The organism is Neorhizobium alkalisoli (assembly GCF_002968635.1).
In the GTDB taxonomy this organism is placed as follows: Bacteria; Pseudomonadota; Alphaproteobacteria; order Rhizobiales; family Rhizobiaceae; genus Neorhizobium; species Neorhizobium alkalisoli.
In genome coordinates this window covers 110,564-168,234 of the sequence record NZ_PVBN01000013.1, presented here as the reverse complement: position 1 = coordinate 168,234, position 57,671 = coordinate 110,564, and the positions used below count along the sequence as shown (strand labels likewise).

General features: G+C 59.5%; 54 protein-coding genes (2 of these 54 running past the window's edge). 29 read left to right on the top strand and 25 right to left on the bottom strand.

The window, feature by feature from the left end; translation table 11 throughout:
- The 9 genes from C5L13_RS24245 to C5L13_RS24215 all read left to right on the top strand — a co-directional run.
- Positions 1–492: the 3' portion of a hypothetical protein gene (locus C5L13_RS24245; protein ID WP_158693519.1), read on the top strand. The gene continues 405 nt to the left of window position 1, outside the view; 492 of the gene's 897 nt are visible here — the last part of the coding sequence; the start codon falls outside the window, past its left edge; the stop codon is at positions 490–492.
- Between the two features lie 6 nt (positions 493–498).
- Positions 499–2,175, top strand: coding sequence for an alpha-2,3-sialyltransferase (locus tag C5L13_RS24240; protein ID WP_105385826.1), 1,677 nt, complete (start codon positions 499–501; stop codon positions 2,173–2,175).
- 351 nt (positions 2,176–2,526) lie between these two features.
- Positions 2,527–3,699 (top strand): AGE family epimerase/isomerase, encoded by a 1,173-nt coding sequence (locus tag C5L13_RS24235; protein ID WP_280952653.1) that lies wholly within the window; start codon positions 2,527–2,529, stop codon positions 3,697–3,699.
- 104 nt (positions 3,700–3,803) lie between these two features.
- Entirely contained in the window at positions 3,804–4,742 is a 939-nt protein-coding gene (locus C5L13_RS24230) for an N-acetylneuraminate synthase family protein (protein WP_105385825.1), read from the top strand.
- Positions 4,714–5,922, top strand: coding sequence for an acylneuraminate cytidylyltransferase (locus tag C5L13_RS24225; RefSeq protein WP_105385824.1), 1,209 nt, complete (start codon positions 4,714–4,716; stop codon positions 5,920–5,922). Before C5L13_RS24230 ends, C5L13_RS24225 begins: the two co-directional genes overlap by 29 nt.
- A gap of 2 nt (positions 5,923–5,924) precedes the next feature.
- Entirely contained in the window at positions 5,925–7,154 is a 1,230-nt protein-coding gene (locus C5L13_RS24220) for a DUF6716 putative glycosyltransferase (protein ID WP_105385823.1), read from the top strand.
- A gap of 406 nt (positions 7,155–7,560) precedes the next feature.
- Positions 7,561–7,686, top strand: a complete 126-nt coding sequence (locus C5L13_RS29500) for a hypothetical protein (protein WP_280952652.1) — start codon at positions 7,561–7,563, stop codon at positions 7,684–7,686.
- Between the two features lie 553 nt (positions 7,687–8,239).
- Complete coding sequence (locus tag C5L13_RS28845; RefSeq protein WP_158693518.1) at positions 8,240–8,404, top strand: hypothetical protein; 165 nt, start codon at positions 8,240–8,242, stop codon at positions 8,402–8,404.
- A gap of 225 nt (positions 8,405–8,629) precedes the next feature.
- Complete coding sequence (locus C5L13_RS24215; protein ID WP_158693517.1) at positions 8,630–11,656, top strand: calcium-binding protein; 3,027 nt, start codon at positions 8,630–8,632, stop codon at positions 11,654–11,656.
- A 123-nt stretch (positions 11,657–11,779) separates the two neighbouring features.
- On the opposite strand, the gene C5L13_RS24210 is transcribed toward C5L13_RS24215, so the two are convergent.
- From C5L13_RS24210 to C5L13_RS24180, 7 genes are all read right to left on the bottom strand, one after another.
- A complete protein-coding gene (locus tag C5L13_RS24210) occupies positions 11,780–12,271 on the bottom strand; it encodes a BA14K family protein (RefSeq protein WP_105385821.1) in 492 nt (163 codons plus the stop codon).
- A gap of 113 nt (positions 12,272–12,384) precedes the next feature.
- Positions 12,385–12,921, bottom strand: coding sequence for a MerR family transcriptional regulator (locus C5L13_RS24205; RefSeq protein WP_105385820.1), 537 nt, complete (start codon positions 12,919–12,921; stop codon positions 12,385–12,387).
- A 163-nt stretch (positions 12,922–13,084) separates the two neighbouring features.
- On the bottom strand, positions 13,085–13,423 hold the full coding sequence (locus C5L13_RS24200) for an integration host factor subunit alpha (RefSeq protein ID WP_105385819.1): 339 nt from the start codon (positions 13,421–13,423) through the stop codon (positions 13,085–13,087).
- 118 nt (positions 13,424–13,541) lie between these two features.
- On the bottom strand, positions 13,542–14,513 hold the full coding sequence (locus tag C5L13_RS24195) for a beta-ketoacyl-ACP synthase III (protein ID WP_105385818.1): 972 nt from the start codon (positions 14,511–14,513) through the stop codon (positions 13,542–13,544).
- Positions 14,514–14,532: 19 nt separating this feature from the next.
- A complete protein-coding gene (gene plsX, locus C5L13_RS24190; protein WP_105385854.1) occupies positions 14,533–15,579 on the bottom strand; it encodes a phosphate acyltransferase PlsX in 1,047 nt (348 codons plus the stop codon).
- 147 nt (positions 15,580–15,726) lie between these two features.
- Positions 15,727–16,293, bottom strand: a complete 567-nt coding sequence (locus C5L13_RS24185) for a YceD family protein (protein ID WP_105385817.1) — start codon at positions 16,291–16,293, stop codon at positions 15,727–15,729.
- A 6-nt stretch (positions 16,294–16,299) separates the two neighbouring features.
- Positions 16,300–16,836, bottom strand: coding sequence for a ubiquinol-cytochrome C chaperone family protein (locus C5L13_RS24180; protein WP_105385816.1), 537 nt, complete (start codon positions 16,834–16,836; stop codon positions 16,300–16,302).
- 222 nt (positions 16,837–17,058) lie between these two features.
- Here C5L13_RS24180 and C5L13_RS24175 point away from each other — a divergent pair, with 222 nt between their 5' ends.
- On the top strand, positions 17,059–17,592 hold the full coding sequence (locus C5L13_RS24175) for an outer membrane protein assembly factor BamE (protein ID WP_105385815.1): 534 nt from the start codon (positions 17,059–17,061) through the stop codon (positions 17,590–17,592).
- An 87-nt stretch (positions 17,593–17,679) separates the two neighbouring features.
- Here the strand turns inward: C5L13_RS24175 and C5L13_RS24170 are convergent, their stop codons facing one another.
- From C5L13_RS24170 to ribH, 4 genes are all read right to left on the bottom strand, one after another.
- Positions 17,680–19,821: a sodium-translocating pyrophosphatase gene (locus C5L13_RS24170; protein ID WP_105385814.1), complete on the bottom strand. Its 2,142-nt coding sequence runs from the start codon at positions 19,819–19,821 to the stop codon at positions 17,680–17,682.
- Positions 19,822–20,040: 219 nt separating this feature from the next.
- Positions 20,041–21,264 (bottom strand): MFS transporter, encoded by a 1,224-nt coding sequence (locus C5L13_RS24165; protein WP_105385813.1) that lies wholly within the window; start codon positions 21,262–21,264, stop codon positions 20,041–20,043.
- Between the two features lie 15 nt (positions 21,265–21,279).
- On the bottom strand, positions 21,280–21,759 hold the full coding sequence (gene nusB, locus C5L13_RS24160; RefSeq protein WP_105385853.1) for a transcription antitermination factor NusB: 480 nt from the start codon (positions 21,757–21,759) through the stop codon (positions 21,280–21,282).
- Positions 21,760–21,763: 4 nt separating this feature from the next.
- Complete coding sequence (ribH, locus tag C5L13_RS24155) at positions 21,764–22,222, bottom strand: 6,7-dimethyl-8-ribityllumazine synthase (protein WP_105385812.1); 459 nt, start codon at positions 22,220–22,222, stop codon at positions 21,764–21,766.
- Between the two features lie 176 nt (positions 22,223–22,398).
- On the opposite strand from ribH, the gene C5L13_RS24150 reads away from it, so the two are divergent.
- Positions 22,399–22,911 carry a GNAT family N-acetyltransferase gene (locus C5L13_RS24150; RefSeq protein ID WP_105385852.1) on the top strand — a complete coding sequence of 171 codons (513 nt, stop codon included), beginning with the start codon at positions 22,399–22,401 and terminating at the stop codon, positions 22,909–22,911.
- Positions 22,912–23,005: 94 nt separating this feature from the next.
- Positions 23,006–24,160 (top strand): HD-GYP domain-containing protein, encoded by a 1,155-nt coding sequence (locus C5L13_RS28840; protein WP_158693516.1) that lies wholly within the window; start codon positions 23,006–23,008, stop codon positions 24,158–24,160.
- Position 24,161: 1 nt separating this feature from the next.
- On the opposite strand, the gene C5L13_RS24140 is transcribed toward C5L13_RS28840, so the two are convergent.
- The 7 genes from C5L13_RS24140 to C5L13_RS24110 form a co-directional block, all read right to left on the bottom strand.
- Positions 24,162–24,776: a riboflavin synthase gene (locus C5L13_RS24140; RefSeq protein ID WP_105385811.1), complete on the bottom strand. Its 615-nt coding sequence runs from the start codon at positions 24,774–24,776 to the stop codon at positions 24,162–24,164.
- Positions 24,776–25,870, bottom strand: a complete 1,095-nt coding sequence (ribD, locus tag C5L13_RS24135; protein WP_105385810.1) for a bifunctional diaminohydroxyphosphoribosylaminopyrimidine deaminase/5-amino-6-(5-phosphoribosylamino)uracil reductase RibD — start codon at positions 25,868–25,870, stop codon at positions 24,776–24,778. Before ribD ends, C5L13_RS24140 begins: the two co-directional genes overlap by 1 nt.
- Before the next feature lie 3 nt (positions 25,871–25,873).
- Positions 25,874–26,353 (bottom strand): transcriptional regulator NrdR, encoded by a 480-nt coding sequence (gene nrdR / locus C5L13_RS24130; RefSeq protein WP_105372023.1) that lies wholly within the window; start codon positions 26,351–26,353, stop codon positions 25,874–25,876.
- A gap of 17 nt (positions 26,354–26,370) precedes the next feature.
- A complete protein-coding gene (glyA, locus tag C5L13_RS24125; protein ID WP_105385809.1) occupies positions 26,371–27,660 on the bottom strand; it encodes a serine hydroxymethyltransferase in 1,290 nt (429 codons plus the stop codon).
- Between the two features lie 174 nt (positions 27,661–27,834).
- On the bottom strand, positions 27,835–29,166 hold the full coding sequence (locus C5L13_RS24120) for a L,D-transpeptidase family protein (protein WP_105385850.1): 1,332 nt from the start codon (positions 29,164–29,166) through the stop codon (positions 27,835–27,837).
- A gap of 341 nt (positions 29,167–29,507) precedes the next feature.
- Positions 29,508–30,023 carry a transcriptional regulator LdtR gene (gene ldtR / locus C5L13_RS24115; protein ID WP_105372074.1) on the bottom strand — a complete coding sequence of 172 codons (516 nt, stop codon included), beginning with the start codon at positions 30,021–30,023 and terminating at the stop codon, positions 29,508–29,510.
- A gap of 240 nt (positions 30,024–30,263) precedes the next feature.
- Positions 30,264–30,695 carry a DUF6163 family protein gene (locus C5L13_RS24110; RefSeq protein ID WP_105385808.1) on the bottom strand — a complete coding sequence of 144 codons (432 nt, stop codon included), beginning with the start codon at positions 30,693–30,695 and terminating at the stop codon, positions 30,264–30,266.
- 120 nt (positions 30,696–30,815) lie between these two features.
- Between C5L13_RS24110 and C5L13_RS24105 the strand changes: the two genes are divergently transcribed.
- From C5L13_RS24105 to C5L13_RS24080, 6 genes are all read left to right on the top strand, one after another.
- Positions 30,816–31,196 carry a cupin domain-containing protein gene (locus C5L13_RS24105; protein ID WP_205836881.1) on the top strand — a complete coding sequence of 127 codons (381 nt, stop codon included), beginning with the start codon at positions 30,816–30,818 and terminating at the stop codon, positions 31,194–31,196.
- Positions 31,197–31,282: 86 nt separating this feature from the next.
- Entirely contained in the window at positions 31,283–32,293 is a 1,011-nt protein-coding gene (hemB, locus tag C5L13_RS24100) for a porphobilinogen synthase (protein WP_105385807.1), read from the top strand.
- Between the two features lie 61 nt (positions 32,294–32,354).
- A complete protein-coding gene (locus C5L13_RS24095) occupies positions 32,355–32,813 on the top strand; it encodes an RDD family protein (protein ID WP_105385806.1) in 459 nt (152 codons plus the stop codon).
- Positions 32,814–32,940: 127 nt separating this feature from the next.
- Entirely contained in the window at positions 32,941–33,702 is a 762-nt protein-coding gene (locus C5L13_RS24090; protein WP_105385805.1) for an arginyltransferase, read from the top strand.
- Positions 33,703–33,831: 129 nt separating this feature from the next.
- Positions 33,832–34,053 (top strand): AbrB/MazE/SpoVT family DNA-binding domain-containing protein, encoded by a 222-nt coding sequence (locus tag C5L13_RS24085; RefSeq protein WP_105385804.1) that lies wholly within the window; start codon positions 33,832–33,834, stop codon positions 34,051–34,053.
- Positions 34,050–34,439 carry a type II toxin-antitoxin system death-on-curing family toxin gene (locus C5L13_RS24080; RefSeq protein ID WP_105385803.1) on the top strand — a complete coding sequence of 130 codons (390 nt, stop codon included), beginning with the start codon at positions 34,050–34,052 and terminating at the stop codon, positions 34,437–34,439. Before C5L13_RS24085 ends, C5L13_RS24080 begins: the two co-directional genes overlap by 4 nt.
- Here the strand turns inward: C5L13_RS24080 and parC are convergent, their stop codons facing one another.
- On the bottom strand, positions 34,440–36,692 hold the full coding sequence (gene parC / locus C5L13_RS24075; RefSeq protein ID WP_105385802.1) for a DNA topoisomerase IV subunit A: 2,253 nt from the start codon (positions 36,690–36,692) through the stop codon (positions 34,440–34,442). It abuts the gene before it with no gap.
- A gap of 231 nt (positions 36,693–36,923) precedes the next feature.
- Here parC and C5L13_RS24070 point away from each other — a divergent pair, with 231 nt between their 5' ends.
- Entirely contained in the window at positions 36,924–38,114 is a 1,191-nt protein-coding gene (locus C5L13_RS24070; protein ID WP_105385801.1) for a hypothetical protein, read from the top strand.
- Positions 38,115–38,183: 69 nt separating this feature from the next.
- On the opposite strand, the gene C5L13_RS24065 is transcribed toward C5L13_RS24070, so the two are convergent.
- Complete coding sequence (locus C5L13_RS24065) at positions 38,184–38,504, bottom strand: DUF1236 domain-containing protein (RefSeq protein WP_105385800.1); 321 nt, start codon at positions 38,502–38,504, stop codon at positions 38,184–38,186.
- 152 nt (positions 38,505–38,656) lie between these two features.
- Here C5L13_RS24065 and C5L13_RS24060 point away from each other — a divergent pair, with 152 nt between their 5' ends.
- Genes C5L13_RS24060 through C5L13_RS24050 form a run of 3 tightly spaced genes read left to right on the top strand, consistent with a single transcriptional unit; the run spans position 38,657 to position 42,302 of the window.
- A complete protein-coding gene (locus C5L13_RS24060) occupies positions 38,657–40,102 on the top strand; it encodes a cytochrome P450 (RefSeq protein ID WP_245571446.1) in 1,446 nt (481 codons plus the stop codon).
- Between the two features lie 13 nt (positions 40,103–40,115).
- The gene (locus tag C5L13_RS24055) at positions 40,116–41,120 is read left to right on the top strand and encodes a lysophospholipid acyltransferase family protein (protein WP_105385799.1); all 1,005 of its coding nucleotides are present in this window, start codon (positions 40,116–40,118) and stop codon (positions 41,118–41,120) included.
- A 36-nt stretch (positions 41,121–41,156) separates the two neighbouring features.
- Positions 41,157–42,302, top strand: coding sequence for a serine hydrolase domain-containing protein (locus C5L13_RS24050; RefSeq protein ID WP_105385798.1), 1,146 nt, complete (start codon positions 41,157–41,159; stop codon positions 42,300–42,302).
- A 74-nt stretch (positions 42,303–42,376) separates the two neighbouring features.
- Here the strand turns inward: C5L13_RS24050 and aspS are convergent, their stop codons facing one another.
- Positions 42,377–44,167 (bottom strand): aspartate--tRNA ligase, encoded by a 1,791-nt coding sequence (gene aspS / locus C5L13_RS24045; RefSeq protein WP_105385797.1) that lies wholly within the window; start codon positions 44,165–44,167, stop codon positions 42,377–42,379.
- 160 nt (positions 44,168–44,327) lie between these two features.
- Positions 44,328–44,858: an isoprenylcysteine carboxyl methyltransferase family protein gene (locus C5L13_RS24040; RefSeq protein WP_105385796.1), complete on the bottom strand. Its 531-nt coding sequence runs from the start codon at positions 44,856–44,858 to the stop codon at positions 44,328–44,330.
- 168 nt (positions 44,859–45,026) lie between these two features.
- Between C5L13_RS24040 and C5L13_RS24035 the strand changes: the two genes are divergently transcribed.
- From C5L13_RS24035 to C5L13_RS24025, 3 genes are all read left to right on the top strand, one after another.
- On the top strand, positions 45,027–46,265 hold the full coding sequence (locus C5L13_RS24035; RefSeq protein ID WP_105385795.1) for an MFS transporter: 1,239 nt from the start codon (positions 45,027–45,029) through the stop codon (positions 46,263–46,265).
- Positions 46,266–46,342: 77 nt separating this feature from the next.
- A complete protein-coding gene (gene rnd / locus C5L13_RS24030) occupies positions 46,343–47,488 on the top strand; it encodes a ribonuclease D (RefSeq protein WP_105385847.1) in 1,146 nt (381 codons plus the stop codon).
- 4 nt (positions 47,489–47,492) lie between these two features.
- A complete protein-coding gene (locus tag C5L13_RS24025) occupies positions 47,493–48,497 on the top strand; it encodes a DUF2891 domain-containing protein (protein ID WP_105385794.1) in 1,005 nt (334 codons plus the stop codon).
- An 8-nt stretch (positions 48,498–48,505) separates the two neighbouring features.
- Here the strand turns inward: C5L13_RS24025 and C5L13_RS24020 are convergent, their stop codons facing one another.
- Positions 48,506–48,913, bottom strand: a complete 408-nt coding sequence (locus tag C5L13_RS24020) for a DUF2000 family protein (protein WP_105385793.1) — start codon at positions 48,911–48,913, stop codon at positions 48,506–48,508.
- A 106-nt stretch (positions 48,914–49,019) separates the two neighbouring features.
- Between C5L13_RS24020 and C5L13_RS24015 the strand changes: the two genes are divergently transcribed.
- The 4 genes from C5L13_RS24015 (at position 49,020) to C5L13_RS24000 (ending at position 54,645) form a co-directional block, all read left to right on the top strand.
- Positions 49,020–49,808, top strand: a complete 789-nt coding sequence (locus C5L13_RS24015) for an AraC family transcriptional regulator (RefSeq protein ID WP_170117317.1) — start codon at positions 49,020–49,022, stop codon at positions 49,806–49,808.
- Between the two features lie 122 nt (positions 49,809–49,930).
- Positions 49,931–51,289, top strand: a complete 1,359-nt coding sequence (locus C5L13_RS24010; RefSeq protein WP_105385791.1) for an esterase-like activity of phytase family protein — start codon at positions 49,931–49,933, stop codon at positions 51,287–51,289.
- Positions 51,290–51,504: 215 nt separating this feature from the next.
- Positions 51,505–52,575 carry an NAD(P)/FAD-dependent oxidoreductase gene (locus C5L13_RS24005; RefSeq protein ID WP_158693515.1) on the top strand — a complete coding sequence of 357 codons (1,071 nt, stop codon included), beginning with the start codon at positions 51,505–51,507 and terminating at the stop codon, positions 52,573–52,575.
- 315 nt (positions 52,576–52,890) lie between these two features.
- Positions 52,891–54,645 carry a peptidoglycan D,D-transpeptidase FtsI family protein gene (locus C5L13_RS24000; protein ID WP_105385789.1) on the top strand — a complete coding sequence of 585 codons (1,755 nt, stop codon included), beginning with the start codon at positions 52,891–52,893 and terminating at the stop codon, positions 54,643–54,645.
- A gap of 75 nt (positions 54,646–54,720) precedes the next feature.
- Here C5L13_RS24000 and ppx read toward each other — a convergent pair whose 3' ends face one another.
- Positions 54,721–56,241 carry an exopolyphosphatase gene (gene ppx / locus C5L13_RS23995; RefSeq protein ID WP_105385788.1) on the bottom strand — a complete coding sequence of 507 codons (1,521 nt, stop codon included), beginning with the start codon at positions 56,239–56,241 and terminating at the stop codon, positions 54,721–54,723.
- A gap of 5 nt (positions 56,242–56,246) precedes the next feature.
- Positions 56,247–57,671 carry the 3' portion of an RNA degradosome polyphosphate kinase gene (locus C5L13_RS23990; RefSeq protein WP_245571455.1) on the bottom strand. The gene runs 759 nt beyond the window's last position, so the window shows 1,425 of its 2,184 coding nt (coding positions 760–2,184); its start codon lies beyond the right edge, outside the window; the stop codon is at positions 56,247–56,249.

Here is a 57,671-nt window from a genome sequence, read left to right as displayed (position 1 = left end):
ATCGAGCCGCTTGACATCGCCTACGTCGACATTGTTAAGCATCCTTCTCTTATAAACGCCATGATGCATTTCTACAGCCGGGTAAAACTAGGCGGTCTGGTGTTGCACCAGGACTACTTCCACTGGCAGAGTCCGTGGTTGGTGTACCAAATGGAGTATTTGCGAGACTACTTCGATCTGATCGGCGACGTCGGCCATAACATGGCGGTGTATCGAAAATCACGGTCACTCGATGCTGTTAAATCGGTGGACTTCCTCACGCTTCCTGTGGACGAGATATTTGAACTCTTCGACAGGGCCATTGATCGCTACAAGGCTTCCAAAGCGGGAATGCTAAAAGTCTCGAAGCTGCGGTTGGCTTTGGAGATCGCCCCCGAGCGTCAACAACAGATTACGTCTGACATCGAAACAAATCACTCGGATAGTCCTAGGGTTGTTCGCTATCTGCGAGCACTCCAGGCATCTCAGAAAGACCTCAAAGTGATGTGGTAACCGATAATGGCTTCCTTTCCCAAGAACTACACTTCTCTTCCTTCGCAAATCGAGACGGTATTTGAGCTGTTCAAGGACCGATTAGACAAACCCTGTTATATCGCAGGAAACGGTCCCTCGGTGAATGAAGTGTCGCTGAGCGATGATGAGATTGCTGACGGTACTGTTTTCCGCGCGAACTGGTTTTTCCTGGAGGAGGAGAAACGCTTCGGAGATCGCGTCGACGGGTTCTTCTGGTCAGTCGAGAACAAGGGCCTCCGCAACGCAATTCAAGAAATCCAAGCTCGGGATCAATATACCATCAAAGCCTTCTTTCAGCCGTTTTTGCCATCCGACGCCAAAGATCGGGTCGTTAATGGGACAGCTGCTGCGATGTTGCCGAACTATGACCATTGGGCAGTCATCGCCACCAATCCCACGCTGGCTCGGTTCTTGATGGGGCGCCCCCTGCCAACCCAAGGCATGCAGATGATTGCTTTCGCGGCAATCCTGGGCTTCAACAAAATTTATTTGGCTGGCATCGATCTGTACGAGCAAGCAGCTTCACGTTACGCTTGGAACGTCCCGGAAGATTCCCGGAAACATCTGCAAGAGAAAGACTACAAAGGCGGCTACGAAAGCAACCACGATCTCGAAGTCGATCTGATGTTCCTTCGGGCCGTCCGCGAGCAATACAAATTCGAACTGATCGGGCTTTCGCAGATGAATGTTATGGCTCCGTACCTTGATGGATCGGAGCGTCGGTTTACTACTAGACAGACACCTGCGACTAAGGGCGGCAACATCTACGTTACGCTTGCTGACGGTCGATACTCCATTGGAGCGATGGCTTTGGCTCGCTCTTTGGCCAAAGTCTCTGATGTCCCTCTCCTCGTCCTGCATTCTGATCCCTACACCCCTCGTGCGCTTGCTCACTTGCCAAATGTCCAGACGCGATATGTAGAGAAGCTAGCCAATCCTCATAACCCCTCACAGACCCGCTTTCTCGACACGTTCACAAAGCTGCGCGTCTTTGATCTGCTCGAATACGATCGAATCACCTTTATTGATGCCGACTGCATCATTTTGAAGAATATCGACGATCTGTTCCAATATGAAGAAATGTTGGCAGCACCGGATTGGGGTATCGAGATTACCTCAGATTTCAACTCCGGCCTATTCTCCTTTACCCCATCCGCCGACCTGCAGAACCGCGTCTTCCGCTCTCTCCTATCGCATGAGAGCTCCGATGGCGGTGACCAAGGTTTTCTGAACTCCGTCTTTGGTCAAGAGATGAAGCGCCTTCCTCCTGAGTACAACATGCTCAAGCGGCTTGTCGTCCACCATCCAAATCTGGTGAACATGGCGGATGTTAAGGTGATCCATTTTGTCGGCGACAAACCTTGGGATGTCCACGTGAAGAAAGCAGAGTTCACACAGCTCGAAAGCCTCTGGTCTACTTTCCTTGAGGTAAAAGACTGGCAGCACGAATTCTGGATGAATAAGACTTTTGTCTCTCGCCGATGGCAGAAGCAGGGAACAAGGTTGGAAAAGCCGCAGCCTACCCCCGCTGACGGTTTCCAAAAGAGGCTAAACTCCTATGGGTCGGTGAAACGGCATGTTGTGAGGCTCGGTGACAGGATGCTACCTCCATCAATCGCAAAGCCGATTGATAGATTTCTCAAGAAGGCAGGCATCCTCTGAAAATCAAATCGCGCGTCTTGCTCGTTCCCGAGATCCTACCCCACTTCCAATGGGGCTGGCGATCACAGCGTATTGAAATGCCTGGAGGTAGCCGACACTTCAGCGTCTTAAAGTGGCCGGACGTGACGTTGTCAACGATTCGCTTTCTCAGTTGCTAGTTATACTGAAATGGCAGAGCGCTAGCTAACGGGGGCAATGAGTGGCGGTGGGGGCGATGCACTCCTAGGGAGGGGGAATCTCTTTCGTGCAAGAGCCACGCGACGCTAATAGATCAACCTACCTAAGTAATCTTAATGTAGAACCCGGCTGAATATTGTTAATGTTGAGTAAATTACAACTGCGGATCCTGACATGAATCCTATGGTCAATTTAGCAGAACAGGAAACCTATTTTACGGACTGGCTACACAACTCTGCGCTCCCGCTTTGGTGGGAAAGCGGAGCAGATGGTCTGACCGGGGGGTTCGAAGAGCTTCTCGACCTCGACGGAAAGCCGTATCCAGCAAATCGGCGTTTCCGAGTGCAACCGCGGCAGGTTTACAGCTTTGTTGCCGCCGGAAACTCGGGTTGGCCTGGGAACTGGCGGGCAGCTGCGGCTCATGGGCTCCAGTATTTTGAAAGTTGCTTTCGTACCTCTGAGGGTTACTTTGCCTCGTTGATGTCCGCGAGTGGGGAAATTTTGGACCCAGCATTCGATCCTTACAATCAGGCATTTGCGCTGCTGGCTTATGCTATCATGGCATCAGCACAGCCTGAAACGGCAAACAATTTTGAGGCGAAGGCGCTCGATCTGCTGGTGGCTATGAGCCCTTATCGCCATCCTCTCGGCGGGTATGAGGAAGGGTACCCGCGGAAGCTACCTCTCTGCTCAAATCCTCATATGCATCTACTGGAGGCAGCTCTAGAATGGGAACTCGCGACGACATCGAAGAACCCCGTTTGGACGGCCATGGCGGACGAGTTGATTCAGATTGCCACCACCCGGTTCCTGGATCCAAGGACAGGCGCTATACGGGAATTTTTCGATGGTCAGTGGGATCCATTCCCCGGCCTCCGTGGTAGAATTATCGAGCCAGGGCATCAGTTCGAGTGGGCCTGGCTTATGACACGATGGGGGCAGTCGAGGCGGAACACCGAAGCGCTGGCGATCGCTCGGCGGCTGTTCGAGCTAGGCGTAACTCACGGAATCTGCCCACACCGAAATGCTGCGGTAATGCAATTAACGGACGATTTTGCGGTGCTCGACGATACCTGCAGGCTCTGGGCACAAACCGAATGGCTTAAAGCAGCACTAGCACTTGCTTCTACATGCTCGGGTTCAGAAAGGACGCGCTTTCTTGAGGAAGCCGTTCGCGCCGCAAACGCATTAAGAAGATTTATAGACGAGGTACCTCGAAAAGGGCTGTGGCGCGATAGACTCATGTCCGACGGGGCGTGGCAAAAAGAACCCGCTCCCGCCAGCACGCTTTATCATCTCGTGTCAGGGATACTCGAACTGAAAAAGGCCTTAAGGGGCTTGCATTAGCCACAAACTGCCGGCATTTGAAGTGCTGGATGGGCAGCGGTGATAGCCTGACTAGAAACAGTGATGGCGCGCGCTGCCATATTAAAAATTAGAGGAACTGCGGAATGACCGTTTCTAACGAGATTAAGGTAATAGCAGAGATCGGCTGCAACCACATGGGCGACATGGATATCGCCAAAGAGTTAATCCGAGTAGCGTCCAAAGTCTGTGGGGCACATGTTGCTAAGTTCCAGAAGCGAAATAACAAGGAACTTCTTACGCCAGAGGAATACGAAAAACCTCATCCTGTTCCCGCAAATTCTTACGGCTCCACTTATGGTGAACATCGTGAATTCTTAGAGTTTTCGGTCGGCCAGCATAAAGAGTTACAACAAGAATGCCGGATGATGGAAATCGACTATTCCACTTCTGTCTGGGATCTCACTTCGGCACAGGAAATCACCACTCTTAAGCCGAACCTTATCAAGTTGCCATCGGCGACAAACCAGCACTACGTATTGCAGGAATTCCTTTGCAAGAACTTTGACGGAGAGATCCACGTCTCCACAGGCATGACGACGCACGAGGAGACTGACCGCCTTGTGGGTTTCTATGAAAAACACGGTCGTGCAAAGGACGTAGTTCTGTACGCCTGCACCTCCGGTTATCCCGTTGCGTTCAAGGACATCTGCATTCTCGAAATCAATCGCCTTCAGGAGCGTTATGGAGACCGAGTGAAATCTATCGGCTTCTCTGGCCACCACTTGGGCATCGCAGCCGATGTCGCGGCGATGACGGCAGGCATTATTGGCCGCAATATTTTCGGTAAGGGCGACTTCGAGTACGTCGAGCGCCATTTCACTCTTGATCGCACCTGGAAGGGAACCGATCACGCAGCCAGCCTTGAGCCCGATGGGATGCGACGCCTCTGCCGTGACCTGAAAAACGTTCGGCATGCTGTTGCGTACAAAGAAAAAGAAATGCTGGATGTCGAGCTTGTTCAGCGGGACAAGCTGAAATGGCGCGAAGACAAGCATGGCGGCCAGATTCGCCAAGCATCTTGACATGAGAGTCGTAGCTATCATTCCAGCGCGGGGAGGCTCTATCGGCCTCCCCGGTAAGAACATAAAGCCTCTGAATGGAGTTCCCCTGCTTGGCAGAACGGTGTTGGCCGCAAAAAATGCGAAAAGCGTCTCAGAGGTCTACGTTTCCTCCGATTCGCTTGAGATATTGGCCGTAGGCAAAAATTATGGTGCCATTCCCATCTTGAGGCCTGAGGAACTGTCCGGGTCGACCGCGAGCTCGGAGTCCGCCCTGCTACACGCGCTGGATTTTGCCGGAGGGAAAAATATTGAACCGCCGGAAATAGTTGTATTTCTTCAGTGCACCTCTCCCTTCGTGTCAAGCGGTCAAATTGACAAAGTAGTTTCACAGCTCCTAGATGAAGATGCGTCAAGCGCTTTCGCTGCGGTAGAAGATCACGGCTTCATCTGGTCGATTGGCGACGACGGCCTTGCCGAAGGTGTAACGCACGATCACACGAAACCTCGGCAGCGCCGCCAGGACATGAAGCCACGGTACCGCGAAACCGGCGCCATATACGCTATGAAAGTGCTCAACTTTCTTGAGGATAAAAACCGGTTCTGTGGGAAGACAATTCTGGTACCCTGCGAGATGCATCCTTTAGAAATCGACTCTCCGCAAGATTGGGCAGTCGCCGAAGCTCTTGTCTCAATCTTCGATCCGATCAAGATCGCCCAGAAAAAACCAGCGAAGAAGCTTAAGGCTCTCGTGACAGATTTCGACGGCGTGCACACTGATGATCTGGTTATCGTAAACCAGGATGGTTCCGAATCTGTCAGATGCAGCCGGAGCGACGGCATGGGGCTGGAAATCCTTCGCAAGGCAGGGTTGAAACTGTTGATCCTGTCTAGAGAAGAAAATCCGGTGGTTCGAACTAGGGCGAACAAATTGCGTATGGACGTGCAGCACCACGTTTTGGACAAAATGAGCGGGATGACAACGTGGCGTCTTGAAAATAATCTGGAGTGGGATGAGATCGCCTATATAGGCAACGACATCAACGATTTGGAATGTATGGAAAAGTGCGGGCTCAGCTTTGCCCCGTCTGATGCGCATCACGATATATGCAAGATCGCCGATATCGTCCTGACTAGGCCAGGCGGGAAAGGTGCTCTTAGAGAATTGAGTGAATATCTCATCTCGAACAAGCTGCTTGGCTAACCATGCGTTGCCTTGCTTTAGCGTCGTATGATTCCTTTCTCAACGTTGCCAGGCTTATAGCACAGCATTTCCAAGAAGCGGGATGCTCGGTTGATTACGCGCTAGTTAGGGCGCGCAAAAGCGCGCAGATCACCGATCAACAAGTTCAAGCGTTGGCATACAGTGAGGAAGTGAAATGGATCTCACTTGACGCTCCCGATGATCGAGAGTTGCTTGCCGGCTATGATATCATCCTTTCCTGCTTGGAAGGTCTATCTACCCGCCGACTGATGCATTACGCTCAGTTGTTCAACCGACGCCCATTGATCATATCTGCTTATCCGGGGTTAGTTCTCAGATATGCAAATGACGGCTTCTCGATGCGAACTGGGTGCGACCTTCTCTGGTTGAATTCGAAGGTCGACCTCGAAGCGTACACGGAAATGTGCGCAGCCTTCGCACTACCCTTCGATAACGCTCGTGTTTTCGGAATTGCGTCGCTCCTAAAGAAGCCCAAGCGCAGTCTTTCAGCCGATTCCGGTCCAATAGTTTTTTTTGAGCAGGCAGTTATTCCTAGGTATAAGGAGGAGAGGGTATTTTTATGTGAGCAACTTATCGGTCTTGCGCAAAGATTTCCGCAATACCAATTTCTCTTGAAACCTCGCACAATGGGCCGTGAAGCGACACTCCACAAATCTTGGAGCCCAATAGTCCCGCTGCTGAATGAGGCAACTCGTCATCTAGGCAAGCTCCCCGCAAATTTGGAGATTTCGGCGAGGAGCGCGTCGGACCTGCTGGAGGTGGCATCCCATTGCCTAACTGTAAGCTCGACCGTAGCGGCGGAAGCCGTCAACGCCGGAGTTCCTACCGCCATTGTCGCTGATTTTGGCGCTCATGAAGACTACGGTCTACATTACTTTTTCAAGTCCGGTCTGATCACATCATTCCGCGACTTGGCCTTTCCTTTCCAAAAACAACCTGATCCGGACTGGGTTCAGGACTATCTTACAGATCCCATCAATACGGTGCACGATCTCGTTTTGGAGGCGGTCGAGATGGTGAGCGGTCGAAGGCGGACACTTACTTCCCAGCTCCTGAAGGCTGAGATGTCGCCGAGCCTCCGTGACCATCTTTATGCGTCCAACGGCGTGGAAAGTACACTTTCGCGGCAGCATCAATCCCGGCCTTCAAATGCTACGCAATTGTGGCGCAAGCTGCTTCGTGGGTATAGGGCCCGCCGAACGCGGAACTAAGAATCGGACAAGTCGAGGACTCTTGACTGTTAACTGGGGTTGAAGGCCAGAGTATCATAGCCTCGAACCTACGCGCCTTCAGCTGACACCTAGGGAATATACGTGCCAGCTACTGCGAGATTGATGATAAGCCAGACTTATTCATCGACCCAAGATGCCTAATACGCCTTCTCCACTGTGACGGTCACTAAACCCGTATCGGCGTCTTTCGGGAATGGCTTTTTTGTCAGTTCTCATGGGCCCTACTTCCATCCGTTGCACGGATTGGTGCGAACTATAAGTGAAGTAGGAGTGTTGTCGATCCGTAGAGGCCCCCTCTAACGCTCGCTTTGTTTCACTCGAATCGGGCGAGTTGGATCCACATTGTTCCGCTCCAGATATCGAACTGCTCGGGCCTTGGAACTTCATGCCTGATGTTATCGGTTATCGCGCGCGCATTATCGGCACAGCCGAAGCGATTGCCTATGATCCCGGCGATGGCATTAGCGAGTGCGAGCAAATGCTTGGCCCACGCCCGCCGTTCAACAAATGAAACCACTTCGTCTCGGCGCCATCCGTCATCGCGCCAGGGCGAAATTTGCTCGGTCTGGAGTTCACTTCACATTCGATTCATCGACCACAGGACCCGCCCCAAAACGGCAAACCACAAGTCAAGAATTTTTATACATATTTTTATACAAATCGCGCTCATTCGCGTATTTTTAGAATAAAAGAAGATAAATTAAGGTAATTCTAAATAAACTATCTACCTGAATTACATTGAGTATTCGGATTTTTCTGAATTTTACTTTGAAAGTAATGATATCTTTTCCAATTTTTACATAAAAAATCTTCATGAAATTTTTTGATGTTTGCTTGATCCCCTTTTTTCCTATCATTACATTCTCGTATTGAAGCGACAATCACTCGCGTTTCGCTTCCGGGATCAGAATTGGAATTCTGACTCTGGGGCAAACGAGATGGTTGGGGTAGCGCGCAGCACTGCGAAGTGATTGCGGGTATTGCCCGGCTCGACCTGGGGCCAGACGGATGAGCCGTTCGGAACCAGAGACGACAGCAATGGCGGGAAAAGGAGCCCGTTTCAGATGAAGCCCGATCTTTTGATGCAGGAACAGGTGGATGTGTCGCGTCAAGCGTCGCGCCGCCGCGTATCCGTCGGCTTCACCTCTGACAGCCGAGGGATATCCAGCCCGCTGGTTTATGCCTGGCTTGGCTGGCAGCTATGGCAGCGGCGTCAGCGGCCGCAGTAGCGTCGACTTTCGTCAGCACGGCGTTCGATCGGCATCGCCTTCCACATCAGCAATTCACACTGAGATCTGATCGGTCCTCGGGCTTTTACAAGTCCCGAGCACCGCCCGCCGCGCCGCTCACTTTTAACCGTGAGCAGCGCCCGGGGCTGATCGCGCCCTCAATAACGGCGCTCGCAGTCACTGCGTGCGCTCCAACAATCAACTTTAAATTGAAAGGCACAACACATGGCAACTCGCTATGGCACAGAGTCGTCCGAAACACTCAACGGCGACAATACGCAGGACACGATCTTCACCCTCGGTGGTGACGACACTTCTAACGGCAAGTTCGGCTCCGACATGCTTTACGGTGGAGATGGCAAGGATACGCTTAACGGCGGTTTCCAGGACGACATGTTATCCGGCGATGCCGACGATGACACTCTTCTGGGCGGATCGGGTGAAGACAGGCTCTCCGGCGGCGAAGGCGTCGACATCATGTCGGGCGATCTGGGAGCAGATACCTTTACGGAATACGACCTTGAGAACTGGCAAGGCGACAGGATCAATGGCGGCATCGGCCTCGACACCTTGAGCCTGGAAGTCAGCTCCCTTTCCAGCGGCCTGACCTTCTCTGCGGCCGATCCGACTAAAACCGCGACGATATTTGGCGCCAGCGTCACCGGCGTGGAGCAATTCCAGATCTTCGCCACGGATTATGTGGACAAGCTTACCGGAGGCCGCTGGAATGATCAGTTCTTTGGAGCGGAAGGTAATGACAATCTCAACGGAGGAGGAGGCAATGACATTCTCTTCGGTGATGAAGGCAAGGATTCAATCCTGGGAGGGCAAGGAGATGACTATCTCACCGGAGGAAATGGCGACGACCAGCTAAACGGAAGCTACGGCAACGACATGCTGAGTGGCGGAGCCGGCAACGATACGCTCGCCGCAGGAAATGGTAACGATACGCTCCATGGCGACGATGGCAACGACACGTTGACCGGCGGAGCCGGCTCAAACTACATCGACGGAGGCGCTGGCAACGACAATATCGACGCCGGCAGCAACAACGACTATATTTCCGTTGGAACGGGTATGGACAAGGTCATTGCCGGCACTGGCGATGATACTGTTGTGATGGCCGTCAACAATGGCAAGGACACCGTTGATGGTGGTTCGGGTACGGACCGGGTTGAAATATCCGGTTTGGCAGGCACCTTTACAGCCAAGACCTCAAACCTCAGCAATACTTTGTCCGATGGTTCGACAATCATCAATTTCGAGCAGTACACGCTTAAGGGCTCAAACGGCACCGATCGCTTCACTACGCTCGGTGGCAGCGACATGCTTTACGGCTATGCTGGCAACGACACCTTCAAAGCCGGAGCAGGCAACGATTTCGTCTACGGCGGCACCGGTAACGATGCGCTCTACGGCGAGGACGGCAATGACCTGCTGGACGCCGGCACCGGCAAGGACATCATCAGCGGCGGAGCCGGAACTGACCGCGCCGTCATCGATGCATCCGACATGGGCTCGACCGCCGTCACCTTCAGCGTCAGCGGTAACAAAGGCACCTTGTCGAATGGAACCACGACGACCGACGTCGAGACGTTCCAGATCACCACGGCCAATGGCAATGACATCCTGAGAGCCGGCACGGCTCAGCAGGTCACCTTCACCTCGGGCAAAGGCAATGACCAACTCTACGGAGGAATGGGAAGCGACAGCCTGAACGGTGGCGAAGGCAACGATAGGATCGATGGCGCCGCCGGCAATGACAGCGTCCACGACGCGGGCGGGAATAACACCATCACCGCCGGCGACGGGAATGACTCCGTCAGCATCAACATCCTGAAAGCATCGAGCGGCGGCGACAAGTCCATCGTCGACCTCGGCGCGGGTAACGACTCTGTCTCGCTCAACAGCGGCACAGGCTCGACCGTTGGCATCCTTCAGGCAAATGGTGGAACTGGCACCGATATGGCGCTGATTGACAGATCCACGGCGACGAGCAATCTCGCCTTCACGCTAAGCGCCCATGCTACTCTCACCAACGGCAACGTCGTCCTCGACAATTTCGAACAGGTCACGATCAAGGCCGGTTCGGGTAACGACGTCCTGAAGGGCGGCAACCTGCACGATACGTTCGTCGGCAATGCCGGCAACGATGACCTTCAGGGCCTCGGGGGGAACGACACCCTCTATGGCGGCGCCGGAAAGGACAAACTCACCGGCGGTGACGGAAACGACAACCTCTGGGCTGGCATCAACGCAGCCGATGACAAGGCCACAGATGTTCTGGCGGCCGGCAACGGAAACGACAACCTACACATCAACAACGGCGATACTGCTTCCGGCGGCGCTGGCACAGACAGTGTTTACGTGGATCTTTCCAATATCACCACGGGCGTCAACTTCACCTTCACCACTGGTACTGTGAAGGTGAATGCGACCACGACGTTCTCAGAGATGGAGAGGCTCGACTTTACCGGCACGACGTCCTCCGACATCGTGAAGGCTAGCACGGGCAACGACATCCTGCGTGGCATGGCAGGCAATGACACGCTCGACGGCAATTCCGGTGACGACACCCTCTACGACGGGGCCGGAAATGACACGCTGAGAGGCGGTGCCGGGACTGACAGGCTGGTGCGTGACAACTATACCGGCAAGGACGTCTTTGACGGAGGCGACGGCACAGACACCCTTTCATTCGGGTCTGCGGGTGACCTTTCTGTAAAGCTCGACCTTCTCGACAACACGAAAAACGACGGCATGGCCTTGGGCCTCACCGTTACGGGGTTCGAGAAGGTCATCGGCTCCGACAGGGATGACGATATCGCAGGTGCCAACGTCAGCGAGCAGCTTTTCGGCGGTGATGGTGGTGACATCCTCAACGGTCGTGGCGGTCACGATACGCTTGTCGGAGGAAACGGTGCCGACAAGATGACGGGCGGTACCGGCAACGACACCTTTGTCTTTAGCGATCTGCTCTCGGGCGGCGACTTCGTTACCGACTTCAAGCGTGGAGAAGACAAGCTTGCCATTGACTACAGCGATTTCGGCCTCGCCTCGAACTACAAGCTGACCTTGGTACAAGGTGCAGATCCCGTGGCAACAGGTACCGGTCCGGTATTCCTGTACGATGCCGACACGCATCAGCTCTGGTTCGATGCGGATGGCAAATCATTGGACCAGGAAGCCCATCTCGTAGCGACCCTGGACAACATTACGTCGCTCAACTCCAGCGACTTCCTGTTCGTCTGATAATTCTCGGTCCCGGCGGCCTCCGCCGGACCATTTCATCGTGGGGTTGAAACGTCGTTTGGCCCTGCTATGGCAACATCTAAAAGACCGCCCTGCCTATCCGGCAGGGCGGTTTTCTTCAGATCACGAATACGGCGAATAGCACTGTCTGCGCGGGCCACCATAGGGTTGGAACGTATTGTCGTAAGCCCTGTAGGAGCGGTAGCGAGAGTAGCACCAGTTCACGTGGGAATTGCCTCCGACATATCGCCGGGGGGTGACGTAACGCGGTTGCGCCAGAGCTCCGCCGATGATGGCGCCGGCGGCCAGGCCGCCGATGATCGCGCCGACATTGGAGTCGCGCCGATGACGGCGATAATAACGATCCCGGTAGTAGCTGTCGCGATAGTAGCGATCGCGAGAATAGCGTCGCGGACCGCCGTCACGGTAGCGCCAATAACGACGACTATCCAGCCGAGGACCGCTCAGCCTGTTATTGTCTTCCCATTGGACGTTTTGCACCGCTCGCGGCGCTTCGATCTTCGGCGCGCTGACCGTTGGAAAGGCCTGTGCCGGCGCGATGCCGCTAAAGGCCGTAATCAAGGACAGCGCGACGATAGCGAGTTTCTTCCTCATAATTCACCTCCTCTGATCCTGTGGAGGAAATGATCCTCCTTTTCATCTGAACAAAGGGTGAATGGTAAATTCCAGTTAACGTTCCCTGGTCGAGAAAAATTGCGAACTTGCGGCTATCGGACCTGATCGAGCAGGCGCTTGCATTCCAGAAGATCGAACAGTGCTTCCTGAAGCAGTGCTCGATCTTCCTTGCCTACGCTGGACTTGCCGATCGATACTTCCGGCACGTCGTCCTCATGGGAGGATCCGAAACCAAAGAAACGTCCGCTTGGTTTTACCTTGGGACGTCCGACGACCTGATCCTCTTCCGCGGCGCTGACCTTCGGCTCGACATGCTTTTCGCTGTTTGCCGCCATGATCGCTTCCATGGTGGCGAGGTCGCCCGAGGCGATTGCGGCGACAAACTTGTTGCCGTTGGTCTTCAGGAGCTTCTGGACGCCCTTGATCGTGTAGCCATGGTCATAGAGGAGGTGACGAATACCTTTCAGCAGATCCACGTCTTCGGGACGATAATAGCGGCGCCCGCCGCCCCGCTTCATCGGCCGGATCTGCGGGAAACGCGTCTCCCAAAAGCGCAGCACATGCTGAGGCAGGTCGAGATCATCCGCGACCTCGCTGATCGTACGAAAGGCATCCGGGCTCTTATCCAAGGATCAGTCTCCAAACAGCAGCCTGCCGACACCGCGGACAGCGGCGGCAGCCTTTCACGCATAGGGGATTATGCGACGAATCGAGCATATCTCAACGGTTTGCGCCGAAAGATTCAAGCATGTTCACAGGATTGGAGCGAATGCGGTTCCGGCGCGCCTTGCTTCACGCAACAGGACTTGGCGGTTTCTGCTTGGACTTGCGCGCCGTATGAGCCTTGAGAATGCGCTGCTTCAGGACGTTCGAGGCCTTGAAGGTCATGACACGGCGCGGAGAGATCGGCACTTCTTCGCCGGTCTTCGGGTTACGGCCGATACGCTCGTTCTTCGCACGCACCTGGAAGGTCGCAAATGAGGAAAGCTTGACCATCTCGCCACGAACGATGGCGTTGCAGATCTCATCGATGACGGTCTCGACAAGTTCGGCCGACTCCGTTCGGGAAAGCCCGACCTTGCGGAATACCGACTCTGCCAGATCCGCGCGTGTTACTGTCTTGCCGGCCATGATCCCCGCCCAATTTTCGAAATTGATCTTGTCAAAGCCGATAGAGAGTATTTTGCTTGAGCGCGAGGGTCAAGCACCTGTGCGCAATGACATATTTGCGTTTGCGTTGAAAATACGCCTACCAGCGAAGAAGCAGCGCGCCCCAGGTGAAGCCGCCCCCCATTGCCTCGAGCATGACCAGATCGCCCTGCTTGATCCGGCCGTCGCCGGCGGCAACCGAAAGCGCGAGCGGAATGGACGCTGCCGACGTGTTGCCGTGCAGATCAACCGTCACCACGACTTTCTCTGGCGGGATTCCGAGCTTCTTCGCCGATCCGTCGATGATACGCCGATTGGCCTGGTGCGGCACCAGCCAGTCCAGATCTTCCGCCGTCGTGTCTGTCGCGGCAAAGGCTGCTTCGATCACGTCGGTAATCATCCCGACGGCATGCTTGAAGACCTCGCGACCCTCCATCCGCAGATGACCGACGGTGCCCGTCGTGGACGGTCCGCCGTCGACGTAGAGCTTTTCCTTGTGGGTGCCGTCGGAGCGAAGATGTGCTGTCAGAACGCCGCGGTCCGCGATCGTTCCCTCGCTTTCCTGCCCTTCCAGCACAAGCGCACCCGCTCCGTCGCCGAAGAGAACGCAGGTCGTACGGTCCTTCCAGTCGAGAATGCGGGAAAAGGTCTCGGCGCCGATCACCAGCACGCGCTTTGCCATGCCGCCGCGAATATGCAGGTCAGCGGTCGCCACGGCATAGACGAAGCCTGAGCAGACAGCCTGCAGGTCGAAGGCATAGCCATGCGTCATCCCGAGGCGATTCTGGATGTTTACGGCAGTCGCGGGGAAGGTGTTGTCGGGTGTGGACGTGGCGACCAGCACCAGATCGATGTCATCGGGGGTGAGCCCGGCATTCTCAAGCGCGGCACGGGCCGCCTGCTCGCCGAGCGACGCCGTCGTCTCCCCCTCGCCTGCGATATAGCGTTGGCGGATGCCGGTGCGCTGGACGATCCATTCGTCGGATGTCTCGACGATGCTTTCCAGCTCCTTGTTGGGCACTACCCGCTTCGGCAGGGCTGCCCCGTAACCGCGAACCACTGAACGGATCATTCTCTTTCACATCCTGTCGTCATGCCGCTTCAGGGCCAGCAGGCGGCTGGCGGCGAGCATGGTAAACCTTCAAATCCTGCGCAATCTTGGCGTTCAGGTCGTTACGCGCCATGTCGTAGCCGACGTCGATCGCGGCTGCAAAACCGTCGGCATTGGTGCCGCCATGGCTCTTGATGACGATGCCGTTCAAACCAAGAAAGACCCCGCCATTGACCCTGTTCGGGTCCATTTTTTCGCGCAGCCGGTCGAACGCGCTTTTGGCGAGCAGATAGCCGATCTTGGCAAAGATGGTGCGCGACATGGCTTCGCGCAACAGCGTGGCGATCTGCCGCGCGGTTCCCTCCGCGGTCTTCAAGGCAATGTTTCCGGTAAAGCCTTCGGTCACCACGACGTCCACGGTTCCCTTGCCGATATCGTCGCCTTCCACGAAGCCGTGATAGGCGATAGTGGGCAGGTTGGCTTCGCGGATCAGCCGGCCGGCTTCCCTGACCTCTTCCTGGCCCTTCACCTCCTCGACGCCGACGTTGAGAAGACCGACCGTCGGCCGGTCAACTTCGAAAAGCGCACGAGCCATGGCTCCGCCCATCAAGGCGAAATCGAGGAGTTGCTGCGAATCGGCGCCGATCGTGGCACCAATATCCAGCACGATGCTTTCGCCCTTCAATGTCGGCCAGATGCCCGCAATCGCCGGGCGCTCGATATTGGCCATCGTGCGCAGACAGAACTTTGCCATGGCCATCAGCGCGCCGGTATTGCCGGCGGAAACCGCGACATCGGCCTCCCCCAGCTTCACGGCCTCGATCGAACGCCACATGGTCGAGACATAGCGGCCACGGCGCAGCGCCTGGCTCGGCTTCTCTTCCATGCTGACGGCGAGTTCGCACTCGTGGAAGATCGATTTGTCGCGCAGTTTCGGATATTTCGCCAGCCACGGTTCGCATTCGGCCTTCAGGCCGTAGATGAGGAACGTCACATCCGGATGGCGATCCAGCGCCTTGGCGGCGCCGGGAATGACGACCTCGGGCCCAAAATCGCCACCCATGGCGTCAAGAGAAATTCTGACCACGCGTCCCTGATCCTTATCTTCGCCGGACACATGATCCAATCATAGGTCATGCGCCAGTTCTAGCGTCTTCTGTGGCCATGCTCCTGCGCGGCGCTGCCGGCGAATTCGTGGCCAAAATATAGTTTTTGTTGCTGCTTACAACAGCCGTCAGTCCTTTTTCCAGTCTTTCAGAACCGCGAAAGGATTGGGGCGGCCCGACTTCCCGTCTCCATCGCCTTCCCGGTGATCGGAAAATTCGATACCGGCCTTGCGTGGATAGGGATCGATGGCGAGGGCCGCAAACTCGGCAACGGCCACCCCGGCATCGATGGTGTCGCCGGCAAACGCCTCCGGGAGATCCGGTCCATCGGGATCCAGTATCATCTCGGCGGCCTCGTTGGTGACGATCCGTGCGAGCTTGGAGCCTTCGGGCACGAATATCTGCTCGAAATCCTCGCCGATTTTCGATTCGACCGGATCGAGCGTCACCACGCAGGACTGGACGATATCTGCCGTAACCCGCCCCTTGAGCCGGACGCCGTCCTTCTTCCAGCGCGTAATCTGCAGGTCGGCTATCAACGATTTCACGGACACCACCTGCCAGAGCTTTGCCAGGTCCACGCGCTCCCGCTCATTCGCCTCCAGATGCACGGTCACCGGATTGGCCGATATGTGGCCGACCTTTACCGGATAGGAAAAGGGAGGTTTTTCGCTCCCACCATGGATATTCTTCATGCAACCTCACTTCCCTGGCAAAGGCAGAACCGCCTGCCCGCGGGAAATCTCATCTTCGGATACGCCGGCAAGTGCCGCCTCAGCCGCAATCATCCAATCCGCAAGTTCAGGCATCGCGGGCGCATCTGCCATTCCTGGATAGATATTGCGCCGAAGCGCATCCGCAAGCTTTTCAGTGTCGCCTGCCTCAAGAGCGGCAGCGTAAGTCTCGAGCCTTCCATAAAACATGCCGGCAAGCCTCTTCATGCGCTTGGGCACACTCTGATCCCCGATTCCGAGTTCACGGATCGAATGGTCGATATCCTGGAAAAAGGCGTCGACAATTTCCTGGGCAAGCTCCTGCCCGCTCGCATCCGACTTTGCCGTCCGGCGGAAAAACAGGATCATCACGATCGACAGCATCTCGAAACGGCCCATGACAGTGTCGGGCACGTCGAGGTCGCTGTAGAAGACGGGAATGCGCGCAGTGGACGTCAAGGCGGCATATTGCCGATCGACGATCGCGCGGTTGTGGTTCTTCTTCCTGAAAAGCCTGAAAATCATCCGAATTCCCGTTATTTGCCTCCATGAAGATCTCTGGCTGACGGTCGGCCATGTTGCATGGAAACGAAAGCTGGTTTACCGAAGCAGGCACGAATTGCAATGCCGTTCCGCCGATCAGCGAACGGGGTCGTGATCCTTTCGCCCGCATGGCGGCAAGGATCAGCCTTATGTCCCCGAATAGCCACAATGGTATGAACAGCAGGGACGGTCGAGTTTTGGGGGATGCGGTTGAACAAGCGGGTTTTCGGGTACGAGATGACATTCTTGAGTAAGACCGCGATGGCGATTGTCGTCGCATCCATGACCGTTTCCGGCTGCACGTCGATGCAGCTTGGCGATACCATGTACAACGGCTACGTCATCGACCAGCAGTCGCTGAACCTCATTCCTGAGGGGTCCAGCCGCGAACAGGTGTTGCTGACCATGGGGACGCCGTCGACGACGGCGACCTTCGATACCGAAGTCTTCTATTACATTTCCCAGAGGCGCGAACGCGCCGTGGCGTTCATGAAGCCGCGGCTGGTCGACCAGTCCGTACTGGCGATCTATTTCGACAAGAACGGCACGGTGGCCCGGAAGGCCAACTATACGATGCAGGATGGCAAGGTGTTCGACACCATTTCCCGCACGACGCCGACAGGCGGTCGCGACCTGACATTCCTGCAGCAGCTTCTTTCGGGCGGCACTGGCGCCGGGGGCGCAGGTGCGGCAGCAGCGCGCAACCTCCTCGGCGGGGGCGGGCTCGGCGGTCGCTAAGCACCGACTTGGGTTACAGAAAAGGCCCGCGGGAGACGCTCCCGCGGGCCTTTTGTTTGTGAGACACGTTCTTTGTCAGGCGGGTTCTCAGCCGGCAAGAACCGCAAGCAGCAGAAGAGCAACGATGTTGGTGATCTTGATTGCCGGATTGACGGCGGGACCAGCGGTATCCTTGTAGGGGTCGCCCACAGTATCGCCGGTGACCGACGCCTTGTGTGCCTCCGACCCCTTGAGGTGCCGGGTGCCGTCCTTGTCCACGAAGCCATCCTCGAAGCTTTTCTTGGCATTGTCCCAGGCACCGCCGCCCGACGTCATCGAGATCGCCACGAAGAGACCGTTGACGATCACGCCCAGCAGCGAAGCGCCAAGTGCCGCAAAGGCGGACGCCTTGTCGCCGCCGGAGATCAGCAGAACGCCGAAATAGACGACGATCGGCGCGAGCACCGGCAGCAGCGACGGAATGATCATCTCGCGGATCGCGGCCTTGGTCAGGATATCGACGGCCCTGCCATAATCCGGACGCTCCGTTCCCTGCATGATGCCCGGCTTGCTGCGGAACTGCATGCGCACTTCCTCAACGATCGAGCCGGCGGCACGGCCGACGGCGGTCATCGCGATGCCGCCGAAGAGGTAGGGAATGAGGCCGCCGAAGATCAGGCCCGCAACGACGTAAGGGTTTGAAAGATCGAAGTTGATCTCGCCGACGCCGTTGAAATAGGGATATTGGGCGCTGTTGGCGACGAAATATTTCAGGTCGTTGGAATAGGCTGCGAAAAGCACCAGAGCGCCGAGACCGGCCGAGCCGATTGCATAGCCCTTGGTGACGGCCTTGGTGGTGTTGCCGACCGCGTCGAGCGCATCGGTCGATTTGCGCACTTCCGGCGGCAGATGGGACATTTCGGCAATGCCGCCGGCGTTGTCGGTGACGGGGCCGAAGGCGTCGAGCGCGACGATCATGCCGGCGAGGCCGAGCATGGCGGTGACCGCGATCCCGGTCCCGAACAGGCCGGCAAGTTGATAGGTCGCAATGATGCCGCCGACGATGACGATTGCCGGCAGGGCCGTCGATTCGAGCGAGACGGCAAGCCCCTGGATGACGTTGGTGCCGTGACCGGTCACCGAGGCCTGGGCGATGGAATTGACCGGACGCTTGTTGGTGCCCGTATAATATTCGGTAATGACGACGATCAGCGCCGTCACCACGAGGCCGAGAAGACCGCAGATGAACAGGTTTGTACCGGTGATTTCCCGACCGGCCACGGAACCGATCGTGCCCCAGCCGATGGTCAGCGAGGTCGCGGCGCCAAGGCCGAGGATCGACAGAAGGCCGGTGACGATGAGGCCCTTGTAAAGAGCCCCCATGATGGAGCCGTTGGCGCCAAGCTTGACGAAGAAGGTGCCGATGATCGAGGTGACGATGCAGGCGCCGCAGATAGCCAGCGGGTAGATCATTACCGTTTCCAGCACCGGTGCGCCGGCGAAGAAGATTGCGGCAAGAACCATGGTGGCGACGACGGAAACGGCATAGGTTTCGAAGAGGTCGGCAGCCATGCCGGCGCAATCGCCGACGTTGTCGCCGACGTTGTCGGCAATCGTCGCCGGATTGCGCGGATCGTCCTCGGGAATGCCTGCTTCGACCTTGCCGACGAGGTCACCGCCGACATCGGCTCCCTTGGTGAAGATACCGCCGCCGAGACGGGCGAAGATGGAGATCAGCGATGCGCCGAAACCGAGCGCGACGAGGGAGTCGATGACTTCGCGCGAGCCGCTCGGATGACCAAGGCCAGCCGTCAACACCCAGTAGTAGATTGAAACGCCGAGGAGAGCGAGACCCGCAACCAGCATGCCGGTGATGGCGCCTGATTTGAAGGCGATGTCGAGACCGGCGGCGAGGCTCTGCGAGGAGGCCTGAGCAGTGCGGACGTTGGCGCGAACCGAGACATGCATGCCGATGAAGCCGGCGGCGCCGGAAAGCACAGCACCAATGATGAAGCCGAGCGCGGCGGTGCCGGACAGAAGCAGCCAGGCAAGAATGGCGACGACAACGCCGACGATGGCGATCGTCATGTATTGGCGCGTCAGATACGCTTGTGCGCCCTCACGGATATAGCCGGCGATTTCCTGCATGCGCTGATTGCCCTGATCGGCAGCCAGAACTGAACGCGTCGCCCAGGCGGCATAAATGATCGATAGCAGGCCGCAAACGATCACACCTAAAATTACGGTCATTCGCTTCTTCCTCTCCCTAAGCCCTGGCGGAACATTCCGCCGGCCATGCACTCCACGACACCCCGCCCTGTCCTCCCAGATATTTCGGGGCCGCCGCGGCACTCCACCGCGCATTTTCGCGCAAACGACCGAATCCCCTCCCAAGAATCCGACAGTCGATCACGCGGCGCGAGATTGCGGTGGAGTTGGATTGGCGTCAAGCCCCGAGAGGGCAAGACTCTAGGCGGATTTTGCGGAAGAGGATTTCAGCATCAATGCCAGCACGAGAACCAGGCAGACGATGGTCACCGGCCAGATGATGAGGTTCATGAACGACCACCCGTAGGCGGTGAATATCTTGCCGGAGGAGAAGGACGAAAGAGCGACCGTTGTAAACAGGATGATGTCATGGAACCCCTGCACCTTGTCCGCCTCGTGGGGCCGGTAACTCGAGGCGACGATTGCCGTCGAACCGATGAAACCGAAATTCCAGCCGATGCCGAGCAGCACAAGCGCACCCCAGAAATTCCAGAGCTCGATGCCGATATGGGCGACGACTGCGCATCCCATGAGGATGACGAGGCCGGCAGCAACGATCTTTTCCACGCCGAAGCGGGAAATCAGCATGCCCGTGAAGAAACTCGGGGCGAACATCGCAAGCACATGCCACTGGATGCCGAGCGTCGCCATCTCGGTCGGGAAACCGCAACCGATGACCATCGCCAGCGGCGCTCCGGTCATCATGAAGGTCATCAGCGCGAAGCTGCTGATGCCGCAGATCATGCCGGTCAGGAATCGCTGGCTGATGACGATCTCAGACAGCGGGCGAGCCGGTGTCGTCGCCGTCGCGCTGGAGGTCATTGCCGGCAACCTGAGCGGCACGAGCATCAGAACAGCAATGAGAAACAAGGGTATGAGGGCCATGAAGGCACCGGCAAAGAGCACCGGCGCCGCCAGGTCCTTGGTCCAGATCGCCAGCTGCGGGCCGACTATGGCCGACACGATCCCGGCTGCAAGAATCCACGAAATCGCCTTCGGCTTGTAGAAGGAAGGCGAAGCATCCGCAGCCGCAAAGCGGATCTTCTGCGTGGCGCCGCCGCAAAGCCCGATCAGCAGCATCCCCAGCGTGAAGAGCCAGAAATTCGATTGAAACAGCGCGACTGCGCCAATGCCGGCGCCAACCGCGCCGAGAACAGCTCCGAGCATGAAGCTCGGTTTGCGGCCGAGAAATCGGGACGCAACGGCAATTGCGACGGCACCCGCCGCCATGCCGATGTTGAAGCCGGTGAGAGGAGCGGTCGCCAGCGACTTGTCGTCGCTCAAAAGCTGATAGCCGACAAGGCCGCCCAGCGAAAAGACCACTGGAGGCGCCGACCCCAGGATCGCCTGGGTCGCCGCAAGCAGGGCGACACTCCGGCGGGCCGTGCGCAGCTGCGTCTGAAGTCCGTCCACCGCGCCGTCCATGCCGTAATCCTCAGTCTATTTCCTGGTGTCGCCACGCACCTGTTTGGCGATGCGGTCGAGAACGGCGTTGACGATCCGCGGCTCCTCCTCGGCGAAGAAGGCACGCGCGATCTCGACATATTCGGTCACGATGACCGCGACCGGCACGTCCTTGCGCTCAAGGATTTCGAAAGTGCCTGCACGCAAAATCGCGCGCAACGTCGAATCGAGGCGGGAGAGCGGCCAGTCCTCCTGGAGCGACGAGCGGATCAGCGGATCGATCTTCACCTGGTCGCGGACGACGCCAGCAACGATCGAGCGGAACCATGACGGATCGGCTTTCAGATAAGTGTCGCCGTCGAGTTCCTGGCCGAGCCTGTGCGCCTCGTATTCGGCCACCACTTCCAGCACGCCGGTGCCGCCGATATCCATCTGGTAAAGCGCCTGCACTGCCGCGAGACGGGCTGCGCCCCGCTGGTTGGCCGGCTTGACCGGATGTTCGCCTTCCTTCGTCATAAATTCAACCACCGTTCAACTTTTCACGCAGCGCGATCATCGTCAGCGCCGCACGCGCGGCAAAGCCGCCCTTGTCCTTGTCCGTCCGGCGCGCACGCGCCCAAGCCTGGTCATCGTTCTCGACCGTCAGAATGCCATTGCCGATCGCCAGCGATTCCGAAACAGCAAGATCCATGAGAGCCCGAGAAGACTCATTTGCAACGATATCGAAATGATAGGTCTCGCCGCGGATGACCATGCCGAGCGCGACGAAGCCGTGGTACTCCGTGCCGCCCTCTTCCGCTGCATCGAGCGCCATGGCGATTGCCGGCGGAATTTCCAGCGCGCCCGGCACGGTCACAACGTCATAGGTCGCGCCCGCTTCTTTAAGCGCATTGGTGGCACCATCGAGCAGCGCATCGGCCATGTCGTCGTAGAAACGTGCCTCGACGATGAGGATATGTGGAGCGGTTTCACGCGACATGATTCACCTTCATGATATCGAGCCAGTTTCAAATCGGGCTTCGGCAGGCCGCGGTCAAAACACGCGGCGGGCAGAATGGCAAGCGAATTTAGCTGATCGCAGGGATGCGAATCAGGAATATCTCCTTGGGCGGCGTTGTGGAAGCGGCCGCCTTTGATCCACCGGAGTTTGCGACAATGATCCCGACCATCGAAACCGAACGACTGATCCTGCGTCCGCATCGGCTCGATGAATTCGAAGCCTATGCCGACTTCTGGGCGGATCCCGAGGTGGTCCGTTTTATCACAGGCGTTCCCTCGACGCGCGAGAATAGTTGGGGGCGCATGTTGCGGGTCACCGGCATGTGGCACCTGATGGGATTCGGCTTTCTGGCGATCGAGGAGAAAGCGACGGGCCGCTTCCTCGGAGAGGCCGGTTTCCAGGACATGCGCCGGGAATTCCATCCATCGATCGAGGGAACGCTTGAAACCGGCTGGGCGCTCATTCCCGCCGTACACGGCCGCGGATACGCCACGGAAGCGGCCGGCGCCATGGTCGACTGGGGTACGACGCATTTCCCGCATATGGAAATGACCTGCATCATCAGCCCCAAAAACGACGCATCGCTTCGCGTCGCCGCCAAACTGGGTTTCCGCGAAACAGCAAGAACCGACTATCACGGACCAATCGTGGTAATGTCGCGCCACTGAACGGACGCTGCGGTGGTGCGAATTCTGGCACTTTTCTTTTATTAGTCAGTTTTAATATATAAAGAACCAGACAATCGGGAAGATGGACGTCCTCGTGAACCAGAATCCTTTTCCAGCCGATGGCGTGGATGACCTGATTTTGCAGATGTCCATGGCGCGCGGCATCGACGAGATCATGACGGTCCTGCGCCAATCCGTTCGCGAGCTGATCGATGCCGATGGAGTGAGCTTCGTCCTTCGGGAGAACGACAAGTGTTACTATGCCGACGAAGATGCGATCGCGCCGCTCTGGAAAGGCCAACGCTTCCCGCTGGAAAGCTGCATTTCGGGTTGGGCCATGAAACATGCCGAACTCGTCGTCATCGAGGATATCTATCAGGACGACCGAATTCCGCACGCTGTCTACCGAGATACCTTCGTCAAGAGTCTCATTGTCGTTCCGGTACGGAACGAGGATCCGGTTGGCGCAATCGAAGCCTATTGGGCCAGGGCGTGGCTTCCCTCGGAAGAAGCCGTCCGCCTTCTGCAACGGATAGCCAACAGCGCCGCCGTCGCGATGACCAATGTTCACCTGATCAACTCTCTTGCTGCGGCCAAGGAAGAAGCCGCCAGAGCCCGGGACGCGTTGATCCTGGCCATGGCGTCGCTTGCCGAAACGCGTGACCATGAAACCGGCAACCACATCCGCCGCACCCAGCATTACGTGCGCGCGCTTGCCGAAGCTTTGAAGGAGCAGGGAGTCTATGCCGAGGAGTTGACCGATGAGGCGATCGATCTTCTCTACAAATCCGCGCCGCTGCACGATATCGGCAAGGTCGGCATTCCTGACAGCATCCTCCTGAAGCCGGGCAAGCTCGATCCGCAGGAATACGAGGTGATGAAGAGCCATGCCGAACTCGGCCGCGCGGCGATCGCCACCGCGGAGCGCTATATGGGATCGGCCACGCCCTTCCTAAGCGTCGCTAGGGAAATCGCCCATACGCATCATGAGAAGTGGAATGGCACAGGCTATCCCCGAGGTCTTCGAGGGGAGGATATCCCGATCGGCGGCCGGATCATGGCGATCGCCGATGCCTACGACGCTCTGGTCTCGGAGCGAATATACAAACCGGCCATGTCGCATGAGGAAGCCGTCGACATCATCGTCAGGGATGCCGGGACACATTTCGATCCCGGCCTGGTTGCGGTCTTCGCAAGGATTGCCCCGAGGTTCGAGGAGATCCACCGGCAGTTTACCGACCAGGAATAGCTCAGGCCTTCGCAGGGAACTCCGCAAGGCGCGCCGCGTAACGCGCCATCGTATCCACCTCGAAATTCACCAGATCGCCGGCCTTGCGGTCGCCCCACGTGGTCACTGCAAGCGTGTGACGGATCAGCAGCACGTCGAAATCCGTCCCGGCGACGGCATTCACGGTGAGCGAGGTTCCGTCGAGACCGACCGACCCTTTTGGTGCAACTAAACGGGCAAGATGTTCCGGCGCCCGCAGCCGGATGCGGACCGCCTCTCCCTCCGATTCCACGGAGAGTATTTCAGCCGTACCATCCACATGCCCGGAGACGATATGGCCGCCGAGTTCGTCGCCGATCTTCAGCGCCCGCTCGAGATTGACGCGGGTGCCTTCCTTCCAGCTCCCGATCGTCGTCAGCCGCAGCGCCTCCTCCCACGCTTCTACCTCGAACCAGCGCTCGTTGCTGCCATCTGCCGGCAGGTTGGTGACGGTGAGACAGACGCCGCCATGGGCGATAGACGCTCCCATGTCGATCGTCTTAGGATCGTAGTTCGTCGCGATGCGCAGCTTGATGCCCTCGTCCATCGGGGTCAGTGCCGCAACCGTGCCGACATCGGTGACAATTCCGGTAAACATCAAAAACCTCTTTCGTAATCGAAACAACGGTCGGCGCCGAAGGTATCGTCGTGGATCAGCGCAAATCCAGTCGGCATATCGGATGGCGAGATGGGCGATTCAAGACCGCCTTCCCCGACCGTGCCCGTTCCCTGAAACAGCAGGATGCGATCGACGAGGTCCGCTTGGAGGAAGGCCGTAGCAACGGTCGCGCCGCCTTCCACCAGAAGCGAGGACATGCCGCGAACAGCAAGGATCGCCAGCAGGATATCGAGTTCGGTCGCGTCCATTATCTCGACGCCTGCCTCGGTCAGTTTCTCGCGCTTGTCTCCCTGGGCACCCCCCTCAACCTGCAAGGCAGACCCCGGCGCAGTCACAACGATCACCGGCACATCCCGCGCACTCTGCACCAGCTTGGAACCCAGCGGCAGTTCCAGCCGCCGGTCGAGCACGATGCGAGCCGGCGACCTGCTTTCGAGCCCGGGAATACGCACGGTCAGTTCCGGATCGTCCGACAGCACCGTACCGATGCCGACGAGGATCGCGTCGGTTTCGGCCCGCAGCCGGTGCACCTCGGCCCTTGCCTCAGGACCTGTAATCGCCACTTCCTCGCCGCGCCGGCCAAGCATGCCGTCGGCGGAAATTGCAAGCTTCAGAGTTACATGGGGGCGGCCTTTCGTCTGGCGCATGAGATAACCGGCAAGCGCCCGTCGCCCCTCGTCCTCCATAAGGCCTGACTCGACCGCAATGCCCGCATCGCGAAGGATCGCAAGCCCCCTGCCCGAAACCCGCGGATCCGGATCGGTCAGGCACACCACGACACGCGCGACGCCGGCGTTCACCAGCGCATTGGCGCAAGGGGGCGTGCGGCCGTAATGCGAGCAGGGTTCCAGCGTCACGTAAACCGTCGCCCCGCCTGCTCTCTCGCCTGCCATGTCGAGGGCTTGTGTTTCCGCATGCGGACGGCCGCCGGGAGCCGTCACCGCTTTGCCGACGATTTCGCCGTTCTTGACGACCACACAGCCGACGGAAGGATTGGTCCCCGTCAGCCCGGTATTCTGGCGCGAAAGGCGCAACGCCTCCGCCATGAATCGCCGGTCGTCAGACGTCGTCATTCCTCATGGCTCCAGGCCGGGATCGCGGGCGATCTTGGCGTTGATCTCTTCGATCACCTTCTCGAAATCTTCCGCATGAGAGAAATCCCGGTAGACGGAGGCGTAGCGGACAAACGCTACGTCATCGAGGCTCTTCAGCGCCTCCAGGACCTGCAGGCCGATCTCTTCGGACGAGATCTCGCTTTCGCCGGAGCTTTCCAGGCGACGCACGATCCCCGATACCGCCCGCTCGATCCGGTCATTATCCACCGGACGCTTGCGCAAGGCGATCTGGAAGGACCGCACCAGCTTGTTGCGGTCGAACGGTACCTTGCGGCCCGTCTTCTTCGTGACCATCAGTTCACGAAGCTGCACCCGTTCGAACGTAGTGAAACGGCCGCCGCAATCCGGGCAGATACGCCGCCGGCGGATGGATGTGAAATCCTCCGCCGGACGCGAATCCTTGACCTGCGTGTCTTCCGAACCGCAATAGGGGCAGCGCATCGGTTCTCCTTTGAGGATTACATATAGGGGTACATCGGGAACCGGTCGGTGAGCGACACCACCTTCTCCCGAACACCAGCCTCCACCGCTGCGTTGCCCTCGTCGGAATTGGCGATCTTCAACCCGTCGAGGACTTCGACGATGAGGTTGCCGATCTCCTTGAACTCAGCTTCCTTGAAACCGCGCGTCGTGCCGGCCGGAGTGCCGAGACGGATACCGGAGGTTACGAAGGGCTTTTCCGGATCGAAGGGGATGCCGTTCTTGTTGCAGGTGATGTAGCCGCGGCCGAGCGCTGCCTCCGCCCGCTTGCCGGTGGCGTTCTTCTTGCGCAGGTCGACCAGCATCAGGTGATTGTCGGTGCCGTCGGAAACGATATCGAGACCGCCGGCCTTGAGCGTTTCGGACAGCGCCTTGGCGTTCTTGACGATCTGTGCGGCATAGTCCTTGAAGTCCGGCTGCAAGGCTTCGCCGAAAGCAACCGCCTTGGCGGCGATGATATGCATCAGCGGACCGCCCTGGAGGCCAGGGAAGACAGCCGAATTGAATTTCTTGGCCAGTTCGTCGTCATTGGTGAGGATGACGCCGCCGCGCGGGCCGCGGAGCGACTTGTGCGTGGTCGTGGTGGCGACATGGCAGTGCGGGAACGGCGACGGATGCTGGCCGCCGGCAACGAGACCGGCGATATGGGCCATGTCGACCATCAGATAGGCGCCGACCGAGTCGGCGATCTCGCGGAACCGCTTCCAGTCCCAGATGCGGGAATAGGCCGTGCCGCCGGCGATGATGAGCTTCGGCTTATGCTCTTCCGCCTTTTTCTGCACCTCGTCCATGTCGAGCAGGTTATCGCCTTCGCGCACGCCGTAGGAGACGACGTTGAACCACTTGCCCGACATGTTGACCGGCGAGCCGTGCGTCAGGTGACCGCCCGAATTGAGGTCCAGGCCCATGAAGGTGTCGCCCGGCTGCAGGAGCGCCAGGAAGACCGCCTGGTTCATCTGCGAACCGGAGTTCGGCTGAACGTTGACGAAGTTGACGCCGAACAGCTTCTTGGCGCGCTCGATCGCAAGTTCTTCGGCGATATCCACGAACTGGCAGCCGCCGTAATAGCGCTTGCCCGGATAACCTTCCGCATACTTGTTCGTCATGATCGAGCCCTGCGCTTCAAGCACGGCGCGGGAGACGATGTTTTCCGAAGCGATCAGCTCGATCTCGTGGCGCTGGCGACCCAGCTCCTTCTCGATCGCACCAAAAATCTCCGGGTCCGAGTCGGCAAGCGGGCGAGAGAAGAAAGCATCGGTGTTCGACATGGGCGAGGCTCCTCAAAGGGGTGTGCATGCGATGTCGCGTCTTAGCGTTCCACCTTCGCGAGAGCAATACGGGGAACGACATTTGGCAGCCGGAAGGCGCGGCGGGACCATCTGGAAACGAAAAAGCCGCACCCTTCGACGATGCGGCTTTCCACTTGGCAATTCACCGCGCGCTTATTGCGGCAGCATGTCGTCCTCGATCGACCCGGCCGGCTTTTCGATACCGGTCGTGGTCTGCAGCGCCAGTTCCTGGTTGCCGTCGCGCTCGTAGATGTCGTCGCGGAACTGGACCACGCGGTCCTTCGCCGACCATGCCGTAATATAGACGATGTAGACCGGCACTTCCTGCGTAAGCTTGATCGGCGTGTTCTGGCGGGTCGAGATCACGCGTTCGATCTCCTGGCGCGACCAGCCTGTCGTGTCGCGCAGCAGCCAGCTAATGAGGTCGCGGACGTTCTGCACCCGCACGCAGCCGGACGATTCGAAGCGCATCAGCTTGTTGAACAGGCCCTGCTGGGGCGTGTCGTGCATGTATTCGTTGTTCGGATTGTGGAAGTTGATCTTCGTCGACGCCATGGCATTGATCTTGCCGGGGTCCTGCCGGAACATCAGGTTCGGCGCCTTGGGCGCGAACCAATCCACGGTTTCCGGGGCAACTTCGCCGCCCTTGCCGTCGATCAGGCGGATGTTGTTGCGCGCCAGATAGGTCGGATCCTTGCGCATCAGCGGCACGATGTCCTTTTCGACGATCGAACGCGGCGCGGTCCAATAGGGGTTGAGGATGACTTCGTAGATTTTCGAATTGATGGCGTGGGTCGGGCGGTCGATACGACCGACGACAGCGCTGTTGCGCAGTGCCACGCGGTCGTTTTCCACTGCCTCGATATAGGCGGCCGGGATATTGACCATGACATAGCGCAGGCCGAGATCGCCCGACATGGACTGCAGCCGGACCAGATTGGTTTCCAACTGGCGCAGGCGCACGTCAGCCGGGATGTTCATCGCCTTTACGGTGAACTCGCCGAGCACGCCATCGGCGGGAAGGCCGTGACGCGCCTGGAAGCGCTTTACCGCGCCATCGACATAGGAATCGAAGGAAGAGGACATTCCCGCTTCCCGCGGAAGATCGCCGGAAATCGCCAGGCGCTGGCGCAGCACCTGCACGCTCGGATCGACCACGCCGATCTTGAGCTTCTGCCCGGACGGGTTGATCTCCGGCCAGCCGCCGCCCGAGACGATCTGCTGGTAGTCCATGATCGCCTGCTGAATGTTGGCAGGGCCGCTCGGTCCAAGAACCGGGTTGTTGGAGACGACGTTGACGGCTGTTCGCGACGCCGCCTTCGCGTCGAACTGGTCGTCCCAGGTGCCGCGGCGCGGCGCATTGATCAGATCGTCGACCGCCGACTGGGCGAAAACGGGTGCCGCAAGCGCGGCAGCACCGGCAGAAACGGCCGAACGCAGCAACGCGCGGCGGGAAAGAGCTTCAGATCCGATCTTCTTCGACATCATACTACCCATCTGGTCCCGAGCATCATCAAGACGCCTACAGGGATATGGTTAACAAACGCGCAAAGGTAAAGCGCCGCCGGCAAAGGCCTCATCGTCATCGCGGGTGTCGTGAAGAGAGAATTTCCGCCGGCCCATTCCCTTCAGCCGGTCCCATAGCAATATGGCGAATTGGTGTCAGGTACTGTCGCGTCACAATGACGTGTTGGCTCCGGATTTGCTGCTCTCCGCCACGAAACGCGAGAACCGGATACGCAGGGACGTATCCGGTTCCGATCGCTGATGGAGGTCTTCTGGCCAGCCGCCGCCTCGTGGATAAGGCCGCGGACGGTTTGGTCCGATTACAGGCGATAGAGGATCTGGTCGTTCCAGAAGCGGTCGAGACGCTGCAGGAGCTTGTTCATCTGGCCGAATTCGCCTTCGCCGATGCCGCCGACCTTTTCGATGGAGCCGATATGGCGCTCGTAAAGCTTGGCGACGGTTTCTGCGATCTCCTGACCGTCCGGGGTCAGGCTGATGCGGACCGAGCGACGGTCGATGCGCGAACGCTGGTGGTTGATGAAGCCGAGATCGACCAGCTTCTTGACATTGTAGGAGACGTTCGAGCCGAGGTAGTAGCCGCGGGAGCGCAGCTCGCCGGCGGTCAGTTCGGAATTGCCGATGTTGAACAGCAGGAGAGCCTGCACGGCATTGACGTCGTCACGACCCTGGCGGTCGAACTCGTCCTTGATCACATCGAGAAGGCGGCGGTGGAGACGTTCCACCAGATGCAGCGACTCCATATACAGGGAGCGGATGGTTTCTTCATGCGTATCTGCTACTGCCGGTGCCGCCTGCGGCTTCAGTTTCGTGTTCATCATGACTGCCTCACTCTGTTTTGTTTGGCGGTGTTTGTTTTCTTCCCGCCTTGAGACAGACACTATCCAATACGCATAAAATTCGACTTAAAACATAGGCCTAACAAAAGCTTAACACGTTCCTTCGAATTCCCGCCGCCAATTGCAGCACTTTGGAGCCCCCTCCTTCGCCTATTGTTTTTCAATGACTTAGCGGCAAATTTTCCGTCAAATCCAGGCGTCAAAGCTTTAATTTCAGGGTTACTCAATCCTTACCCGCTCGGCTTTCCGGCGCGCTTCGATCCATAAAGAGAGGCGGAAAACGACGTAAAGCGCGGCGACGAGCCCATGCATCAGGGGCACGAGGCGGTTGTGTCCGAAAATGTCCGGCCAGACCATATACATCAGAACCTGCGAGGCGGCGGCGAGCGCCCAGAGCACAGGCCCCCAGGAGACCGTCAGCCAGAGACCGAGCGAGGCGACCGGGAAAAGCACCGCAAGCGAAGAGGCCGCCACCTTCCAGGGAAGGGTCAGCAGATCGAAGCGCGCCGCGCCATGCAGAGAATAGCCAACAAGCATCGCCCAATACTGCAGACCGAACCAGAAGCAGGCGACCGCGATCATCCGCAGGAAGACCACGTAAAGGATTTCGGTCAGGGTGCGCCTCGGCGCCATCGGTGAATCAGGTTCCATACACTCCACCATATCGGGGACTTGCCCCGCTCGCCAGTATTTGGACCCGAACCTGCACGAACGTTCAAGAGCAAGCACGAGCTGGCTGTTAGGTATCGCCATCCACCAAAGGAGCCATCAGTGAGCAATAACAACCCATCCCGCGCCTCGATCAACCTCGCCGAAAAGCTCGGGCGAATTGAGGATTTCTGGCAGCCCCGCGTGGTCGCCGAAATGAACGACTACCAGTTCAAATTGGTGCGCATCTCCGGCGACTTCATCTGGCACGACCACCCGGAGACCGACGAAACCTTCATCGTTCTCGAAGGCGTTCTGCGCATCGATTTCCGCGATGGTTCGGTCACCATCGGTGCGGGAGAGATGTTCGTCGTTCCCAAGGGCGTAGAGCACAAGCCGTTTGCGGAAAGCGAGGTGAAGATGATGCTGATCGAACCGCGCGGCACTCTGAATACGGGGAATGAGGGCGGTGACCGGACCGCTCGGAACGATCTCTGGATCTGAGCGAGGCCTGCGGCGATCCCGCCCATTCATAAACACGGCACCTCGTGTTATGGAGCGCCGCAAGACCAGACGAACGGAGATCAGCCATGGACAAGACGCATCTCGTCGACGAGATCACTGGCCACCGCCGCATGCGACGCAACCGCAAGGCTGACTGGACGCGCAGGCTGGTGCAGGAAAACCGGCTGACGGTGGACGATCTGATCTGGCCGATCTTCATCGTCCCGGGCACCGGCATCGTCGACCCGATCGCCGCCATGCCGGGCGTCAGCCGCATGAGCATCGACAAGGCGGTCGAAGCGGTGAGAGAGGCCGCCGATCTCGGCATTCCTGCAATCGCTACATTTCCGGATATCGAGATGGAACTGCGCGACGAGACCGGTTCCAACAGCCTCGTCGCCAACAACCTGATCAACCAGGCGACCGCGGCCATCAAAAAGGCCGTTCCGAATATCGGCATCATCACGGACGTCGCTCTGGACCCGTTCACCAGCCACGGCCACGACGGCATCCTGCGTGACGGCATCATCGTCAACGACGAGACGGTCGACCAGATCGTCAAGGCGGCCGTGATGCAGGCGGATGCCGGCGCCGACATCATCGCGCCGTCGGAAATGATGGACGGCCGCATCGGCGCGATCCGCCGCGGGCTCGATGCCGCCGGCCACCAGGACGTCGGCATCATGTCCTATGCGACGAAATTCTCCTCCGGTTTCTACGGACCCTATCGCGAGGCGATCAACACGAGCGGCCTCCTGAAAGGCGACAAGAACAGCTACTACATCTCGCCTGCCAACGGCACCGAGGCTGTCCGCGACGCGGCGCTCGATGTGGAGGAAGGCGCCGACATGCTGATGGTGAAACCGGGCCTCGCCTATCTCGACATCTGCTGGCGTATCAAGGAAGCCTTCGGGCTTCCGACGTTCGCCTATCAGGTTTCCGGCGAATACACGCAGATCAAGGCTGCCGCGATGAACGGCTGGATCGACGGCGACCGGATCATGATGGAGACCCTGCTCTGCTTCAAACGCGCCGGCTGCGACGGCATCCTCACTTATTTCGCGATCGAGGCGGCGAAAAAGCTGTCGAAGGGGTGAGCCTTGTGGCGGGCGATCAAGCCCCCCATATTCATTCCTGACAAACAGGAGCCCGACATCGATGAGCCTCGACCCCAACCCGACCTATGCCGCACCGGATGACTGGCGCGCCTATAGCGGCGTGCTCTCCCGGCGGGTCTTCGCCTTCATCATCGACTACCTCATCGTGCTGCTTCTCTGCATCCCGGCGGCGGTCGTCGTCTTCTTCCTCGGCATCATCACGCTCGGCCTCGGCTTCATGCTCTACCCGGCCCTCTTCGTGATCGTGGCGCTGCTCTATTTCGGCCTGACGCTCGGCGGGCCAAGCCAGGCCTCGCCAGGCATGCGCGCGATGGGCCTTGCCATGACACGCCTGGACGGACGACGGATCGACTTCCTGACGGCCATCGCGCATACCGTGATCTTCTGGATCATCAATTCGGTGCTGACGCCCCTCATTCTCCTGGCAGGCCTCTTTATCGAGCGCTCGCGCCTTGTTCACGACCTGCTTCTCGGCACCGTCGTCATCCGAACGGCTTAAACACCGGTCACTGGCGAAAAGTTTATCAACTGGGTTATGCTGCTGGAGGCGGCATATGGTTGACGTTTAACTTTTATGCGCCATGCTACGACATTTACGACAATAAAGACGGGACCACCGCGACTCGATGAACACCCAGGCGACGCCCTCACCGCAGTTTTATCTGACGGCTCCGGCAGTTTGTCCGTATCTACCGGGTGAAATGGAGCGCAAGGTCTTCACGCACCTGGTAGGCCCCCGGGCTGCGGAGATGAACGATCTTCTTACGCAAGGCGGCTTCCGACGATCGCAGAACATCGCTTATCGCCCCGCCTGCGAATCCTGCCGCGCCTGCATTTCCGTCCGCATCCTCGCCAATGACTTCGAGCCCAATCGCTCGATGCGGCGTGTGCTCGCCACGAACAATGATCTCGTCTCGACCGTCTTTCCGGCACAACCCTCCACGGAACAGTTCTCGCTCTTCCGTCGCTATCTGGACGACCGGCATCAGCGCGGCGGCATGTCCGACATGTCTGCGCTCGACTACGCGATCATGGTTGAAGACACGCATGTGAACACGCGCATCATCGAATACCGAAAACGCGAGCCTGGCTCCGGTATCAGCGAGCAGCCGAAGGGCGAATTGATGGCGGTGGCCCTCACCGACATGATGAGCGACGGGCTGTCGATGGTTTATTCCTTCTTCAATCCGGAGCATGAAAAACGCTCGCTCGGGACCTTCATGATCCTCGACCACATCGAGCGCACGAGGTCGCTCGGGCTTCCCCACATCTATCTCGGTTACTGGGTCAAGGGCTCCGCGAAGATGGGCTACAAGACGCGCTTCCAGCCGCAGGAGCACCTGACGCCGAGGGGCTGGGAGATTTTCGATTCGTCGTCGGAAGCCTGAAAATCGAAATCAATTGTGAAGAATCACGCGAATTCTGATCCGCTTTCGCATCGGCAGGACTACCTTCATTGATTGCCCACGAGTTTGCGGCATGTTATAACGTCGTTGCAACGAGCAGGAGTTCGAGCCATGAACGTTACTATCCGCAAAATCGGAAATTCCGAAGGTATCATTATTCCCAAAGAAGTCCTGGATCGGATGGGATTGAAGACCGGGGATAGCCTGGAAGTTCGTGAAAACGGCCTCAACATCGAACTCGTTCCAGAGCATGCCGATCTATCAGAGCAGCTGAAGGCAGCTAGGTTGGGCATGCAAAAATACCGCGTCGCCTTGAGAGAGCTTGCCAAGTGAAAGTCATCAAATGGCTTTCACGGCAAGCTATCGAGATAATCCATCAGGAACAACTAGCGGAGCATGGCGGTCTGCCCGGACTTGAGGACGAGAACGCCTTAGAAGCTGCACTTGCCCGGCCGCTGCATAAACACGCTTATGGAGAGGACGACGTCTTTCTACTAGCGGCGGCGTATCTTTATGGCTTCGCCCGCAACCATCCGTTCTCCGATGGCAACAAAAGAACCGCCTATCTCGCCGCCTTCACGTTCTTGCTTATCAACGGCTACCTTATCGAAGCAAGACAGGCCGAAGTTATCGAGTTCGTCCTAGCCGTCGCCGCTGGAGAAATCGATAAGGAAGGTGCGACGCGTTTCCTGCGCGATCACGCCATCCCCTATCCCTAATCACCCTACGAATTTGCCGCTTCTCGGAAAGCCCTTCGGCACGGCGCGGCCGGCGGTGGCGCGGTCACCCAGCCATTCCAGGAGCTCGTCCTTGTTACGGGTGAACGAGCGGCCGGCGCTGTCCTCCCAGGAAAGCCCTTCCGCCATCGCAAAACACTTGATGTCGGAAATGCCGCCGTCCTTGTAGCGCTGCAGGCGAACGCCCTTGCCACGGCTCATCTCCGGAAGTTGAACGAGCGGGAACACCAGCATCTTGCGGTTCTCGCCGACGACCGCGACATGGTCGCCGGTTACCGGGACGACGAGTTTGGCCTCTTCGAGTGCACCGACATTCATGATCTGCTTGCCCTTGCGGGTATTGGCGATCATTTCGCTTTCCGCCACGACGAAGCCGTTGCCGGCAGTCGAAGCAAGAATAAGCTTGCGTGACGGGTCGTGCACGAAAGCGGTCAGGATGTCCTGATCGTTCTCCATATCGACCATGATGCGCACCGGCTCCCCATGGCCACGTCCGCCGGGCAGCTTGTCGGCGCCGAGCGTATAGGCCTTGCCGCCCGTTGTGACCAGCAGCAGCTTGTCGGTGGTCTGCGCCGGGAATGCTAGCTTCGGCCCGTCTCCTTCCTTGAAGGTCAGGCTCGACGTATCGGACATATGCCCCTTCAACGCGCGGATCCAACCCTTCTGGGAAACGACGACGGTGACCGGCTCTTTCTCGATCATCGCCTGCTGGATAGCCTCGACATCGGCTTCCGGCGCTTCCGCGAACTGGGTGCGGCGGCGGCCGAGTTCGGTCGCCTTGGCATATTTCTTCTTCACCTCCTGGATTTCCCAGGCCACGGTCTGCCACTGCTTTTCGTCGGAAGCGAGCAGCGCTTCGATATCCGCCTTTTCCTTCGAGAGATTGTCGTGCTCGGTCCGGATCTCGAACTCTTCGAGCTTGCGCAAGGCGCGCAGCCGCATGTTGAGGATCGCCTCGACCTGCACGTCGGTGAGCGACCAGCGGGCCATCATCACCGGCTTCGGCTCGTCCTCTTCACGGATGATGCGGATCACCTCGTCGATATTGAGATAGGCGACAAGCAAGCCGCCAAGAATTTCAAGGCGCCGGTCGATCGCGGCCAGCCGGAAGCGGGAACGGCGGACCAGCACGTCCTTGCGATGCGCCAGCCATTCGATCAGCACTTCGTTGAGCGCCATGACCTTCGGCACGCGCCCCATTGAAAGCACATTCATGTTGAGCGGGAAACGATTCTCCAGCTCGGTCAGCTTGAAAAGCGATTCCATGAGCAGCGTCGCGTCGACCGTCCGGTTTTTCGGCACAAGCACGATGCGGACATCTTCCGCCGATTCATCGCGGACGTCTTCGAGCAGCGGCAGTTTCCGCGCGATCAACAGCTCGGCGATCTTTTCGATCAGCCGCGATTTCTGCACCTGGAACGGGATTTCGGTGACGATGATCTGGTATCCACCGCGACCGAGATCCTCCGTCTCCCACTTGGCACGCACGCGGAAGCCGCCGCGACCGGTCTTGTAGGCCTCGATGATCGACTCACGGCCGTCGATGATGATGCCGCCTGTCGGCAGATCGGGACCGGGCACGAACTCGACGAGCTTTTCGACCGTTGCGTCGGGATGCTTGATCAGATGCAAAGCCGCATCGCAAAGCTCATGGGCGTTATGCGGCGGGATCGATGTCGCCATGCCCACCGCGATGCCAGACGTGCCGTTCGCCAGAAGATTGGGAAAAGCACCCGGCATGACGACAGGTTCGTCATCTTCCTCGTTGTAGGTCGGCCGGAAATCAACGGCGTCCTGCTCGATCCCCTCGAGCAGCAAGGCCGCCACGTCGGTCATCCGCGCTTCGGTATATCGGTAGGCGGCGGCGTTATCGCCATCGATATTGCCGAAATTGCCCTGCCCGTCGACCAGCGGGTAACGCTGGGAGAAATCCTGGGCCAGGCGAACGAGCGCATCATAGACCGACTGGTCGCCGTGCGGATGGAATTTACCGATGACATCGCCGACGATACGGGCGCATTTCTTGAAGGCGGAGTTCGGGCGGATGCCCATCTCGCTCATGGCGTGGATGATGCGCCGGTGCACCGGCTTCAACCCGTCGCGCACGTCCGGCAGGGCGCGATGCATGATGGTGGAAAGCGCATAGGCGAGATAACGCTCTTCGAGCGCCGCCTTGAGGTCCACCGGAAGAATGTGGTCGCCGCCGTCACCGGGCGGATTTACGATTTGTCCCATTCCCCTTGACTAGCGGAAAGCCCGTTTCACAGCAAGAATCACTGGCAAAGCGCCTGTGGAGAACAATGAAGGCGGTGTATTTTACCGTTCGTTTACCTTCCGGCGGAAGCCGCAATTTTGCCCAGAGGAATGTGGAACAAAGCGATGGACGTTTTAATGCCGTCGCCTATAACTGCCGCCCTCAACCTCGACATCCGCAAATCGCGGACACTATGCCCCAGGAGGAATATTATGAAATACTACAGCAATGCCCGGCTTCTTCTCGCCAGCGCAGCTTTCGTGACCTTCTCCGGGCAGGCCTTGGCCCTGGACGGCAACGATGTTCTGGCCAAGATCAACAACGCCCTCTCCGCTCAGGGCGGCACCGGCCTTTCCGCGGAGAAGGTCGTCACCAGCGGTTCGGACGTTACCCTGACCAATGCCAAGTTCACGGTCGTCTCCGCTAAGGAGAGCGTTCCGCTCGGCACTATCGTCCTGAAGGGCGTAGAGGAAGACAACGGCAGCTACCACGTCGAGACGGTGACGTTCGACAATGTCAACATCACCAAGGATGGCGTCGGCTTCACCTCATCGGATCTGTCCATCAGCGGCCTTTCCGTCCCGGCGGATCCGACCGGCAACACGATCGACGCCGTGCTGCTCTATGATGAGGCCCATGTCGGCTCGACGACGGTGACGATCGACGGCAAGCAGGCCTTCTCGATCGGCGAAACCACCATGACCTCCGAAGTCGCCGAGGATGAATCCGCGCTGGATTTCGACGTCAAGGTCAAGGACATCAAGGGTGACCTAAGCCTGGTCGAGGATGCCAAGGCAAAGGAGGCGCTCCAGCAGCTCGGCGTCAAGGCGCTCGATGGCAGCATCAGCATGGTGGGCCGCTGGGAACTCGAGCCGGGCACGCTCGATCTTGAGGAATATGCATTCGACTTCGCCAATATCGGCCGTCTCAACCTTGCCATGAGCTTCTCGGGCTACACCCTTGATTTCATCAAGTCCCTGAACGAAACGACAAAGGCCATGGAGGCCAATGCCAACAAGGAAGAGGCCCAGCAGGCGGCGGGTCTCGCGATGCTCGGCCTCATGCAGCGGCTGACGTTCAACAGCATGGAAATCCGTTTCGAGGACGCGGGTATTACAAAGCGCGCGCTCGACTATGCGGGCAAGCAGCAGGGCACGACGGGCGAGCAGATGGCGCAGATGCTGAAGGGCATGACGCCGCTCATGCTCGCGCAATACAATGTCCCGGAACTGCAGAACATGCTGACGGCGGCCGTCAACACCTATCTCGACAAGCCCGGCAGCTTCACCGTCACCGCCGAGCCGGCAGAGGGTGTGCCTTTCCCGATGATCATGGGCGCCGCCATGGGGGCGCCGAACACCTTGCCGCAGGTGCTGGGCGTGAAGGTCACAGCGAACGACTGATATCTAAAACAGCAAGAAACCCGGCGAGCGATCGCCGGGTTTCTTTTCAGCGTCTATTCAACCTGAAACTTATTCCAGCACCTGAATGACGGCGCGGGTCTGAGGATTGACGATAACGCGGCGGTCATTGACAACCGTATAGGCATAGTCCGAATGGCCTTGAACGGTATGCACTTCGACCGTATCCGGCAGAGTGCTGCCGACAGCGATCGTGCCTTCATAGGCTATTGAGGGAACACTCTGTTCCATCACATAGGTGCGGACCTCACCGGGAAGAACGACTGTCGAGCTCGTCGTTACCGGGTCCTGCGTGATGACCGTCGTCTGAGCGTAGGCGGCGCCCGAAAGGGCAATCAGAGCCGCGGACGCGGCCAGCAGAGTCTTGCGCATGTTTCTTCTCCCTGTGCTACTGCTGCCCTAACAACACAAGCGCCGGAAGATGGTTCCGTAATCCCGTATTGCCTCCCGTGATACTCCGTGGGCACCTTGACCCGGACGGAGGTGCAGGCGAAAACCCGCTACGGCGGCGCTGCGGGATGCCAATGACTGCCGGTTTGATGAAAGGCTCTTATCTGATGCTGTCGTGGCGCGCTGCGGAAACCCGGACGATCGAGACGCTCAACGCGCCCAAAAAGCGGCTGGAGCCGGCACGCGCCTCCTACTACGCCGGCCAGCCCGGCAACCAGCTCCAACGGCTTTTGACCGCCCGGCGCGATTTTCTGTCGATCTGGCGACAGAACGACTATTCCGAGCGGAACTCCGAGATCAAGCTTCTCGGGCGCCAGGTCATGGTGGTGAATTCTCCGGAAGCGATCAAATATGTGGTCGCCACCCGTCACGAGAACTTCGAGCGCAAATCCCCGCAGATGCGTCGCGCGCTGGAATATCTCCTGGGCGACGGTCTGTTCATCTCGGATGGCGAAACCTGGAAACAGCGGCGCCCGCTCGTCTCAGATATCGTCCATAAGCACCGCGTTCCCGCCTTCGGCGCGATCATGACCAATACATCGCTCGAGCTCGTCGAGCGCTGGAACGCGCTTGGTGACGGCGCTACGGTCAACGTCCTCTATGAAATGGCGGGGCTGACGGCCGAGATCATTTCCCGCAGCGTCTTCGGGAACGACCTGGGGCAGGAAAGCGCCGACATGGTGACCGAGGGCTTTACCAGCTATCAGGCGCTGATCGATTCCATCAATATCGGCTATTTCCTCGGCTTCGATGAAGGCCTGCCGCAGTTCCGCACCCCCTCCCTCCGCCGTTCGGTCAAGCGCATTCACCAGATCATCGACCGCGTGATCGAGGATCATCTGGCAGGCAAGGGCGACGACAATTCCATGGTGGAATTGCTGATCCGTCGGCAGAAGCGCAATCCCGAGCTGAACCTCGATGTCGTCGCATTGCGCAACGAAGCGGCGACCATCTTCATGGCCGGCCACGAGACGACAGCGGCAACGCTGACCTGGGCATGGTATCTGCTGTCCAAAGCTCCCTGGGTCGAGGAGGCGGTACATGCGGAGATCGAAGAGGTCTGCGGCAGCAACGTGCCGACCGTTGCCGACGTGCCGAAGCTCAAATGGTGCACGGCGGTCATCGAGGAAACGCTGCGGCTCTATCCGCCGGTTCCGATCCTCGCCCGGCAGGCCAAGCAGGCCGATCGCGTCGGCGATATCGACGTGAAGCCGGCTGCCCTCGTCATGATCGTGCCGTGGCTTCTGCACCGCACACCCTCGCTTTTCGACGATCCTCACGTCTTCAAGCCGGAGCGGTTTATCGAAAGACGGCCGGTGCCTTACAGCTACATCCCCTTCGCCAGCGGGCCGCGCATATGCCCCGGGCTGCAGTTCGGCCTGACGGAGGCCATCCTCTGCCTCGCGGTGCTGGCGCAGAGGTTCCGCCTGCGGGTGCCGGAAGACCATCAGGTGGAACCGGTCTGCCGACTGACGCTCAGGCCGCGCGGCGGGCTGCCGGTGAAATTGCACAGACGGTGAAAAGGGTCGAAGCATGAACCACCGCGATGCCCCTGAAACATCGGCCAGAAAGCGCAAGGCGTGGCGGTTCACCGCGGAGCAGGCTCCACCTCTCTCCGACCTTTTCGCAACCGCAGACGAGCGCAGGAAGTTTCGTCGCTATTGGATCGACGACAACCTTGGCAATGCACTCGATCTTCTGGTGCATTTCGGGCTGAAGCTGCTCACGATGGACGCATGCTCGAATTTCGGCCGATGGCTCGGACCTTTTGCGATCCCAAGGTTCCACCAGGTCGCAGTCAAGCGGGGCCGCGCGACCCTTGCGCGCCTCCTGCCGGAAAAAAGCGAAGCGGAACGGGAAGCCATCCTGCGCCGGAATCAGGAAGCCCAGGGCAGGATCATGACGGAGTTTTCGGTGATCAACCGACTTCTTCGTCATCCGGACCGGATCAAGCTTCACGATTTCCACCGGCTTGTCGATTCCGTCCGCGCCGGCCCCACGATCATTGTCGGGATGCATTTGGGCAATTGGGAGATCGGGCCGACGATCCTGCACAGCGAAGGCATCCGACCCTATGCGAACTACATCCCTCCAAAAGGCCGGGCGAAGGCCTGGATTTCGGAGCGCGTGAGGCGCAAGGGCGGCCTGAACTTCCTGCCGCCCGGCGTTCAGGGCATAAGGCCGGCGGTCAAGGTGCTCAAGGAGGGCGGCGTCATCTCGATGTTCTGCGACGAAGGCGTTTCCGGAAAAATCCGCGGGCCGTTCTTCGGCCGCAAGCCGCATCTGGAAGGCAATCTGGCCGTTGCGATCCGGTTGGCAAGGCTGTCGGGTGCAAGGATCTGCCCCTGGTACAACATCCGCACCGAAGGTTTCCGTTTCGAAGCGCATTTCCTGCCGCCGATCACGTTGCCGGCGGAAGACAAGCCCGGATCGCGCCTGTTGGACGACGTGACGCTGCTCAACGACGCCATCGAGCCTGTCATCCGCGCGCATCTCGATCAGTGGTATTTCCTCGACAACGCCTTAACTGATGCATGATCCTTAACTTCTGCTGCCAGCAAAAGGGTTTCCGTCATGAATCTTTCCTTTTCCGAGACACGCCACGCCGCCATCGATGAAGTGATCGACACCGCGCTGACCTCGAAGCGGCTGGTCGGAACCGTCGTCCTCGTCGCAAAGGACGGCGAGATCGTCTATCGGCGCGCCGCGGGCCTTGCCGACCGCGAGGCCGGCATTCCGGTCAAGGAGGACACGATCTTCCGGCTCGCCTCCATCACCAAGCCGATCGTGACGATCGCCGCCATGCGGCTTGTGGAACAGGGCCGAATCGGACTGGACGACCCCGTGACGACGTGGCTGCCGGATTTTCGCCCCCGCCTCGAAGACGGCCGCGAGCCGGTCATCCTCATCCGCCATCTGCTGACCCACACGTCCGGCCTCAGCTATTGTTTCGCAGCGGAGAACGGCCCTTATGTGCGCGCCGGAGTATCCGACGGCGTCGATCAGCCGGGGCTGTCGCTTGCCGAAAACCTGCGCCGTATCGCGAGCGCGCCCCTGCTCTTCGAACCCGGTACCGGCTGGCAATACTCCGTCTCGATGGACGTCCTCGGCGGGGTCATCGAGAAGGAGACAGGCAAACGACTGGGCGACGTGGTCCAGGAACTCGTGATGCAGCCGCTCGGTCTCTCCGATACGGCGTTCACTGTCGTCGATAGAGACCGGCTGGCTGCCGCCTATGTCGACGGCACGCCCGAGCCGAAGCGCATGGGCGAGACTGAAAAGGTATGGGCGCTGGACGGATTCGTGACCTTTGCGCCTGACCGCATCTTCAACCTCGACTCTTTCCATTCCGGTGGCGGCGGCATGGCGGGCACCGTCGCCGACGTGCTCACCATATTGGAGACGATCCGCAAGGGCGGCGCGCCGCTGCTTTCCGAAAAGACCGTGAAGGAGATGACGACCAACCAGGTCGGCGCGTTGCTCGAACCGACGCGGCCGGGCTTCGGTTTCGGCTTCGGCTGGGCGGTCATCCTCGACCCTCAAGCCGCAGGCCTTCCGGTTTCACCCGGCAGCCTGCAATGGGGCGGCGTCTATGGCCACCACTGGTTCATCGATCCGGTCAGGAATGTCACCGCCGTTGGGCTTACCAATACCACGCTCGAAGGCATGTGGGGCCAGTTCACGCTCGACCTGAAAAAGGCTGTCAGCGCCTCTTTCTAGCGGATGCAGGGCGGTATGAATCAAAAAGCCCGGCTCATCACCGGGCTTTTCTCTATTCCAACGCGTTGAGGCGCTCAGTCCTTCTTCGCTTGCGGCATGACGCGCAGCGAAAGCTCCATGAGCTGCTTCGGGGTCGCCGGCGACGGTGCGTTCATCAGCAGGTCCTGAGCCTGCTGGTTCATCGGGAACAGCGTGATTTCGCGCAGGTTCTTGGCGCCGAGCAGCAGCATGACGATACGGTCGATGCCGAATGCGCAGCCGCCATGCGGAGGGGCGCCATACTGGAATGCCCGATACATGCCGCCGAAGCGCTCTTCGACATCCGTCTGGCTGAGGCCCACCAGCTCGAAAGCCTTGACCATGGCTTCCGGTGACTGGTTACGGATCGAGCCCGAGGCGATTTCGAAGCCGTTGCAGACGGCGTCGTACTGATAGGCCTTGAGCGACAGCGGATCCTTCGTCTGCAGCGCCTCAAGACCGCCCTGCGGCATCGAGAACGGATTGTGCGCGAAGTCGATCTTCTTGTCCTCGTCGCTCCATTCGTAGAACGGGAAGTCGATGATCCAGCACAGCTCGAACCGGTCGCGATCGACGAGGTTCAGATCCTCGCCGGCCTTGGTGCGGGCTTCGCCCGCGAACTTGTAGAACTTCGCCGGTTCGCCGGCGACGAAGAAGCAGGCATCGCCCGCATCGAGGCCAAGCTGGGTGCGGATCGCTTCGGTGCGCTCTTCGCCGATGTTCTTGGCAAGCGGGCCGGAGCCGCCGATCTTGCCGTCCTCTTCCTTCCAGAAGATGTAGCCGAGACCAGGCTGGCCGAGCGACTGGGCCCAGGCGTTCATGCGGTCGCAGAAAGCGCGCGAACCGCCGGTCTTGGCCGGGATCGCCCAGACTTCGACCTTCGGGTTCGAGGCGATCATGCCGGCGAAGACCTTAAAGCCGGAGCCGGCGAAATGGTCTGTGACAGCCTGCATCTCGATCGGGTTGCGCAGGTCCGGCTTGTCGGAACCGTATTTGCGGATCGCAACGTCATAGGGAATGCGCGGCCATTCCTTGGTGACCGGCTTTCCTTCGGCGAACTGCTCGAACACCGAGGTCATGATCGGCGCCATCGTATCCCAGACATCCTCCTGGGTGACGAAGCTCATTTCCAGGTCGAGCTGGTAGAACTCGCCCGGCAGGCGGTCGGCGCGCGGGTCTTCGTCGCGGAAGCAGGGGGCGATCTGGAAGTACCGGTCGAAACCGGCGACCATCAGCAGCTGCTTGTACTGCTGCGGCGCCTGCGGCAGCGCGAAGAAGGTGCCGGGATGGATGCGGCTGGGTACGAGGAAGTCGCGTGCGCCTTCCGGCGAAGAAGCCGTCAGAATCGGTGTCGTGTACTCGCCAAAGCCTGCCGAATTCATCCGGTTGCGGATGTCGGCGATGATCTGGGTACGCTTGACGATGTTCTTGTGCAGCGTTTCGCGGCGCAGGTCGATGAAGCGGTACTTCAGGCGCACGTCTTCCGGATATTCCGGTTCGCCGAAGACCGGCAGCGGCAGCTCCTTGGCGGCGGCAAGCACTTCGATCTCCTGGGCGTAAAGTTCGATCTCGCCGGTCGCCATGCCCTTGTTGACGGTGTCATCCGAGCGCGCCTTGACGAGGCCGTCGATGCGGATCACCCATTCGCCACGTACGGTTTCGGCGACCTTGAAGGCCGGGCTGTCGGGATCTGCAACCACCTGGGTCATGCCGTAGTGGTCGCGCAGATCGATGAACAACACGCCGCCATGATCTCGCACGCGATGCACCCAGCCGGACAGGCGGACGGTGGAACCGACATCGGACTTCCGAAGGGCGGCACAGGTGTGGCTGCGGTAACGGTGCATTTTCAAGTATCCTGGACTGGTGCGTTTTGCGGCAATCGGCGTGCGAAGCACGGCCAGCCGGCTTTAAGGAAAATCGGCGGGAAAAGCGCATGATGGGCCTGCTTTGTCAAGGCAGAACCGATTTCCGGGCAAAAACGAGAGCAACAGATGGGCAGCCTGCTCAGTGCCGTGCCGCCGCCTGAAACAGATCCCGCATCGCCCTTTCCTCCTGCACGATCCGGACGGCCAGGATGACGAGATAGACTGGCAACCCGATGGCGAGGGTGAAATAGGCATGGAAGATCAAGGCATAGCCAAAGAGTTCCGGCAGTATGTTCAGGAAATAGTTGGGATGGCGGACGGTTCGGAACAGCGCATGCCTGCTCACCGGATGGTTCGGGGCGATCATGATCTTGACGGTCCACACGGCCCCGAGAAGCCTGACGATCCAGGCAAGCATCAGCATCGATGCCACGAAGGCGACCAGACCGGTCATGGAAACGGCGTCGAACTCGGCGCCCCTCACCCATCCTTCTGCGAACGCCGCGAAATAAAAGGCCATATGGGCGAGTGCGAGTAGCTTGGTATTCAGGGCTCCGTGTTCGACCGCTCCCTCCGCCCGCATTTTCTTTTCGTGCCGCTTCGACACCAGGACACTGGCGATTCGGGCTGCTGCTGCGGCAAGGAAGATGACGACTAGAATGGGACTCATGGGCTGACCTCCGCTCTTCCCTCCGCATTAACGCAGCGGTTGTCGCCAAGCCAACAGGGATCGACGCCGACATGCAGGATTTCCGAAGACAAAAGTGATGTCATTCGTCTATGACTCGTTCGGACCGCGTTACGGCGCGATCAAGCAGTGCCTTCCGCGAAAGCCTCCATGAGCCACATCCGTCCGCTGATCCCCCTTCTCGTCACCGCAGGCATCCTGATCGGCGGCAACGGGCTGCAGGGCACGTATATCGCGCTACGCGGTTCCGCCGAGGGCTTTTCTCCCTCCATCATCGGCATGATCGGCGCGGGCTACAGCGTGGGTTTCGCGGTCGGCTGCATCTATGTCAGCCGCCTCCTGCGCGCCATCGGCCATATCCGTACCTTCGCGGCCATGGCGGCGATCGCCGCATCCGCTTCCCTCAGCGTGTCGATGATCATCGACCCCGCATTCTGGTTCGTGATGCGCTTCGTGATCGGCATTGCGGTGGCGAGCCTCTTCGCGACGGTCGAAAGCTGGATCAACGCCAAGGTTACGAATGCCAACCGGGCCCGAACCCTCTCGATCTACCGCCTCGTCGACCTCAGTTCGGTAACGATCGCGCAATATATCATCCCGGCGGCCGGCATAGACGGCTCCGTGGTCTTCAACATCATCGCGATCACGTTGACGCTTTCCCTCGTGCCTATCTCGCTTGCGGACAAATCGAGCCCCGCGCCGCCCGAAGCCGTTGCCTTCGACCTGAAGGCGGTCTGGCGCATCTCGCCGCTCGCCGTCGTCGGCGTCGTTTCGGTCGGCCTGTCGATGGCCGCCTTCCGCAATATCGGTCCGATCTATGCGGAAGCGATCGGCATGAGCATCACATCCATCGCCACCTTCATGAGCGCCGGCATCATCGGCGGCGTCGTGCTGCAATATCCGCTCGGCATCTATTCCGACAAACTCGACCGCCGGCGCGTCATTCTCTGGACGACGATCGGCTCGATCATCACCGGCGCTTATCTCTCCTTCGGCGCCGGCACCAGCGAGACGGCCAACATCATCAGCGTCTTCCTGTTCGGCGCCTTCTCCATGCCGCTCTATTCGCTCTGTTCGGCGCATGGCAACGACTATGCGAAGGACGGCGAACATGCCCTGGTCTCGGCGGGCCTGCTCTTCTACTGGTCGGCAGGCGCAACCGTCGGGCCGCTGATGGCCTCCATGCTGCTCGAATATTACGGGCCGCGGGCCTTCTTCGCCTATACCTCGTTCATCTTCATCGGCTTCATGATCTTCACGCTGAGGCGCATGCAGGCACGGCCTTCCGTGCCGCCGTCGCAGAGAACCTGGCGCTTCCGCTCGCTCTTGAGAACGTCGGCCTATTTCAACAAACTTGCCGGTCCACCCGACAAAGATGAGCGAGAGTAACGCTCAAGCCTTCTCCTGTATTGACATATGCGGCAGGAAGGAGAAGGAAAGCTGACCACCCTCATGTGAATGAAAAGATGATCCAAACGACCGCCGCACTCGAAGAAGCCTGTATCCAGCTGGCCCAATCGGACTTCATCACCATCGATACCGAGTTCCTCAGGGAGACGACCTTCTGGCCGGAACTCTGCCTGATCCAGATGGCGAGCCCGACGCTCGAAGTGCTGGTAGATCCGCTCGCCAAGGGGCTGGACCTCAAGCCCCTCTTCGAGCTTATGGCGAACCCGGCGGTCACCAAGGTATTTCACGCCGCCCGGCAGGACATCGAGATCATCTATCATCTCGGCAATCTGGTGCCACATCCGATCTTCGACACGCAGGTCGCGGCCATGGTCTGCGGCTTCGGCGACTCGGTCTCCTACGATCAGCTCGTCAGCCGCATCAAGAGCGTCCATATCGACAAATCCTCGCGCTTCACCGACTGGAGCCGCCGCCCGCTTTCCGAAAAGCAACTCGAATACGCTCTCGCGGATGTCACCCATCTGCGCGATGTCTATCTGTTCCTGAAGGAAGAGCTGGAACGCGAAGGGCGGGCATTGTGGCTGACCGAGGAGATGGCGGTCCTCGAATCCAAGGAAACCTACGACCTGCATCCCGACGATGCGTGGCTGCGGCTGAAATCCCGCCTGAGAAAGCCTGCGGAGCTTGCCGTCCTCAAATTCGTCGCCGCGTGGCGCGAGCGCGAAGCGCGCAGCCGGAATGTGCCGCGCTCGCGCGTCTTGAAGGATGATGCGATCTATGAGATCGCCCAGCAGCAGCCGAAGGACACGGAAGCCATGTCACGCCTGAGGACGATCCCCAAAGGTTGGGAGCGCTCGGCCTCGGGCGCCGCGATCATCGAAGCGGTGAATGCCGCCCTCGCCCTGCCGAAGACCGAAATGCCGCACGCACCGAGGCATGTGCATGTGCCGGAAGGCACGGCTGCGGCGGTGGAGCTCCTCAAGGTCCTGCTGAAGCTGATCTCGGATCGCGAAGGCGTGGCGGCCAAGATCATCGCCAATACCGACGATCTCGAGAAGATCGCTTCCGAAGGCGACAAGGCGGAGGTGGCCGCCCTTCACGGCTGGCGGCGCGAACTCTTCGGCGAAACCGCCCTCAAACTGATCGATGGCGGCGTCGGCCTGCGTTTCGTCAACAAGAAGGTCGAGGCGGTCGAGTTCTAGAGCCATGCCCCAAACCCTGACCGCCGAAACCGCCCAGCAATTTGCGACGATCGCGCTAGGGCATGTGCGGCGGGAATATCCGAACAAGCCGGCCAATGCCTTTGCAGGCCCCGAAGACGCCAGGACACCCAGCCAGCTCCACCCGATCTTCCACGGCAGCCTCGACTGGCATTCCTGCGTCCACGGCTACTGGATGATGGCCTATATCCTGCGCAAGTTCCCGGAGGTCGCGGCCGCCGAGAACATCCGCGCATTGTTTGACGAGATGCTGGTGCCGGACAAGGTCGCCGGTGAGTGCGCCTACATGGCGGCTCCGCTCGCCCGTGGATTCGAGAGACCCTATGGCTGGGGCTGGCTGCTCAAGCTTTCCGCCGAATTGTGTTTGCTCGACGACCACCGCTGGTTCGCAAACCTGAAACCGCTCTCGGATGTGTTTGCCGGACGTTTCACGGACTTCCTGCCGATCGCCACCTATCCGGTCCGGGTCGGCACCCATTTCAACACCGCCTTCGCGCTGCGGCTTGCAGCCGACTATGCCGAAACCGTCGGTGACGCCGCGCTCGGCAAGCTGCTTCATCAAACGGCGATACGATGGTACGGCGGAGACGAAGCCTGCCCGGCCTGGGGCGAGCCTTCCGGCGACGACTTCCTCTCGTCTGCCCTGATCGAGGCCGAATGCATGCGGCGGCTGATGCCGGAATACGCGTTCATGCGTTGGTTCGATCGCTTCCTACCGGAAATCGGGATCGAGAAGCCTGCTACGCTTTTCTCGCCGGCATCGGTTTCGGATCGCTCGGACGGCAAGATCGCCCATCTCGACGGGTTGAACCTTTCCCGCGCCTGGTGCTGGCGCTCGCTTGCAAAAGCGCTTCCGGGCACCGATCCCCGCCGATCGATCATGGAAAGGGCGGCCAGGGAACATCTGGCAAGTGCGCTTGCCCATGTCCAAGGCGATTATATGGGCGAACATTGGCTAGCAAGCTTTGCCGTGCTGGCGCTCGAAGCATAATCGCTTGCTCAGGGATGCATCTTCGCGCCCTTGATGATCTTGTCGACGATCTTTTTCTCCGCTCTCAGCGCCAGGCCGACCAGCTTGGCATCATCCGGCGCGAATTTTGCGAAGACTTCGCGGTTGGCGGCATCGTGGCCGGTCGCAAACATCTCCTCGATATAGGCAGAGGCCGTCACCTCGCGCTCGATCGCGCGGCGGTGGGCGGTCCGAAGCGTCTCCTGGTCCGCCGCCAGCACGACGATCGGCTGAATGCTCATCGGATTGTAGACATGGCCTGCCGCATCCCGATATGCTTCGCCGATGACCGCGGGATGCTGGGCGATGATGCCGCTCGTCAGGAATGCGGTCACATTGAGCTCCTGCCAGGGGGCGAGGTCATCGCGAAGCACGATCGCGATCTTGGTATCGAACATGAAGAACAACTCCGTCGAAGGTTATGCGAGAGGCGATGAGATAGCGGCGGCGCCCGCCGGCGGTCTTGAACGTTCGTGCCAAAGTCTGGAGAAGCCTGACGGCATCGTGCAGGCCCCCTCCTCCCTCGGCATCGAGCGGATCGAGGCGCGCTTCCATGGGAACGGCTTTTCTCCGCACCGGCACGATACCTATGCGCTCGGTTTCACGGTTTCCGGCGTGCAGACCTTTCAGTATCGCGGCGCGCTCCGCGCCAGCCTGCCGGGCAATGTCATCGTGTTGCATCCGGACGAAGTGCATGACGGCTCCGCCGGCACGGAAGACGGTTTGCGCTATCGGATGCTCTACCTGCCGCCGGAGCGGCTGATCGAGGCGAACGGAGGCGCGAGCAGCCTGCCGTTCGTGCCTTTGCCAGTGGTCGACGATCCGGATTTCCGCCAATGCCTCGCCGAGGCGCTCGACGATCTCGAAGCCGAACCGCAGGAATTGCTGCTGGACGATATCGTCGTCCGTCTCGCCCAGAGCCTCTGGCGTCACGCCGATAGCCGCGGTGGGACTTCGGGCGCGTCGACGGCACGCGAGGCCATTCTCCGCTGCCGGGACTATCTGCAGGAGAATTGCGACCGCGCCGTCTCTTCGGAGGAACTGGAGGCGGTCAGCGGCCTTGACCGCTATACGACCGCGCGGCAATTCCGCCGCCTTCTCGGCACCAGCCCGCACCGCTATCTCGTCATGCGCAAGCTCGACCGCGCCAAGCTCCGGCTCTCGGAAGGCGGTACTCTTGCGGATGCCGCGGCCGATGCCGGCTTTGCCGATCAGGCCCATTTCACCCGCCATTTCAAGAAGACGTTCGGCATGACGCCAGGCCGATGGGTGGCGCTGCGGCAAAGCGCCTGAGCCGCTTTTTAGCTTTTAAAAATCCCGTCATCAAAGCTTCACCGAAGCTTCAAAGTTCCATCACCTGCCCGTCATGCGCCCTCCTTAAGCGGTTGCCATCACGCCAACCAGAAGGTGCTCCCATGACCAGACTCCTCCTCGCTTCCGTCGCGCTTGCCGCGCTCGTCGGCGGTTCAGCTTTCGCCGAAGAAAAGGCTTTTCCGGCCAAGCTCGTCGGACAGGCGATCCTGCCGGCCAACACGGTTGTCGCAGCACCCGCCGATGCTCCGGCCTTCCTGAAGACTTCCGGCAAGTTCACCACGGCCGACCGCAAGCGCACCGAAGCCCTGGGGACTGTGCCGGGCAAGGACGGCGCCCGCATCACCGACGTCAAGCTGCCGCTCGACGGCCAGCCGGTGCAGGGTTTTTCCGGCATCAAGACGATGGCCGACGGCACATTCTGGACGCTCTCCGACAACGGCTTCGGCGGCAAGACCAACTCCTCCGACGCCATGCTCTTCCTGCATCAGATGAAGTTCGACTGGGCCGGCAACAAGGCTGAAGTGGTCAAGAACCTCTTCCTTTCGGACCCGAACAAGATCGCGCCATTCCCGATCGCCATGGAAGCATCCGACACCCGCTACCTCACCGGCGCCGATTTCGACATCGAATCGATCCAGCCGGTTGCCGACGGTTTCTGGCTCGGCGACGAATTCGGCCCCTATCTCATCAAGGTCGATCTGCAGGGCCGCCTGACCGACGTCGTCCCGACGCTGCTCGACGGCAAGCCGGTCTCCTCGCCGGACAACCCAACGCTTACGACGCCCGCCAATCCGACCGCCAAGATGGGCGCCTTCAACCTGAAGCGCTCCGGCGGTTATGAAGGCATGGCGATGTCGAAGGACGGCTCCAAGCTCTACGGCCTTCTGGAAGGCGCGATCTACAAGGAAGACGGCCAGGTCGAACAGGTGGACGGCCAGACCGCGCTGCGCGTCATCGAGTTCGATGTCGCCTCGAAGAAGTGGACGGGTCGTTCCTGGCTCTATCCGCTCTCCAAGGGCGGCGAGGCAATCGGCGATTTCAACATGATCGACGCCTCGACCGCACTCGTCATCGAGCGCGACAACGGCGCCGGCACGGCCGAGAAGGCCTGCGCCGATCCGGCCAAGCCGGAAGCCACCTGCTTCAATTCGCCGGCGAAGCACAAGCGCGTCTACAAGATCGAGATGAGCGACGCCAATGTCGGTCAGGCCGTCCGCAAGATCGGCTATATCGATCTGATGAAGATCCAGGATCCCGAGGAAAAGAAGAAGGCCGGCAATGTCGAGGGCATCTACGACATGCCTTTCGTGACGATCGAGAACGTCGACATCGTCGACGCCACCCATCTCGTCATCGGCAACGACAACAACCTGCCATTCTCGGCAGGCCGCGCCGTCGACAAGGCCGACAACAACGAATTCAGCCTCATCGAGGCCGCCGAATTCCTGGCTGCCAAGTAAGCGATCCAGCCCGAAAATCGAAAGAGCGTCCGGCGCAAGCCGGGCGCTCTTTTTTGTTCGAGGCAGTTCCGCGTAGAGCCACCTGGTGACTGTGCGCAACAGCAAACGGCGCGCGCGACGGACACGGCGCGGATTTGGCGCTCCTTGTCATGCCGTCGTCGTACACGATGCCTACCGACGACGCGACTACGACCGCTCGTTTTCAGGCTGCGCTCATGAGATTGAACCAACCACGTATCGCCGTCATCGGTGCCGGCATCATCGGTTCGGCCATCACCTATAACCTCGCCATTCGCGGTGCAGATGTGCTGCTGCTGGATGAAGGCCCGGAACCAGGCTCCGGCGTCACCGGTCGCGCCTTTGGCTGGGTCAACGTCATCAACGGTACACCCGACCATTCCAGCTACGCGCTCTGGCGGGAGGCCGTCGCCGAGTATCAGCATCTGAAAACCGCCCTCCCCGAAGCCCTGTCCGATGCCCGCCCGGGGTCACTGATATGGAGAGCGACACCACAGGAGACGGAGCAACTCGCGGATCTCCATCGGCGCGCGGGTGAAGACATCGAGTTGTTGAGACGGGGAGTGGTTGCCGAATGGGAACCGCATCTGCGCCAGGTCCCGGAATGCGCGGTTTTCTCGCGTAACGATCTTGCTCTCGACCCGGCACGACTGGCCGGCACCTATGTCGGCGCCGCTCTTGCGGCGAGCGCCGTGGCCCGGTTCAGCGAAAAGGTAGCCGCCGTCCAAACCGAAAACGGCCGGGTGACCGGTATCCGGGTTGCGGGTGGCACTCTCAAAGCCGATGTCGTTGTAATGGCTGCCGGAAGCGCCATCAAAACGCTTGCCGGCGAGATGGGCATCGACATTGGCGTCGAGACATCACCAGCGATACTCCTGCGCTACGCCTGTAGCAGGCCTGTCGTCAGTCGCATCCTGCGCGGCCCCCGCCTGGAAGTTCGCCAAGCGGGTGACAACACGCTTTTTGTGGCAAAATCCTACGTCGATGATGGTATCGAGAACGGCCCGCAGGCGATCGGTCAGCGGACATTGGCCGTGATGAAAGACGAGCTGGATCTGCCCGATGACGTCAGGCTGACAAGTGCTGACGTCGGAAACCGCCCGGTCTTCGCCGATGGCTTGCCGCGCCTTGGTTTTTTGCGACCAGTGGAAGGACTTTACATCGCCGTCGGTCATCCGGGCGTCATTCTGGCACCGCTGATCGGGCGCCTCGCCGCCGAGGAAATAGTGGACGGACGAAGGACCGGTCTTATACCCGACCCCAAGTGAGCCCCTTTGGGAGGAGCGACCTCCCCTTCTCTGAAGACAGCGCCGTCCTGCCGGGCTCTTTTCGTTCACGTCGATGTGGTCGCGACGGTGGGGCTTCGCACGCCCGAACCGTTGCCGCAACAGCCATCGGTTAATCTCCGGCTAAGAGAACCAATGCAACTTTAATTGTATATTAATGCAACTTTAAAGATGCTCGGCAGCCCGCCAACTCTTCTGTTGGTTTCCGACCCAACCAGGCGCAGGTTTGGATCACCGGTTGAAGGGCGGCTCAAATTCACCTTCACCGGCTTATTTTATTTATTGGATCGGTTCGGAATGATCTCTTTTATCGTCCGGCTCAAAAGCCGTGCCCATTTTGTCGTGAAGAGCGATCTCACCGCGAAAAATGCGACCTTCATGGGTGGCCGCGCATACCGCAAGAAGCAGGCGAAACAGCGGCTCGGGATCATTATCGCCGGGTTTCTTGCAGTTTATGTCCTGATCGGTGCGCGCCTCGTCCAGTACGGTCTTGCCGAGCCCGTCATGACCGGAATGATCTTCACGAACCCCGTCGCGTCCCGGCCGGACATCGTTGATCGCAACGGGGAGTTGCTGGCCACGGACCTCAACACGATTTCGCTTTACGCCGACCCCCGCAGGATCATCGATGCCGACGAGGTCGTCGAAAAACTTGCCTTCGTCATCCCAAATCTCGACTGGAGCGATACCCACAGGAAGTTGCGATCACGGACCGCATTCCAATGGCTGAAGCGTCAGCTTACACCCAAGCAGCAGGCGGATATTCTCGCTCTCGGCATTCCCGGTATCGGCTTCAGACCGGAAAAACGCAGGTTCTACCCCGGCGGGGTCACCGCGTCGCATATCGTGGGCCATGTCAACATCGACAATGAAGGCCTTGCGGGCATGGAACGATACCTGGACCAGCAGGGTCTCGTTGATCTTCGCTTGGCCGGATTGACCGGCGGCGCCCCGCTCGAGCCCGTCAGACTGTCAATCGATCTTCGCGTCCAGAATATCGTCCGCGAGGTCGTCGCGAATGCGATGACCTCGTACAAGGCGGAAGCCGCGGGCGGGGTCGTGCTCGATGTCGAGACCGGCGAAGTCGTCGCGATGGCATCGGTGCCCGATTACGACCCGAACGAACCGTCCCGGACACTGCCTGATGGCAGTGTGGATAAGGAGTACGAAAAGGGCTGGTTCAACCGGATGAGCAATGCGACCTTCGAGATGGGCTCCACGTTCAAGAGCTTCACGCTGGCGATGGGGCTGGACGAAGGCAAGATCAACTTGAATTCCGTTGTCGACGCCTCGCGGCCGATACGCATGGGTGGCTTCACGATCAAGGACTTTCGCGGGAAGAACCGCCAGCTCACGATTCCGGAGGTCTTCCAGTACTCGTCAAATATCGGCACCGCTGCGGTCGCGGACAAGGTTGGCATCGAAGGCCATCGGCAATTCCTCACGAAGCTGGGGCTGCTGTCCAGGATGGAAACCGAAATGCCGGGCGTGGCGACCCCGACCCAGCCGAAGATCTGGAAGAAGATCAACTCGGTCACCATCTCGTTCGGTCATGGGGTCGCGACCACCCCGCTGCAAACCGCGGTTGCCGCCGCCGCCCTTATCAACGGGGGAACCCTTGTCCCTCCGACCTTTCTTCCCCGCTCCCGCGAACAGGCGGAATTGGTTTCAAGCTTGGTCATCAAGGAAAAGACGAGCGCCGACATGCGCTATCTCTTCGACTGGAACGGGGTAAAAGGCTCGGGCCGCGGCGCGCAGGTCGAAGGTTTCAATGTGGGTGGCAAGACGGGCACTGCCGACAAGGTAATCAACGGGCGATATGCCAAGGATATCAACTTCAACGCATTCGTTGCGGCTTTCCCCATGGATAAGCCCAAATACATCGTGCTCTCCATCATCGATGCTCCACGGACGGGAGAACACGGAGGACGGACCGCTGCATCCACCGCCGCGCCCATGATCAAGGAGATCATCGGCCGGGCGGCACCTCTGCTCGGCGTGCGGCCGCGCTTCGGACCAGCGGGCGACCCGAATCTGCTTGCAGACTACTAGGCCTTTCCGGATAGGATCGGAGCATTCCGCCGGAATGCGGAGCAAGGCGGTCACGCCCCGCGCCAGACCGCCGCCCTACTCGAATACGAATGCCAACCTCTTGCCGGTCAGCCTCGCAAGCTGCTGCAACCGTCCATCCAGCCGCTCGCCGGCGAAATTGCTGTAGGCGTGTGGCACGACGAATTCGAGGTCGAGGTTCGCGTCGGACGACGGCCGGAAGGTCAGATTATGAACGAGACCCGGCATGGACGCGGAGAACAGGTAGACTACCCGGAGCAGACCGCCGAGAAGCTTGGCGAGGTCAAGCAGGCGCGGCGTGGCGATCGTCGCGAGCGGACCCGTCGCGCCATCGTCGTTCAGCCCCTCGAAGCGATGATAATTGGCAAGCGCGAGATAGGCCCGGCCCGCATGGGTGATGCCGACGAAGGATGAATGGGCAATAAGGTTGAGCGCCTGCAGGCCGCGGTAGTCCGGGTGAGCACGCCAGCTTATGTCGGCGAGCAGGCAGGCCGCCTGGCGATAGCGGCTTTCCTCTTCCGTCTCGTTAATCCCGAAAGCGGGCACCATCTGGCCGGTCCAGTCGGCAAGCTCGCGGGCGTGTTCGGGCGAGCGGGCGCGCAGGATGGCTAGCTGATCGGCGGCAACCAGCAGCGGATCGCTCGCCTTCTCCTCGTCGGGCAGCAGTGAATACAGATAACCTTCGCGCACGCCCTGGGCGGAAAAACTCACCCGCGCGGGCTTCATCACGCTCAGCACTTCCTGCATGGCGATGGCGCCGAAGGGCAGAAGCGAGCGGCGGCTTTTCGATACCGTCTGCCAGGCCGGTTCCTTGGAGTCCTTGGCGGCGATCACCTCTTCGAGGAACCTCTGCATCTCTTCGAGCGGCAGTTCGTAGCCCTGCATCATATGCAGCGGGTATTTGGTGATCTCCATGTGGAGCTTGGCGATGTTTCGCCAGGTGCCACCGACGGCGTAGAAGGTGCGGCCTGCACCCTGCTCGAGGAAGCGGGCGGTATTGACCTGTTTGCGGGCAAACGCGCGGGCCTTGGAGAGCGAATTGCCGGAGGATTCGGATAACCGCAGCCCTCCGAGCGGCAGGGTGATGCCGCGGCCGAATTCCTGCCCCCTTATGTCGATCAGCTCAAGGGAGCCGCCGCCGAGATCGCCGGCGATCCCGTCCGCGTCGTGGAAGCCGCTGATGACTCCGAGTGCGGAGTAGCGCGCCTCTTCCTCGCCCGAAAGGACCTGAACCGGCTGGCCGAGAATTTCTTCCGCCTCGCGGATGAAGTCCGGGCCGTTGGAAGCTTCGCGCGCGGCGGCGGTGGCAAGCACATAGACGTGGCTTGCGCGCGCCTGTGTCGACAGCGCACAGAAACGCTTCAGGGCCGCAAGCGCCCGGGCGACGCCTTCGTCATCCATGCGGCCGTTCGAGCCCAAGCCTTTGCCGAGCCCACAAAGCACCTTCTCGTTGAAGAGGATGGTCGGCGCGCGCGACATGCCTTCATAGATGACGACACGGACGGAGTTCGAACCTATGTCGATGACGGAAACAGGGGCAATGCCCGGAAGGCGCCCCTGGGCTTCTGATCTTACCATATTGCCTATTTCTTGCGTCCCGACATTACGCCGGCAATCAGTTTCGGAGCACTTGATTTCAGAGCTTCACCGCGCCCGGAAAGGCTCGGATTGGTCATGAAATAGTGCTGCGCGTTAAAAGGTTCCTCGCCCTTGCGCACTTCCATGCGCCGCGACGTGCCGTCGGGCAATATCTCGTAGCTTTGCTGGTTGTCAATCAGATTGCCCAGCATGATCTGCGACAGGACCTGCTCATGCACGGTCGGGTTCAGGAGCGGCACGAGCGTCTCGACACGCCGGTCGAGGTTGCGCGGCATCATGTCGGCGGAGCCGATATAGACGAGCGCCTTGTCGGACGGCAGGCCATAACCGTTGCCGAAGCAGAAGATGCGGCTGTGCTCGAGGAACCGGCCGACGATCGACTTAACGCGGATGTTGTCGGAAAGCCCAGGCACCTGCGGGCGCAGGCAGCAGATGCCGCGCACCACCAGATCCACTTCGACACCGGCCCGGCTCGCCCTGTAGAGCGCGTCGATGATTTCCGGATCGACGAGCGAATTCATCTTCATCCAGATCGCCGCCGGCTTGCCTGCCTGCGCGTGGCAGATCTCTTCCTCGATATGCTTCAGTATGCGCGCGCGCAGCGTATAGGGCGAAACCGCAAGCTTCATGCTTTCCGCCGGTTCGCCGTAGCCGGTGATGAAGTTGAAGATGTTCGCCATGTCATGGGCGATCTTCGGATTGCATGTGAAGAAGGAAAGGTCGGTGTAGATCTTTGCGGTGACCGGGTGATAGTTGCCGGTGCCGAGGTGGCAATAGGTCCTGAGCTTGCCGTCCTCGCGGCGCACCACCATCGACATCTTGGCGTGGGTCTTCAATTCGATGAAGCCGAAAACCACCTGAACGCCGGCGCGCTCCAGATCGCGCGCCCAGCGGATATTGGCCTCCTCGTCGAAACGGGCTTTCAGCTCGACCAGCGCCGTCACCGACTTGCCCATCTCGGCCGCGTCGATCAGGGCTCGGACGATGGGGCTATCGTTGGAGGTTCGGTAGAGCGTCTGCTTGATGGCGAGCACGTCCGGGTCGCGCGCTGCCTGCAGAAGAAACTGCACAACCACGTCGAAAGACTCGTAAGGATGGTGGACCACCATGTCCTTTTCCCGGATGGCCGCGAGGCAATCGCCGGCATGTTCGCGGACGCGTTCGGGAAATCGGGCATTGTAAGGCTCGAACCGCAGGTCTTCGCGCGGCGCCTTGGCGATTTCCGAAAGCGTATTCAGCGCCAGAAGGCCCGGCAGAACAGCCACGCGGTTTTCCGGTACTCCCAGTTCCTGCACGACGAACTGGCGGAGCGAGGCGGGCATCTCCGAATCGGTCTCGATGCGGATGACCTTGCCTCGGCGGCGGCGCTTCAGCGCCGTCTCGAAGAAGCGCACCAGGTCTTCGGCCTC

Bases quoted from the DNA above. Each gene is read 5' to 3' on its own strand.
- C5L13_RS24240 (WP_105385826.1), top strand. From the start codon at position 499: ATGGCTTCCTTTCCCAAGAACTACACTTCTCTTCCTTCGCAAATCGAG.
- C5L13_RS24235 (WP_280952653.1), top strand. From the start codon at position 2,527: ATGAATCCTATGGTCAATTTAGCAGAACAGGAAACCTATTTTACGGAC.
- C5L13_RS24230 (WP_105385825.1), top strand. From the start codon at position 3,804: ATGACCGTTTCTAACGAGATTAAGGTAATAGCAGAGATCGGCTGCAAC.
- C5L13_RS24225 (WP_105385824.1), top strand. From the start codon at position 4,714: ATGGCGGCCAGATTCGCCAAGCATCTTGACATGAGAGTCGTAGCTATC.
- C5L13_RS24220 (WP_105385823.1), top strand. From the start codon at position 5,925: ATGCGTTGCCTTGCTTTAGCGTCGTATGATTCCTTTCTCAACGTTGCC.
- C5L13_RS29500 (WP_280952652.1), top strand. From the start codon at position 7,561: ATGCCTGATGTTATCGGTTATCGCGCGCGCATTATCGGCACAGCCGAA.
- C5L13_RS28845 (WP_158693518.1), top strand. From the start codon at position 8,240: ATGAAGCCCGATCTTTTGATGCAGGAACAGGTGGATGTGTCGCGTCAA.
- C5L13_RS24215 (WP_158693517.1), top strand. From the start codon at position 8,630: ATGGCAACTCGCTATGGCACAGAGTCGTCCGAAACACTCAACGGCGAC.
- C5L13_RS24210 (WP_105385821.1), bottom strand. From the start codon at position 12,271: ATGAGGAAGAAACTCGCTATCGTCGCGCTGTCCTTGATTACGGCCTTT.
- C5L13_RS24200 (WP_105385819.1), bottom strand. From the start codon at position 13,423: ATGGCCGGCAAGACAGTAACACGCGCGGATCTGGCAGAGTCGGTATTC.
- C5L13_RS24195 (WP_105385818.1), bottom strand. From the start codon at position 14,513: ATGATCCGTTCAGTGGTTCGCGGTTACGGGGCAGCCCTGCCGAAGCGG.
- C5L13_RS24185 (WP_105385817.1), bottom strand. From the start codon at position 16,293: ATGAAGAATATCCATGGTGGGAGCGAAAAACCTCCCTTTTCCTATCCG.
- C5L13_RS24180 (WP_105385816.1), bottom strand. From the start codon at position 16,836: ATGATTTTCAGGCTTTTCAGGAAGAAGAACCACAACCGCGCGATCGTC.
- C5L13_RS24175 (WP_105385815.1), top strand. From the start codon at position 17,059: ATGCGGTTGAACAAGCGGGTTTTCGGGTACGAGATGACATTCTTGAGT.
- C5L13_RS24170 (WP_105385814.1), bottom strand. From the start codon at position 19,821: ATGACCGTAATTTTAGGTGTGATCGTTTGCGGCCTGCTATCGATCATT.
- C5L13_RS24165 (WP_105385813.1), bottom strand. From the start codon at position 21,264: ATGGACGGCGCGGTGGACGGACTTCAGACGCAGCTGCGCACGGCCCGC.
- nusB (WP_105385853.1), bottom strand. From the start codon at position 21,759: ATGACGAAGGAAGGCGAACATCCGGTCAAGCCGGCCAACCAGCGGGGC.
- ribH (WP_105385812.1), bottom strand. From the start codon at position 22,222: ATGTCGCGTGAAACCGCTCCACATATCCTCATCGTCGAGGCACGTTTC.
- C5L13_RS24150 (WP_105385852.1), top strand. From the start codon at position 22,399: ATGATCCCGACCATCGAAACCGAACGACTGATCCTGCGTCCGCATCGG.
- C5L13_RS24140 (WP_105385811.1), bottom strand. From the start codon at position 24,776: ATGTTTACCGGAATTGTCACCGATGTCGGCACGGTTGCGGCACTGACC.
- ribD (WP_105385810.1), bottom strand. From the start codon at position 25,870: ATGACGACGTCTGACGACCGGCGATTCATGGCGGAGGCGTTGCGCCTT.
- nrdR (WP_105372023.1), bottom strand. From the start codon at position 26,353: ATGCGCTGCCCCTATTGCGGTTCGGAAGACACGCAGGTCAAGGATTCG.
- glyA (WP_105385809.1), bottom strand. From the start codon at position 27,660: ATGTCGAACACCGATGCTTTCTTCTCTCGCCCGCTTGCCGACTCGGAC.
- C5L13_RS24120 (WP_105385850.1), bottom strand. From the start codon at position 29,166: ATGTCGAAGAAGATCGGATCTGAAGCTCTTTCCCGCCGCGCGTTGCTG.
- ldtR (WP_105372074.1), bottom strand. From the start codon at position 30,023: ATGAACACGAAACTGAAGCCGCAGGCGGCACCGGCAGTAGCAGATACG.
- C5L13_RS24110 (WP_105385808.1), bottom strand. From the start codon at position 30,695: ATGGAACCTGATTCACCGATGGCGCCGAGGCGCACCCTGACCGAAATC.
- hemB (WP_105385807.1), top strand. From the start codon at position 31,283: ATGGACAAGACGCATCTCGTCGACGAGATCACTGGCCACCGCCGCATG.
- C5L13_RS24095 (WP_105385806.1), top strand. From the start codon at position 32,355: ATGAGCCTCGACCCCAACCCGACCTATGCCGCACCGGATGACTGGCGC.
- C5L13_RS24090 (WP_105385805.1), top strand. From the start codon at position 32,941: ATGAACACCCAGGCGACGCCCTCACCGCAGTTTTATCTGACGGCTCCG.
- C5L13_RS24085 (WP_105385804.1), top strand. From the start codon at position 33,832: ATGAACGTTACTATCCGCAAAATCGGAAATTCCGAAGGTATCATTATT.
- parC (WP_105385802.1), bottom strand. From the start codon at position 36,692: ATGGGACAAATCGTAAATCCGCCCGGTGACGGCGGCGACCACATTCTT.
- C5L13_RS24070 (WP_105385801.1), top strand. From the start codon at position 36,924: ATGAAATACTACAGCAATGCCCGGCTTCTTCTCGCCAGCGCAGCTTTC.
- C5L13_RS24065 (WP_105385800.1), bottom strand. From the start codon at position 38,504: ATGCGCAAGACTCTGCTGGCCGCGTCCGCGGCTCTGATTGCCCTTTCG.
- C5L13_RS24060 (WP_245571446.1), top strand. From the start codon at position 38,657: ATGACTGCCGGTTTGATGAAAGGCTCTTATCTGATGCTGTCGTGGCGC.
- C5L13_RS24055 (WP_105385799.1), top strand. From the start codon at position 40,116: ATGAACCACCGCGATGCCCCTGAAACATCGGCCAGAAAGCGCAAGGCG.
- C5L13_RS24050 (WP_105385798.1), top strand. From the start codon at position 41,157: ATGAATCTTTCCTTTTCCGAGACACGCCACGCCGCCATCGATGAAGTG.
- aspS (WP_105385797.1), bottom strand. From the start codon at position 44,167: ATGCACCGTTACCGCAGCCACACCTGTGCCGCCCTTCGGAAGTCCGAT.
- C5L13_RS24040 (WP_105385796.1), bottom strand. From the start codon at position 44,858: ATGAGTCCCATTCTAGTCGTCATCTTCCTTGCCGCAGCAGCAGCCCGA.
- C5L13_RS24035 (WP_105385795.1), top strand. From the start codon at position 45,027: ATGAGCCACATCCGTCCGCTGATCCCCCTTCTCGTCACCGCAGGCATC.
- rnd (WP_105385847.1), top strand. From the start codon at position 46,343: ATGATCCAAACGACCGCCGCACTCGAAGAAGCCTGTATCCAGCTGGCC.
- C5L13_RS24025 (WP_105385794.1), top strand. From the start codon at position 47,493: ATGCCCCAAACCCTGACCGCCGAAACCGCCCAGCAATTTGCGACGATC.
- C5L13_RS24020 (WP_105385793.1), bottom strand. From the start codon at position 48,913: ATGTTCGATACCAAGATCGCGATCGTGCTTCGCGATGACCTCGCCCCC.
- C5L13_RS24010 (WP_105385791.1), top strand. From the start codon at position 49,931: ATGACCAGACTCCTCCTCGCTTCCGTCGCGCTTGCCGCGCTCGTCGGC.
- C5L13_RS24005 (WP_158693515.1), top strand. From the start codon at position 51,505: ATGAGATTGAACCAACCACGTATCGCCGTCATCGGTGCCGGCATCATC.
- C5L13_RS24000 (WP_105385789.1), top strand. From the start codon at position 52,891: ATGATCTCTTTTATCGTCCGGCTCAAAAGCCGTGCCCATTTTGTCGTG.
- ppx (WP_105385788.1), bottom strand. From the start codon at position 56,241: ATGGTAAGATCAGAAGCCCAGGGGCGCCTTCCGGGCATTGCCCCTGTT.